General features: G+C 72.1%; 50 protein-coding genes and 1 rRNA gene (1 of these 51 cut by a window edge). 24 read left to right on the top strand and 27 right to left on the bottom strand.

Going from position 1 to position 56,689, the window contains the following annotated elements:
* Positions 1-214 carry the final stretch of an FAD-dependent oxidoreductase gene (locus AB0J42_RS28585; protein WP_364299728.1) on the top strand. 1,436 nt of this gene lie to the left of the window's left edge, so only the last 214 of its 1,650 coding nucleotides appear in the window; its start codon lies off the left edge, out of view; it ends in the stop codon at positions 212-214.
* Complete coding sequence (locus tag AB0J42_RS28580) at positions 211-1,653, top strand: ATP-binding protein (RefSeq protein ID WP_364299726.1); 1,443 nt, start codon at positions 211-213, stop codon at positions 1,651-1,653. The genes AB0J42_RS28585 and AB0J42_RS28580 overlap by 4 nt, the downstream gene beginning before the upstream one ends.
* On the opposite strand, the gene AB0J42_RS28575 is transcribed toward AB0J42_RS28580, so the two are convergent.
* Entirely contained in the window at positions 1,625-2,851 is a 1,227-nt protein-coding gene (locus AB0J42_RS28575) for an alpha/beta fold hydrolase (RefSeq protein WP_364299724.1), read from the bottom strand. The genes AB0J42_RS28580 and AB0J42_RS28575 overlap by 29 nt on opposite strands.
* A 35-nt stretch (positions 2,852-2,886) precedes the next feature.
* On the opposite strand from AB0J42_RS28575, the gene AB0J42_RS28570 reads away from it, so the two are divergent.
* The gene (locus tag AB0J42_RS28570) at positions 2,887-4,020 is read left to right on the top strand and encodes a M20 family metallopeptidase (protein ID WP_364299722.1); all 1,134 of its coding nucleotides are present in this window, start codon (positions 2,887-2,889) and stop codon (positions 4,018-4,020) included.
* Between the two features lie 82 nt (positions 4,021-4,102).
* Here the strand turns inward: AB0J42_RS28570 and AB0J42_RS28565 are convergent, their stop codons facing one another.
* From AB0J42_RS28565 to AB0J42_RS28555, 3 genes are read right to left on the bottom strand one after another with little or no spacing between them, the layout of a single operon-like run.
* Positions 4,103-5,326, bottom strand: a complete 1,224-nt coding sequence (locus tag AB0J42_RS28565) for a cytochrome P450 (protein WP_364299720.1) — start codon at positions 5,324-5,326, stop codon at positions 4,103-4,105.
* Between the two features lie 3 nt (positions 5,327-5,329).
* The gene (locus AB0J42_RS28560) at positions 5,330-6,409 is read right to left on the bottom strand and encodes an FAD-binding oxidoreductase (protein WP_364299718.1); all 1,080 of its coding nucleotides are present in this window, start codon (positions 6,407-6,409) and stop codon (positions 5,330-5,332) included.
* On the bottom strand, positions 6,406-7,344 hold the full coding sequence (locus tag AB0J42_RS28555; RefSeq protein ID WP_364299716.1) for a hypothetical protein: 939 nt from the start codon (positions 7,342-7,344) through the stop codon (positions 6,406-6,408). The genes AB0J42_RS28560 and AB0J42_RS28555 overlap by 4 nt, the downstream gene beginning before the upstream one ends.
* Positions 7,345-7,457: 113 nt before the next feature.
* On the opposite strand from AB0J42_RS28555, the gene AB0J42_RS28550 reads away from it, so the two are divergent.
* The gene (locus AB0J42_RS28550; RefSeq protein WP_364299714.1) at positions 7,458-9,038 is read left to right on the top strand and encodes a protein kinase; all 1,581 of its coding nucleotides are present in this window, start codon (positions 7,458-7,460) and stop codon (positions 9,036-9,038) included.
* On the opposite strand, the gene AB0J42_RS28545 is transcribed toward AB0J42_RS28550, so the two are convergent.
* On the bottom strand, positions 9,029-9,637 hold the full coding sequence (locus AB0J42_RS28545; RefSeq protein WP_364299712.1) for a PaaI family thioesterase: 609 nt from the start codon (positions 9,635-9,637) through the stop codon (positions 9,029-9,031). The genes AB0J42_RS28550 and AB0J42_RS28545 overlap by 10 nt on opposite strands.
* A 342-nt stretch (positions 9,638-9,979) precedes the next feature.
* On the opposite strand from AB0J42_RS28545, the gene AB0J42_RS28540 reads away from it, so the two are divergent.
* On the top strand, positions 9,980-11,791 hold the full coding sequence (locus tag AB0J42_RS28540; RefSeq protein WP_364299710.1) for a CHAP domain-containing protein: 1,812 nt from the start codon (positions 9,980-9,982) through the stop codon (positions 11,789-11,791).
* A gap of 12 nt (positions 11,792-11,803) precedes the next feature.
* On the opposite strand, the gene AB0J42_RS28535 is transcribed toward AB0J42_RS28540, so the two are convergent.
* The gene (locus AB0J42_RS28535; RefSeq protein ID WP_364299708.1) at positions 11,804-12,451 is read right to left on the bottom strand and encodes a type 1 glutamine amidotransferase domain-containing protein; all 648 of its coding nucleotides are present in this window, start codon (positions 12,449-12,451) and stop codon (positions 11,804-11,806) included.
* Between the two features lie 71 nt (positions 12,452-12,522).
* On the opposite strand from AB0J42_RS28535, the gene AB0J42_RS28530 reads away from it, so the two are divergent.
* The gene (locus AB0J42_RS28530) at positions 12,523-13,401 is read left to right on the top strand and encodes a LysR family transcriptional regulator (protein WP_364299706.1); all 879 of its coding nucleotides are present in this window, start codon (positions 12,523-12,525) and stop codon (positions 13,399-13,401) included.
* Between the two features lie 31 nt (positions 13,402-13,432).
* Here AB0J42_RS28530 and AB0J42_RS28525 read toward each other — a convergent pair whose 3' ends face one another.
* Positions 13,433-14,269, bottom strand: a complete 837-nt coding sequence (locus AB0J42_RS28525; RefSeq protein ID WP_364299704.1) for a phosphotransferase — start codon at positions 14,267-14,269, stop codon at positions 13,433-13,435.
* 56 nt (positions 14,270-14,325) lie between these two features.
* On the opposite strand from AB0J42_RS28525, the gene AB0J42_RS28520 reads away from it, so the two are divergent.
* On the top strand, positions 14,326-14,823 hold the full coding sequence (locus tag AB0J42_RS28520) for a cupin domain-containing protein (protein ID WP_364299702.1): 498 nt from the start codon (positions 14,326-14,328) through the stop codon (positions 14,821-14,823).
* Between the two features lie 103 nt (positions 14,824-14,926).
* Positions 14,927-15,364 carry a hypothetical protein gene (locus AB0J42_RS28515; protein ID WP_364299700.1) on the top strand — a complete coding sequence of 146 codons (438 nt, stop codon included), beginning with the start codon at positions 14,927-14,929 and terminating at the stop codon, positions 15,362-15,364.
* On the opposite strand, the gene gdhA is transcribed toward AB0J42_RS28515, so the two are convergent.
* Positions 15,361-16,704, bottom strand: coding sequence for an NADP-specific glutamate dehydrogenase (gdhA, locus tag AB0J42_RS28510; RefSeq protein ID WP_364299698.1), 1,344 nt, complete (start codon positions 16,702-16,704; stop codon positions 15,361-15,363). The genes AB0J42_RS28515 and gdhA overlap by 4 nt on opposite strands.
* A gap of 108 nt (positions 16,705-16,812) precedes the next feature.
* Entirely contained in the window at positions 16,813-19,017 is a 2,205-nt protein-coding gene (locus tag AB0J42_RS28505) for an MMPL family transporter (RefSeq protein ID WP_364299696.1), read from the bottom strand.
* Positions 19,018-19,119: 102 nt separating this feature from the next.
* Between AB0J42_RS28505 and AB0J42_RS28500 the strand changes: the two genes are divergently transcribed.
* On the top strand, positions 19,120-19,665 hold the full coding sequence (locus tag AB0J42_RS28500; RefSeq protein WP_364299694.1) for a TetR family transcriptional regulator: 546 nt from the start codon (positions 19,120-19,122) through the stop codon (positions 19,663-19,665).
* Between the two features lie 153 nt (positions 19,666-19,818).
* On the opposite strand, the gene AB0J42_RS28495 is transcribed toward AB0J42_RS28500, so the two are convergent.
* Positions 19,819-20,412, bottom strand: a complete 594-nt coding sequence (locus AB0J42_RS28495) for a helix-turn-helix domain-containing protein (protein WP_364299692.1) — start codon at positions 20,410-20,412, stop codon at positions 19,819-19,821.
* Positions 20,413-20,488: 76 nt separating this feature from the next.
* On the opposite strand from AB0J42_RS28495, the gene AB0J42_RS28490 reads away from it, so the two are divergent.
* Complete coding sequence (locus AB0J42_RS28490; protein ID WP_364299690.1) at positions 20,489-21,457, top strand: SDR family NAD(P)-dependent oxidoreductase; 969 nt, start codon at positions 20,489-20,491, stop codon at positions 21,455-21,457.
* Between the two features lie 119 nt (positions 21,458-21,576).
* On the opposite strand, the gene AB0J42_RS28485 is transcribed toward AB0J42_RS28490, so the two are convergent.
* From AB0J42_RS28485 to AB0J42_RS28475, 3 genes are all read right to left on the bottom strand, one after another.
* On the bottom strand, positions 21,577-23,730 hold the full coding sequence (locus AB0J42_RS28485; RefSeq protein ID WP_364299688.1) for a PASTA domain-containing protein: 2,154 nt from the start codon (positions 23,728-23,730) through the stop codon (positions 21,577-21,579).
* 108 nt (positions 23,731-23,838) lie between these two features.
* A complete protein-coding gene (locus AB0J42_RS28480; protein WP_364299686.1) occupies positions 23,839-25,350 on the bottom strand; it encodes a serine/threonine-protein kinase in 1,512 nt (503 codons plus the stop codon).
* Between the two features lie 21 nt (positions 25,351-25,371).
* Entirely contained in the window at positions 25,372-25,932 is a 561-nt protein-coding gene (locus tag AB0J42_RS28475) for a TetR/AcrR family transcriptional regulator (RefSeq protein ID WP_364299684.1), read from the bottom strand.
* A 53-nt stretch (positions 25,933-25,985) separates the two neighbouring features.
* Here AB0J42_RS28475 and AB0J42_RS28470 point away from each other — a divergent pair, with 53 nt between their 5' ends.
* From AB0J42_RS28470 to AB0J42_RS28455, 4 genes are all read left to right on the top strand, one after another.
* Entirely contained in the window at positions 25,986-26,639 is a 654-nt protein-coding gene (locus AB0J42_RS28470) for a hypothetical protein (RefSeq protein WP_364299682.1), read from the top strand.
* A 121-nt stretch (positions 26,640-26,760) separates the two neighbouring features.
* Positions 26,761-27,555, top strand: a complete 795-nt coding sequence (locus tag AB0J42_RS28465; RefSeq protein ID WP_364299680.1) for a HipA family kinase — start codon at positions 26,761-26,763, stop codon at positions 27,553-27,555.
* 95 nt (positions 27,556-27,650) lie between these two features.
* Complete coding sequence (locus AB0J42_RS28460; protein ID WP_364299752.1) at positions 27,651-28,058, top strand: DUF3037 domain-containing protein; 408 nt, start codon at positions 27,651-27,653, stop codon at positions 28,056-28,058.
* Positions 28,059-28,067: 9 nt separating this feature from the next.
* Entirely contained in the window at positions 28,068-28,370 is a 303-nt protein-coding gene (locus tag AB0J42_RS28455) for a hypothetical protein (RefSeq protein WP_364299678.1), read from the top strand.
* Here the strand turns inward: AB0J42_RS28455 and AB0J42_RS28450 are convergent.
* The 3 genes from AB0J42_RS28450 to AB0J42_RS28440 all read right to left on the bottom strand — a co-directional run bounded on the left by AB0J42_RS28450 (position 28,351) and on the right by AB0J42_RS28440 (position 31,546).
* On the bottom strand, positions 28,351-29,193 hold the full coding sequence (locus tag AB0J42_RS28450; RefSeq protein WP_364299750.1) for a GNAT family N-acetyltransferase: 843 nt from the start codon (positions 29,191-29,193) through the stop codon (positions 28,351-28,353). The two genes, AB0J42_RS28455 and AB0J42_RS28450, sit on opposite strands and share 20 nt — an antisense overlap.
* 36 nt (positions 29,194-29,229) lie before the next feature.
* The gene (locus tag AB0J42_RS28445; protein WP_364299676.1) at positions 29,230-30,819 is read right to left on the bottom strand and encodes an alpha/beta hydrolase; all 1,590 of its coding nucleotides are present in this window, start codon (positions 30,817-30,819) and stop codon (positions 29,230-29,232) included.
* 112 nt (positions 30,820-30,931) lie between these two features.
* Complete coding sequence (locus tag AB0J42_RS28440) at positions 30,932-31,546, bottom strand: hemerythrin domain-containing protein (protein ID WP_364299675.1); 615 nt, start codon at positions 31,544-31,546, stop codon at positions 30,932-30,934.
* Between the two features lie 122 nt (positions 31,547-31,668).
* On the opposite strand from AB0J42_RS28440, the gene AB0J42_RS28435 reads away from it, so the two are divergent.
* On the top strand, positions 31,669-32,505 hold the full coding sequence (locus AB0J42_RS28435; protein ID WP_364299673.1) for a MarR family transcriptional regulator: 837 nt from the start codon (positions 31,669-31,671) through the stop codon (positions 32,503-32,505).
* An 88-nt stretch (positions 32,506-32,593) separates the two neighbouring features.
* On the opposite strand, the gene ispG is transcribed toward AB0J42_RS28435, so the two are convergent.
* Both ispG and dxr read right to left on the bottom strand, forming a co-directional pair.
* A complete protein-coding gene (gene ispG, locus AB0J42_RS28430) occupies positions 32,594-33,766 on the bottom strand; it encodes a flavodoxin-dependent (E)-4-hydroxy-3-methylbut-2-enyl-diphosphate synthase (RefSeq protein ID WP_364299671.1) in 1,173 nt (390 codons plus the stop codon).
* Between the two features lie 42 nt (positions 33,767-33,808).
* Positions 33,809-34,999: a 1-deoxy-D-xylulose-5-phosphate reductoisomerase gene (dxr, locus tag AB0J42_RS28425; RefSeq protein ID WP_364299669.1), complete on the bottom strand. Its 1,191-nt coding sequence runs from the start codon at positions 34,997-34,999 to the stop codon at positions 33,809-33,811.
* Positions 35,000-35,102: 103 nt separating this feature from the next.
* On the opposite strand from dxr, the gene AB0J42_RS28420 reads away from it, so the two are divergent.
* Positions 35,103-36,134 carry a trypsin-like peptidase domain-containing protein gene (locus AB0J42_RS28420; RefSeq protein WP_364299667.1) on the top strand — a complete coding sequence of 344 codons (1,032 nt, stop codon included), beginning with the start codon at positions 35,103-35,105 and terminating at the stop codon, positions 36,132-36,134.
* Between the two features lie 18 nt (positions 36,135-36,152).
* Here the strand turns inward: AB0J42_RS28420 and AB0J42_RS28415 are convergent, their stop codons facing one another.
* Positions 36,153-37,580, bottom strand: coding sequence for an aldehyde dehydrogenase family protein (locus AB0J42_RS28415; RefSeq protein ID WP_364299665.1), 1,428 nt, complete (start codon positions 37,578-37,580; stop codon positions 36,153-36,155).
* 230 nt (positions 37,581-37,810) lie between these two features.
* Here AB0J42_RS28415 and AB0J42_RS28410 point away from each other — a divergent pair, with 230 nt between their 5' ends.
* Positions 37,811-38,437: a TetR/AcrR family transcriptional regulator gene (locus tag AB0J42_RS28410; protein ID WP_364299663.1), complete on the top strand. Its 627-nt coding sequence runs from the start codon at positions 37,811-37,813 to the stop codon at positions 38,435-38,437.
* On the opposite strand, the gene AB0J42_RS28405 is transcribed toward AB0J42_RS28410, so the two are convergent.
* On the bottom strand, positions 38,413-39,885 hold the full coding sequence (locus AB0J42_RS28405; RefSeq protein ID WP_364299661.1) for a PucR family transcriptional regulator: 1,473 nt from the start codon (positions 39,883-39,885) through the stop codon (positions 38,413-38,415). The genes AB0J42_RS28410 and AB0J42_RS28405 overlap by 25 nt on opposite strands.
* Positions 39,886-39,977: 92 nt before the next feature.
* Here AB0J42_RS28405 and gabT point away from each other — a divergent pair, with 92 nt between their 5' ends.
* Positions 39,978-41,306 carry a 4-aminobutyrate--2-oxoglutarate transaminase gene (gene gabT / locus AB0J42_RS28400; RefSeq protein WP_364299659.1) on the top strand — a complete coding sequence of 443 codons (1,329 nt, stop codon included), beginning with the start codon at positions 39,978-39,980 and terminating at the stop codon, positions 41,304-41,306.
* Between the two features lie 172 nt (positions 41,307-41,478).
* Positions 41,479-41,712 carry a hypothetical protein gene (locus AB0J42_RS28395; RefSeq protein ID WP_364299657.1) on the top strand — a complete coding sequence of 78 codons (234 nt, stop codon included), beginning with the start codon at positions 41,479-41,481 and terminating at the stop codon, positions 41,710-41,712.
* A gap of 109 nt (positions 41,713-41,821) precedes the next feature.
* Here AB0J42_RS28395 and AB0J42_RS28390 read toward each other — a convergent pair whose 3' ends face one another.
* Genes AB0J42_RS28390 through AB0J42_RS28380 form a run of 3 tightly spaced genes read right to left on the bottom strand, consistent with a single transcriptional unit; the run spans position 41,822 to position 45,796 of the window.
* The gene (locus tag AB0J42_RS28390) at positions 41,822-42,940 is read right to left on the bottom strand and encodes an extracellular solute-binding protein (RefSeq protein ID WP_364299655.1); all 1,119 of its coding nucleotides are present in this window, start codon (positions 42,938-42,940) and stop codon (positions 41,822-41,824) included.
* A 58-nt stretch (positions 42,941-42,998) separates the two neighbouring features.
* A complete protein-coding gene (locus tag AB0J42_RS28385) occupies positions 42,999-44,504 on the bottom strand; it encodes a CoA-acylating methylmalonate-semialdehyde dehydrogenase (RefSeq protein WP_364299653.1) in 1,506 nt (501 codons plus the stop codon).
* Positions 44,501-45,796, bottom strand: a complete 1,296-nt coding sequence (locus tag AB0J42_RS28380; RefSeq protein WP_364299651.1) for an aspartate aminotransferase family protein — start codon at positions 45,794-45,796, stop codon at positions 44,501-44,503. The genes AB0J42_RS28385 and AB0J42_RS28380 overlap by 4 nt, the downstream gene beginning before the upstream one ends.
* 247 nt (positions 45,797-46,043) lie before the next feature.
* Here AB0J42_RS28380 and AB0J42_RS28375 point away from each other — a divergent pair, with 247 nt between their 5' ends.
* Positions 46,044-46,313: a WGxxGxxG family protein gene (locus AB0J42_RS28375; protein ID WP_364299649.1), complete on the top strand. Its 270-nt coding sequence runs from the start codon at positions 46,044-46,046 to the stop codon at positions 46,311-46,313.
* A gap of 72 nt (positions 46,314-46,385) precedes the next feature.
* On the opposite strand, the gene AB0J42_RS28370 is transcribed toward AB0J42_RS28375, so the two are convergent.
* Positions 46,386-47,837 carry an MFS transporter gene (locus tag AB0J42_RS28370; RefSeq protein WP_364299647.1) on the bottom strand — a complete coding sequence of 484 codons (1,452 nt, stop codon included), beginning with the start codon at positions 47,835-47,837 and terminating at the stop codon, positions 46,386-46,388.
* A 54-nt stretch (positions 47,838-47,891) separates the two neighbouring features.
* On the opposite strand from AB0J42_RS28370, the gene AB0J42_RS28365 reads away from it, so the two are divergent.
* The 3 genes from AB0J42_RS28365 (at position 47,892) to AB0J42_RS28355 (ending at position 51,912) form a co-directional block, all read left to right on the top strand.
* Positions 47,892-48,596, top strand: coding sequence for a TetR/AcrR family transcriptional regulator C-terminal domain-containing protein (locus tag AB0J42_RS28365; protein ID WP_364299645.1), 705 nt, complete (start codon positions 47,892-47,894; stop codon positions 48,594-48,596).
* A 13-nt stretch (positions 48,597-48,609) separates the two neighbouring features.
* Positions 48,610-50,229, top strand: a complete 1,620-nt coding sequence (locus AB0J42_RS28360; protein ID WP_364299643.1) for an AMP-binding protein — start codon at positions 48,610-48,612, stop codon at positions 50,227-50,229.
* A gap of 66 nt (positions 50,230-50,295) precedes the next feature.
* Positions 50,296-51,912, top strand: coding sequence for a PucR family transcriptional regulator ligand-binding domain-containing protein (locus tag AB0J42_RS28355; RefSeq protein WP_364299641.1), 1,617 nt, complete (start codon positions 50,296-50,298; stop codon positions 51,910-51,912).
* On the opposite strand, the gene trpS is transcribed toward AB0J42_RS28355, so the two are convergent.
* Positions 51,909-52,871, bottom strand: coding sequence for a tryptophan--tRNA ligase (gene trpS, locus AB0J42_RS28350; RefSeq protein WP_364299639.1), 963 nt, complete (start codon positions 52,869-52,871; stop codon positions 51,909-51,911). The genes AB0J42_RS28355 and trpS overlap by 4 nt on opposite strands.
* 276 nt (positions 52,872-53,147) lie before the next feature.
* Between trpS and AB0J42_RS28345 the strand changes: the two genes are divergently transcribed.
* Positions 53,148-54,623, top strand: coding sequence for a phosphodiester glycosidase family protein (locus tag AB0J42_RS28345; protein WP_364299637.1), 1,476 nt, complete (start codon positions 53,148-53,150; stop codon positions 54,621-54,623).
* A 375-nt stretch (positions 54,624-54,998) separates the two neighbouring features.
* Here AB0J42_RS28345 and AB0J42_RS28340 read toward each other — a convergent pair whose 3' ends face one another.
* Together AB0J42_RS28340 and rrf are read right to left on the bottom strand one after the other, a co-directional pair.
* Positions 54,999-56,444: an MFS transporter gene (locus tag AB0J42_RS28340; RefSeq protein ID WP_364299748.1), complete on the bottom strand. Its 1,446-nt coding sequence runs from the start codon at positions 56,442-56,444 to the stop codon at positions 54,999-55,001.
* 157 nt (positions 56,445-56,601) lie between these two features.
* A 5S ribosomal RNA gene (rrf, locus tag AB0J42_RS28335) occupies positions 56,602-56,689 on the bottom strand; the annotation flags it as partial.

Genomic DNA, 56,689 nt, shown 5'->3' with positions numbered 1-56,689 from the left:
GGGCTTCGTGGTCACCGGGCCCGACCTGGTGCAGCGCGGGCAGCGGCCGCGCAACTGGCCGCTGCGCCGCCAGCCCTACTACCTGGAGACGAACGTGCCCGGGGTGCTGGCGGCCGGTGACGTGCGCGCCGACTCGATCAAGAGGGTGGCCTCCGCCGTCGGGGAGGGCGCGATGGCCGTCGCGCTCGTACACCGCTACTTGGAGAAGCAGTGACCGAGACAGTCGACATCGACGAACTGCGCAAGCTCTTCCTGTTCGAGCGGCTGACCGACGAGCAGCTGACCAAGCTCGCCGGCAGCGGCCACATGGCGACCTTCGAGCAGGACGAGGACATCGTCCGCCAGGGCGAGCCCGCCGACTGCTTCATGGTGCTGGTGGAGGGCGAGGTGCAGCTGATAGCCCAGACCGTCAGCGCCGGCACCGTCGCCATGCCCCGCACCTCCCAGCCCGGCGTCTACGGCGGCGCCACCTCCGCCTACCTGGGCGAGCGGGCGCCGATGACCTACCAGCACACGATGCGGGCCACCGCGCCGTCGCGGCTGTTCGTGCTCCCGGCCAAGAAGTTCGCCTACATCGTGACCGAGTGGTTCCCGATGGCGATGCACCTGCTCGACGGGCTGCAGTCGGGCGGGCGCATGCAGCGGGAGATCATCGACCGGCGGCAGCGGCTCACCGCGCTCGGCACCATCACGGCCGGGCTCACCCACGAGCTGAACAACCCGGCGGCGGCCGCGGTGCGCGCGGTGAGCGAGCTGCGCTCGCTGGTGAGGTCGTCGCGGATGGAGCTGGCCCTGCTCGCCGAGAACGGCATCCCGCCCGAGCGGCTGCGGGCGCTGATCGAGATGCAGGAAGCGTGCATGGAGGCGGTCGGCAAGCCGGCCTCGCGCAGCCCGCTGGAGATCTCCGACGCCGAGGACGAGCTCGGCGACGCGCTGGACGAGCTCGGCGTCGAGGACGCCTGGGATCTGGCGCCCGCCCTGGTGAACGCCGGGTTCGGCCCGCAGCACCTGCACAAGGTGCGGCGCGAGGTGGGCCAGGAGCACGCGCCGGCCGCGCTGCGCTGGCTGTCGGAGGCGGTGGAGATCTCGCAGATGCTCAACGAGGTCACCGAGGCCACCGAGCGGATCACGACGCTGATCCGCTCGGCCAAGGAGTACTCGCAGATGGACCGGACCCCGTTCCAGGTCCTCGACCTGCACGGCCTGCTCGACAGCACGATCGCGATCTTCCGGGGGAAGCTGCCGCCGGGCATCACCCTGGTCACCGAGTACGACCGGACGCTGCCGCCGGTGCCCTGCTACGGCGGCGAGCTGAACCAGGTGTGGACGAACCTCATCCACAACGCGATCGACGCCATGGGCGAGGAGGGCACGCTGACCATCCGCACCGCGCACGACGAGGACGAGGCTATCGTGGAGATCGGCGACACCGGCCCCGGCGTGCCGGACACGATCAAGGACCGGATCTTCGAGCCGTTCTTCACCACCAAGACCGTCGGCGAGGGCACCGGGCTGGGCCTGGACATCTCGTACCGGATCGTGGCGGGGCGGCACGGCGGCGAGATCAAGGTCCGCTCGGTGCCGGGCGACACCTGGTTCGAGGTGCGGCTGCCGCTGCGCGAGGCTACCGGGGGTCGATCACCATCCGCATGAGCCGGGGCACGATCCGGTCGGCGGCGACGCGGAAGCCGTCGTGCTCGAACTCGCTGGTCACCCAGACCCGCAGGTTGCCGACCCGTCCGGCGGTCTCCAGCGACAGCCCGGCGTCCACGTACATGTCGTCGTGGTAGACGACGGCGGCGACCGGCACCTCGTTGGCGGCCAGCCGGTCCGGGTCGTAGAGCGGCGGCCAGTCGCCGGCGGCGGCGAGCAGTTCGGCGGCGCCCTTGAAGGGGCGGAGCGACCGGATCGCGTCGAACATCCAGGGGTAGATCATCTCGCCGGTGAACATGCCGAACGCGCCGAAGTCCTCGGGCAGCAGCCGCTCGGCCGCCCAGCGGGTGGCGGCGCCCTGGGCGTAGATGGGCTCGTGCAGCACGGCGTAGAGGGGGTTGCCGACGAACCCGGTCTCCGTCATGACGTCGTACAGGAACGTGTCGGCGAGCCGGTCGCCGTCCCAGGCCTCGGTGAGCTGCCAGTGGAGGCGTTCGTGGCCGTCGCCCATGCCGAGCTTCATGCCGAGCGTGCGGAAGCGCTCGACGGTGAGCCGGTCGCCGTCGGGCAGCAGCACCTCCTCGCCCGCCAGGTGCTCGGCGATGCGCCGGGCCGCCTCCTCGTCCCCGGGGTAGCGCTCGTAGTGGCGGCGGATCTTGGCGCGGACCCGCTCGTAGGTGCGGGCGTAGACGTCGTCGGCGGTGGCGTCGAGGCCGGGCAGCCCGCCGGTGATGTGGCAGGCCCGCAGCCCTTCTGGGGCGCGGGACAGGTACGTCAGGGTGATGAAGCCGCCGTAGCTCTGCCCCCAGGTCTCCCACTTCTCGACGCCGAGCGCCTTCCTGATGTGCTCGCAGTCGTCCACGATCGCGTCGGCGCGGAAGTGGCGCAGGTAGGCGGCCAGCTCCTCGGCGGTGCCGGTCGCCGAGACCGGGGTGCTGCGGCCGGTGCCGCGCTGGTCGAGCAGGAGCACCCGGTGGGTGCGGAGCAGGTGGCGCCAGTGGCCGGGGCCGGTGGGCCGGGGCGACTTGCCGCCGGGGCCGCCTTGCAGGAACAGCGCCCACGGCAGGTCGCCGGTGACGGCCGGGTCGCGTATCTCGCGGGCGAACACCCGGATCGTCCGGCCGCCGGGGTCGGCGTGGTCGAGCGGGACGGTGAACACGTGGTCGGCGACCTCGATGCCGGGCATGGTGACTCTCACGCTTGGATGATCTCACCTCTGCGGAAAGGAACCCCATGACGATCGACGAGTGGTCCCGCCAGGCGCTGCCCGCCATGCTGGACGACATCAGGACGCTGGTCGAGGTGGAGACCCACAGCCACGACAAGGCGGCGCTCCGCCGCGGGCTGGCCGCGCTCCGCGACCTCGCCGCCGAGCGGCTCGGCCCGCCCGCCGAGGAGACGCGGCACGACGGCGGCCGGTACGGGGACGTGCTGGAGCTGCGGTACCCGGGGACCGCGCCGGGAGAGGTGCTGCTGCTCGGCCACTACGACACGGTGTGGCCCACGGGCACGCTGGTGGACTGGCCGTTCGCGATCGAGGACGGCACGATGACCGGGCCGGGCGTGTTCGACATGAAGACCGGGCTGGTGCAGGCGATCTGGGCGGTGCGCGGGCTGCGCGGGCTGGGGCTGCCGCACCCGGGCGTGCGGTTGCTGTTCAACGGCGACGAGGAGATCGGCAGCCCGGTGTCGCGCCCGCACGTCGAGGCCGCCAGTGAGGGGACGCTGGCCAGCCTGGTGTTCGAGGCGTCGCTGCGGGGCGCGCTGAAGACCTCGCGCAAGGGGGTGGGACTGTTCGACGTGACGGTGACCGGCGTGGAGGCGCACGCCGGGCTGGACCCGGCGGCGGGCGCGAACGCCATCCACGCGCTGGCCGGGCTCGTCACCCGCATCGCGGCCGGGGGCGCGCCGGAGCGCGGCACGACCGTGAACGTCGGCCTGATCAGCGGCGGCACCGGCCGGAACGTGGCCGCCGGTCTGGCGACCTGCGGAGTGGATGTACGGGTGAGCGACTTCGCGGAGATGACCAGGATCGACGCCCTCTTCGCCGGCCTCGAGGCGGACGACCCGCGCGTGACCGTGTCGGTGACCGGGGAGTGGAACCGGCCCCCGATGACCCCCAACCCGCCCTCTCAGCGGCTGTTCAAGGAGGCCCAGGCGGTGGCCACCGCGCAGGGCTGGACGCTGGAGGAGGCCGCGGTGGGCGGCGCCAGCGACGGCAACTTCATCTCCGCGCTGGGCCTGCCGGTGCTCGACGGCATCGGCGCGGTCGGCGACGGGGCGCACGCCCGGCACGAGCACGTCCTCGTCGATCACATCCCCGAGCGCACCGCCCTGACGATCGGCCTCGTCTCCGCCCTCGCCTGAACGCCCCGGTCCGGCGCGGGCTGAGGCGGGGCCCGCGCCGGGGCGGCCGGGCGGCGGCCCGCGGATGCGCGGGCCCCGCCCTTCAGTCACACGCCCTGCCGAGCAGGACGGGCAGGCTCCGGGTGCTGTTGCCGAGCACCGACCCCAGCGGCCGCTCGCCCGCGTCGGGACCGGCCGGTCTCATGCCGGGGAAGGCCTCGAACAGCATGGCCAGCGCCACCTCCCCCTCCAGCCGGGCCAGCGGCGCCCCCAGGCAGAAGTGCCGCCCGTGGCCGAACGACAGGTGGCCGGGCTGCTCCGCCACCGCGTCGAACCGGCAGGCCCGCTCCCCGTAGTGCTCCGGGTCTCGGCCGGCCGAGGCGAAGCAGGCGACCACCGCCTCGCCCTTGCGCACCCGTACCCCGTCGATCTCCAGGTCGCGGACCGCGTACCGCATCGGGAAGTGCGCGATCGGCGAGTCCCACCGCATGGTCTCCTCGACCACGGCGCTCCATGCCAGCTCGCCCGAGAGCGCGAGGGCGAGCTGGGCGGGCTCGCGCAGCAGGGCGCGGGCGGCGTTGGTGAGCAGGTTGACGGTCGTCACGTGCCCGGCGATGAACACCAGCTCGACCGTGTCCACCAACTCCTTGCCGGTCAGCTCGCCGTCCTGGACGAGGGCGCTGATCACGCCCGGCCCGGGAGTGCGGCGCAGGCCGTCGATGATCTCGCCGATCAGCCCGTACAGGACCTTCCGCGCCTCGGTGACGTCCACCGGCGTGTCGCCGACGCCGGCGGCCACGTCGGTCAGCTCGTTCACCCGCGCCCGCATGGCGGGCGGGATGCCCATCAGCTCGGTGATGACGTCCCGCGGAATCGGGTACGCGAACTCCTCGCGCAGGTCCACCGGCCCCGGCGGAAGGGTGGCCAGGTGGGCCACCCGTTCGGCGGCGAGCGTGGCCACCCACGGCCGCAGCTCCTCGACGCGGCGGGCGTTGAAGACGCGCGACAGCGGGCCGCGCAGCCGCCGGTGCTTCTCGCCCTCGGCGTTGAGCATGGACGTGTCGAAGGTGATCCGGCGCACGGCGGTGCCGTCGCGGACGGCGGCCCGCCCGTCCGGGTCCCAGTGGCTGATGTCCCTGGACAGGTCCGGGTGGGCGAGCACGGCGGACAGGGTGGCGTGCCGGGTGGCGGCCCAGGCGAGCACGCCCTCCATCTCCACTCGGACCAGCGGGCCCAGCTCGCGCAGCTTGGCGCAGTCGGCGTGCACGTCCGCGCTGAGCGGATCGAGCACGAACTGCGGGCTGTCAGCGCTGTCAGTTCTCTTCACGGCTCACCCCACTCGTTCCGGCGTAGCGGCGAGCGTGGCCGTGTCCAGCCACGGCTCGCGCCCCAGATACAGGTCGCGGACCAGTTCTCCGGCGGCGGGCGCGTTGCACAGCCCGTGCCCGGAGAACCCGGCCGCGTACAGGAACGCGGGCGGCCCCGGCCGGTGGCCGATGAAGGCCGTCCGGTCCGGGCTGGCGTCCCGCGCCCCGGTGACCGCCGTGTGCAGCCGGACGCCGCTCAGGCTCGGGTACGTGACCGCGAGCTGGGCGGCGACCCCGGCACGCCAGGCGTCCCTGTCGTGGTCCGGGTAGCCCATGCCGATGAGCAGCCGGTCACCGCGGAGCCGGACCAGCAGGCGGCTGGCGGCGTCCAGGGTGACCGGGAGCTCGGGCAGCGCCTCCAGCGGGTCGGTGACCAGCAGCTCCTGCGTGACCGGCTCGAGCAGCGGCAGGTCCACCCCCGCCGACCTGGCCAGCGGCGCCGACCAGGCCCCGGCCGCGCACACCACCGCGTCCGCGGTGATCGCGCCGCCGGGCGTCTCGACCCGGCCGCCGCTGATGGCGAGCGCCGGGCAGCCGGTACGGATGCGCGCCCCGGCCCGCCTGGCCCCGGCGGCGTATCCGGCGACGATGGCCGCGGTGTCGGACACGTACGCCTGAGGCGACCAGGCGGCGGCCAGCAGCGGCAGGTCGCCGCCGATGAGCGGGTTGAGCCGGCGGGCCGCGCGGGCGTCGATCAGCTCGATCTCCACCCCGGCGGCCCGCTGGGCGGGCAGGTCGGCCTCGAAGGCCGTCACCTGCTCCGGCTCGGTGAACAGCACCAGGTAGCCGACCTGCCGCAGCGGCAGGTCGTCGCCCGGCCGGGCGGCGAACTCGCGGTAGGCCGCCAGGCTGCGCACGGCCAGCGCGGAGCTGACCGGGTCGCCGGCGAAGTAGGCGCGCAGCACGTCGGCGGTGGCGCGCGAGGCGCCGGAGCCGAGCGTGCCGCGCTCCAGCAGCACGGTGCCCACCCCGGCCTCGGCCAGGTGGTAGGCGACGGACAGGCCGATCACTCCGCCGCCGACGACCACGACGCGGCCGCTCATTCGAGTGTCCCTTTGCGGCGCAGGTCGTCGCCGAGGTGCCACGGGAACAGCTGGAGGTTCCAGCCGCCGACGCAGTTGACGTACAGGGCGAGATGGGCCATGAGCGCGGCGAAGTCGTCGCGGCTGCTGATGCGGTCCAGCCCGGCGAGCGCCCGGGTGGTGAACTCGTGGACCTTGGTGAGCCCGCAGTAGCCGAGGAACTCGGCGGGCGTGGCGGCGAGCACGCGCGCCATGTGGCGCAGCGACTCCAGCGGCATGTCCTCGTAGGCGGCCCGGACCAGCCCGGCGAAGCAGGCGTAGCCCAGCGGCCGGGTCTCGCCGTTGACGAAGACCAGCGTGGTGAGGACGGTCTCGAAGCTGCCCGCGCCGGACGGGATGCAGCCCTCGTGCAGGGCGGCCAGGTCCTCGGGCGGGCGCAGCCAGATGCGCTCGGTCTCGGCGTGCACGTCGCCGATCAGGGCGTCGATTTCCGGGTCGGCGACGGTCAGCCGGGGCAGGCGGTGGCCGCCCGGCTCGCCGGCCCGCCGGACTTCGGCGATGACCGGCTTCTTGGTCCGGTAGAGGGCCTCCCAGATGGCCTCTCCGGATTCGATCAGGGTGTCGAGGTGCTCCGGGAGCACCTGTCCGATGGGTACGGCGGGCATGGGTTCGGTGAGCCGCCCGTACTTGATGCCGAGGTGCTGCAGCCGGGAGGCGAACAGCGTGCCGTCGGGCGCCTCACGGCGGTCCACCTTGTAGGTGACGGGCGCGTGCAGCAGGGCGTGGATGGGGGCGACGTGGTAGAGGTGATGGCCCGCCACCAGGGCATGCCCCTGCAGGCTTTGGTACGGGAGCGCGTCCCAGAGGCTCTGGGCCAGGGCGGCGTTCCGTTCGTCCAGTTCGGCGATCACGGCGGTGCCCAGCGTGGGCCAGCCGATTTCTACTCTTCTAGTCACAAATAGTGACTCTATCAACACATATTGTGATATTGGTGGGCACCTCTCCCCGAAACGGACGTGACAACCGGGACCTCCGGTGAGACGGTCGAATCCGGAGAGGGGGTTCGGACGTGGTCCCTGGTTACCGCGACGTCCGCCAGTTGGGCGGCGGGCGCACCGGCCGGATCTTCCTGGCCACCTACCAGGAGACCGGCGCGTACGTCGCGATCAAGTACCTCAACGCGACGCTGCGCGGGGACGACGGCTTCATGACCCGCTACCGGCAGGACGTGGCCGAACTCGTGGAGATCGACCACCCGCACGTGGTCAAGGTCTACGAGTACGTCGAGACGCCCCGGCGGGCCGCGGTCGTGATGGAGCTCGTGGACGGGGTGCCGCTGCGGGAGATCCTCCGCGAGCACGTCAGGGTCAGCCCGGAGGCGGCGCTCGTGGCCGCCAAGAGCACGCTGGAAGCCCTGGCGGCGGCGCACGAGCGCGGCGTGACCCACCGGGACGTGCGGCCGGAGAGCCTGCTCGTCCAGGCCGACGGGACGGCGAAGCTGACCGGCTTCGGCATCGCGGCGCACCCCGACGAGCCGCCCGGCAGCCCGCCCTACATGGCCCCCGAACTCTGGACGCGCGGCGCCGCCGGCCCGCCCTCCGACGTGTACGCGGCGGCGTGCCTGCTCTTCGAGGCCGTCAGGGGCCGGGCGCCCTACCGCGGCGACGACCTCGCGGCCCTGCGCGACAGCCACCTCGCGGAGCCCGTGCCGCTGGAAGTGGTGCCGGACGCGCTCCGGGGGCTGCTCCGGCGCGGGCTGGCCAAGGCTCCGGAGCTCCGGTACGCGTCGGCCCGGGAGTTCCTGGCCGAGCTGGAACGGGACGCGACCGCCGGATACGGGCAGGAATGGGAGCAGCGGGGCCGCCGTCACCTCGCCGAACCGGCCACCGCGCTCGCCCTCCGCTTCCCGCTGGCCCGGACCGGACACGAACCCGCCGCCCGCGCCGCCGCCCCGCGCCCGGCGTACCTCTGGGTGACGGTGGCGACCGTGGCAGCGGTGGCGGTCTCGCTGCTGGCGTCCGGCGGCAAGTTACCCCAGGGCCCGGCCACCGCCCTCGCGCCCCCGGACACGCCCGCGGAGGTCTCCCCGCCCACCGGCCCGCCGTCCAGCACCGCCCCGAAGCCCTCCGGCACCGCCCCCTCCTCAGCGGCCTCGACCAGCGCGCCCCCCTCTGATCCGGCCCCGTCCTCCACTCCTGGCTCCAGGCCCGAGCCCTCCCGCGCCGACCCGCCGGGACAGTCACGCCCCGACCCCACCGTCTCCAGAGCCCCCACCCCGAAGCGCACCACCGTGACGGAAATCGGCATCCTGTCCTGGAACGGATCCGAGGGCTCCGTCCGCGTCACCGCCGACGGCCCGGGAACGGTCCGGCTGCGCCTGTCGTACCTGCGCCGAGACGAAGGCGGCGTCTCACGCGAGCTGTCCGGCGAGAGCCGCACCCTGTCCGGTGAGACCACGTACACCAGCCCGGCCCGCCACGACCCCGGCCCGGTCGCGTGCGGCCGGCGCGCCCACCTCGCCCTGGTCGCGATGACGGAACCCGCCGCCGCGAACGGCCCCCAGATCAGCGAGGTGACCGTCGACGGCCCCGCCTGCCCCTCCCCCACCCCATCTCCGGACACCTCGGCGAGTGGCACGCCTCAAGAATGATCGCCTGGCATCTCGGGGAACCACTTCGGGGTGATGAACAGGCCGGTGGCCTCCACCGCGACGGTGCCGTCCGGGAGGGCGATGCGCCCGTCCGCCCAGGACTTGCGGCCCTCGGACCGGGTGAACTCCGCCGTCGCCACGACGGGAACCCCGTACGGGAGGGGAGCCCGGTAGGACACGGTGAGCGAGGCCGTGACGCCACCGCGCCCGGCGGCGCCGACGGCCGCGCCCAGCAGGTGGTCGAGGACCATGGCGCTGACCCCGCCGTGGACCAGGCCGGGCGGCCCTTCGTGCAGCGGCCGGAAGACGTGCTCCGCGCGGACCCCGCCGCCGGGCGCGGGCTGGATGTCGATCGGGGGCGCGAACGGGTTGGCGGCGCCGACGACGGCGTTGCCCAGCAGCCACCGGGGCCGGCCGACCTCCGCCTCGGCCCGGACGGACTCCAGCCGGGCGGTCAGCGCGCGCAGCTCGTCGGTGACGGCGGCGAGTTCCTCGTCGGCGACGCCGGTGGCGGCCACGGCGCTCATCAGCTCACGGGTCTGCGCGGCGAGGGCGAGAAGAGACTCGTGGGTGGCTTCGGACGTGGCCTCGATGGTCATGGAACGACAGTCTAGAACCAGTTCTACCGAACGTCATTCGGAGAGGGTCCACCCGTCACGCTCCGCGAGATCACGGCGACGTAACGAAGTAGTCACGCCTCGATTGATAGATCTTTTGCGATTAAATCCTCTTTGGGGCTTTCTTTCCGTAAGACTACTGACCTGCCCGTTCGACAGGAGGATCGCCATACGATCCCTTGACCCTGGCTTGACCTGGCGGTACGCGGCGGTAGCCTCCTGAATCACGGATGACTACTGTTGTCCTGCCTCGTCACAGATGTCCCAGGGGCCTCGCCCCTGGCCGCCCGGAAGGATGGCCCCCAGGCTTCCATGACACCTGAGATGCGGAAGTTCATCGAGCTTCTCGAGAGCCAGCTCGGCTACCGGGAGAAGGCCGGCGCGTACACGAAGTTCGGCGCCTGGTACGGCCGGAACGTCGAGTTCGACGCCGACTACAGCTCCGCACCCTGGTGCGACATGCTCCTCGCCTGGGCGGCGAACAAGCTCGGCTACGAGGAGTGGATGGGCGAGTTCGCCTGGACGGTGGCGCACGCCAAGTGGTTCAAGAAGCAGGGCGCGTGGGGCACCAAGCCGGAGCCGGGCGCGTTCGTCTTCTTCGACTGGGGCGGCTCCAACAGCATCAGCCGCATCGACCACGTCGGCGTGGTGACCAAGGTCTCGGGCGGCCGCATCCACACCATCGAGGGCAACATCGACGGCGGCGTCGCCAAGCGCAAGGTCCGCGACACCAGCAAGGTCGTCGGCTACGGGTACCCGTGGAAGATCAAGGAGAGGCTGGACGCCAAGGCGGCTGCCGAGGAGGCGGCGGCCCTGGAGTCCAAGGCGGGGCTTGGCACGATCCAGGACGGCACCGGGCTCGCCGTCCTCGTCCCCCACGTCGACCTGGGCGAACAGCCTAAGGTGCCGCCCGCCACACGCGAGAAGGGCAAGTCCCGGCAGAAGAAGGCCGAGACCCCGGCCAAGCCCAAGAAGCCGAGCACCACCGAACAGGCGAAGCCCGCCCCCCAGGCCGAGACCGCCCCCTCCCCCGCCACCTCGACCGCTCCCAAGCCCGGCAAGCACGCCAAGCCCGCCACCGCCGACACCAGCGCCGTCACCACCGGCCCGCTGCCCGTCATCACGGACGCCTCCGCCGCGAGCCCCGCCGCCACGGTCGACCCTCCCGCGCTGCTCACCTCCGCCCTGGTGGCCGCCCTGGCCGCCCTGGCGGTCGCCAAGGCCAAGACGCTGCGACTCCGCCCCGCCACGGCCACCGCGGCAGGCGCCCACCGCCGCCACCGCTCGCGCAAGCAGACCCGCCCGCTGCAGCAGCCCATGGAACTGGAGGTGCCCCGGCAACTCCGGCAGCCGATGGAGCCGGAGGCGCCCCGGCCGCTCGTCGACGGGGTGGAGCCGGTCACCGCCCTCAAGTCCCTGCGGGCGCTCTTCCCGTACGAGCCGATCGTCATCCCGGAGGCGACCAGCGAGTTCGACGCCTTCTCACGCCCGCCGCGCCGCCCCGCCGAGCCGGAGCAGCCGATCAAGCTCGTCTGGGACGACGACGGCAGGACCCGCCGCCTCATCACCGACACGGGCCCGATCGAGATCCCGCGCGAACCGGGCCTCTACGAGCTGCCCAACCCGTACAGCCCGTTCCATCTGCTGGGCGGCGGCTCCGGACCGTTCCCGATCCGCGAGGAGCCGCTCCAGCCCGCCGACGCCGGCCGGCACGATCGCGCCCATTCCCGGGCCGAGGGCCGGGCGGATCTCCGCGGACGCCTCGAGCAGTTCACCCCGGACGACCGTTTCGCGGCGGACATGCCCCTGCGTGGCCGCCGCCACCGCAGGCCCGCCGACGCCCTGCGCCACGAGCCGTTCGCGCCGGACGCCCCGCTCCGCGGCCGCCGCCACCGGTCCGCGAACCCGTACGAAGCGACCGCTCACGCCCCGGCCCACCACGGCTCTCACGCCCCCGCGCATCACGGCCCTTATGCCCCGGCCCAGCACAGTACGAGCGGTCATGGCACCTTCCGGCAGACCCTCACCCTTCCGGAACCGGCCCTGACCGGAACCTCGGCGACCACCGGCCCCCGAGACCCCCGAGCCGACTCGCGAGGCCGCCGCGGACCCCGCCGAGGCCGCCACCGCGCCTGACCGGCCGTCCCCTCAGCTCAGCAAGGCAACCACCCGCTCGGCCAGCGGGATGGCACTGGCCGGGTTCTGCCCGGTGGCCAGCCGGCCGTCGACGACCACCTGCGGCTGGAAGTCCGCCGCGGGCTCGTGCCGGGCGCCCCGCTCCACCAGCGCGTCCGCCAGCAGGAACGGCACCACCTCGGCCACCCCCGCCGCCTTCTCCTCGCTGTTGGTGAAGGCCGCGACCCGCTTGCCCGCCACCAGGTGGGACCCGTCGGACAGGGTGAGACCGACCAGAGCCGACGGGCCGTGGCAGACCGCCGCGACGACACCACCCCTCTCGTACACCTCCCGCCCCAGCCGGGCCACGTCCGGATCGCCGGGGAAGTCCCACATGGTGCCGTGCCCGCCCGCGTAGAACACCGCGTCGTAGCCGCCGCCGACGTCCCGGACGGCCCGGGTGACCTGGTACTCCGCCCGGAACGCCACCTGCACCCCGTCCCGGTCGTCGAACCCGTCCACCGGCGGTTCCCCGCCACGCACGCTGGCCACGTCCACCTCGAACCCGGCCCGCCGGAACACCTCCCACGGATGCGCCGCCTCCGGCACGTAGTAGCCGGTGCCCCGCACCCCGCCGAGGTCGCCGTGACTTGTCAGAACAATCAGAACGCGCTTCGTCATGCGCCCAGAATCGCCCCGCCCAGCCCACAGACGCCAATAGCAGACCGCATCCCTGCCATCAGAATAATGATGTGTCACTCTCACTCGATCTGCTGCGGACCTTCCTCGCGGTCCACCGCGCCGGCTCCATCACCGCCGCCGCCGACACGCTCGGGCTCTCGCAGCCCGCCGTGACGGCCCAGATCAAGGCCCTGGAGGCGGCCCTGGACCGGCCGCTCTTCGACCGCCTGCCGCGCGGGGTCGCGCCCACCGCCGCCGCCGACGAGCTCGCCCGCCGCGTCGCGCCGTCGATCGACGCCCTGGAGTCGGTGGTGGGCGCCGAGTTCCCGGCCGGGCAGGCCGTCCACCTGGGCGGCCCGGCGGAGCTGCTGTGCGAGAAGGTGATCCCGCGCCTGGCCGCGCCGGTTTCGGAGGGCATCCGGCTGCGGTTCACGTTCGGGCTGTCGGACGACCTGCTGGCGGCGCTCGCCGCGGGCCGCCTGGACCTGGTCGTCTCGACCGTCCGCCCCCGCCTGCGCGGCGTCCGCGCCGATCCGGTGTACGACGAGGAGTTCGTCCTGGTGGGCACCCCCGAGCTGGCGGCCAGGTTCGGCCCGGACGTGGACCCGCGGGGCCCGGCCGCCGCGCCGCTGATCGCGTACGCCGAGGACCTGCCGATCATCCGCCGCTACTGGCGCACCCGGTTCGGCCGCCGTCCCGCGGGCGCCGCCCAGGTGGTCATCCCCGACCTGCGAGGGGTGCTGAACGCGGTACTGGCCGGGCTGGGCGTGTCCGTCCTGCCCTCGTACCTCTGCGCCGAAGCCCTGGCGTCCGGAAGGCTGGTCCCCCTGGACACCCCCGAGGTGCCGCCGATCAACACCGGCTACCTTGCGGTACGAGCGGGCGCCCAGCCGAACGCGGCCGTGACCCGCGTCCACGCCTGCTTGCAGGAGATCCTGCGCACCCTCTGACCGGCGGCCCCAGCGCCACCAGGAGGGCGCGTCACCCCTCCCGCAACCAGGCTTCGAGCGCCGCCCTGCCCTCACCCGGGAACCGCAGCCCCTTGGCGAGCTGCCACAGCACCCCCTGCAACCGCCGCCCCCGCCGGAACACCGCCAGCCCGGGATCGTCCGGGTCCGCTCCGTACGCGGCGACGGCGGCGCGCCCATCCAGAGCGGTGGTGCCACGCAGAACGGCCAGATCCCATCCGGCGGGCGCCAGCATGCACTCCTCGAAGTCGTTCCAGAGCAGCCCATCGGCGGTGGCGAGCAGGTTCCCCGGGTGGGCGTCGCCGTGCACCGGCCGCATCCCCGAACGCGGCAGCTCGCCGGCCAGCCTCGCGTGCGCCTCCCGCAACCGCGCCAGAGCCGCCGGCTCCAGGTCCAGCACGTCCAGCAGGCGTGCCGTCTCATCCAGTACGGGCCCGTACGCGGGCAACTCCCCCGGATACGCACGCAACGCCTCATGAAGACCCGCGAGCGCCCGCCCCGCTTCCGCCGCCGTCACCTCGTACTCAGGATTGTGCGGCACATACGTAAGAAACGACACCGCGACCCCGCCCCGCACGTACGGCCCGGGAGCGAGGTCGGAGGCGGGCGGCACGACCGGGAACCCCAGCTCGTCCAGGAACCCCGTGACGTCCAGCTCACGGCGGAGCGCCTCCTCGGGCCGCACCCGCCCGAGCCGCGTGACGGTGGGCACCCGCGCCACCACCGGCGCCGGCCGCAGGTGGACCCGCACGTTGTACGAATCCCGCAGCACCACGGGGTCCCGCACCCGGAGCCCCTGCTCCCGCGCCACAGCCACGACCGCCCGCACGGCGGTCTCGATGTCGACCATCACCTCATCCTGCCGCCGGGCGCGCTAGTCTCAAGATCTTGAGAAGGGAGCCCACGATGTCCTATCCCGAGGCGCGGTACCTGGGCGAGACCGGCGAGGCCAGCGGCGTGGTCAGGCCCGCCTCCCAGGGCCCCGACCTGGTGATCGGCGAGGGCCCGGGCACCCGGGTGCACTACGTCGGCACCGGCGGGTCCACGAACGGCGCGTTCGGCCTGTACAAATGGGAGATGGGCCCGCGGCCGAGCGGCCCGAGCCCGCACTTCCACCGCACCATGACCGAGTCGTTCTACGTCCTGTCCGGCACGATCCGGCTCTACGACGGCAAGGGCTGGACCGAAGGGACCGAGGGCGACTTCCTGTTCGTCCCCGAGGGCGGCATCCACGCCTTCCGCAACGAGTCGGGCGAGCCCGCCTCGATGCTGATCCTGTTCACGCCCGGCGCGCCCCGCGAGGCGTACTTCGAGGAGCTGGCCGAGATCGCCGCCACCGGGCGGCAGCTCAGCCCCGAGGAGTGGACGGAGCTGTACCGCCGCCACGACCAGTACATGGTCTGAGTCCGGCCGCGGCGCGGGACTTTGGTCCTTCCCGCAGCGGCCCTTGGTCCGTCCCCTCCGCCTCGGCGGGACAGTAGCGTAAGGCGGCGGAGGTGGTGACGGAGTGACCTGGTGGGCGGTGGTGCGGTTCCTGCACGTGCTGTCGGCGGCGCTCTGGGTGGGCGGGCAGCTCACGGTCTCGCTGGTGGTGCTGCCGCTGGCCCGCCGCATCCTGGACGAGGAGCGGCGCGGCCAGGTGATGCGCGCGGTCGGGCGGCGGTTCGGCATGTTCACCGGCGCGGTGTTCCTGCCCGTGCAGATCGGCACCGGCGTGGCCATCGCCTGGCACAAGGGAGTCACCTTCGAGTCCCTGGCCGAGCCGGGTTACGGGCGGATTCTCGCCGCCAAGCTGGTGCTGTTCGCGGCGGTGATGGCGGCGGCGGCGCTGCACGGCTGGGCGACCGGCGCGGGGCGGCCGGGGTTCGCCCGTGCGATGGCGGTGACCTCGCTGGTCGGCTCCGTTGGCGTTATCCTGCTGGCCACCGCCCTGCCGGCGACCTAGATCAGGCCCAGGGCGAGCATGGCGTCGGCCACCCGGCGGAACCCGTCGATGTTGGCGCCGGCCACGTAGTTGCCGGGCATCCCGTACTCTTCGGCGGTCTCCAGGCAGCGGTCGTGGATGTCGCTCATGATCTCCTGCAGCCGGTGCTCGGTCTGCTCGAAGCTCCACGAGTCGCGGCTGGCGTTCTGCTGCATCTCCAGGGCGCTGGTGGCGACGCCGCCCGCGTTGGCGGCCTTGCCCGGCCCGAACGCGACGCCCGCCTCCAGGAACACCTTGATGCCCTCGGGCGTGGTCGGCATGTTGGCGCCCTCGCCCACGGCGACGCAGCCGTTCTTGACCATGAAGGCGGCGTCGCGCCCGGTGATCTCGTTCTGGGTGGCGGACGGCATCGCGACCTCGCACGGCACGTCCCACACGCTGCCGCCCGGCACGAACGTCACGTGCTCGCCGCGGCGCGCCGCATAAGCGTCCACCCGGCCGCGCTCGACCTGCTTGATCTGCTTGAGCAGGTCGAGCTCGATGCCCTTCTCGTCCACGACGTAGCCGGAGGAGTCGGAGCAGGCCACCACCGTGCCGCCGAGCTGCTGCACCTTCTCTATGGTGTGCACGGCCACGTTGCCGGAGCCGGAGACCACGACCCGCTTGCCGTCGAAGGACGTGCCGCGCGCCTTCAGCATCTCCTCGACGAAGAACGCGCACCCGTAGCCGGTGGCCTCGGTCCGTACCTGCGCTCCCCCGTACGCCAGGCCCTTGCCCGTGATCACGCCGGACTCGTAGCGATTGGTGATGCGCTTGTACTGGCCGAACAGGTAGCCGATCTCCCGGCCGCCGACGCCGACGTCACCGGCGGGCACGTCGGTGTACTCGCCTATGTGCCGGAACAGCTCAGTCATGAAGCTCTGGCAGAACCGCATGACCTCGCTGTCGGAGCGCCCCTTGGGGTCGAAGTCGGAACCGCCCTTGCCGCCGCCGATGGGCAGGCCGGTGAGGCTGTTCTTGAAGATCTGCTCGAACCCGAGGAATTTCACTATGCCCAGGTAGACCGAGGGGTGGAAGCGCAGTCCACCCTTGTACGGGCCGAGCGCGCTGTTGAACTCGACCCGGAAGCCGCGGTTGATGTGGACCTCGCCGCGGTCGTCCTGCCAGGGCACCCGGAAGATGATCTGCCGTTCGGGCTCGCAGATCCGCTCAATGATCTTGGACTGGGCGTATTCGGGGTGTTTGCCGAGAACCGGGCCGATGCTTTCGAGCACCTCCCGCACCGCCTGGTGGAATTCGATCTCCCCAGGGTTGCGGCGCAGTACGTTGTCATAAATCGACGACAGCTTCTCGTGCAACACGGAATCTCCCAGCTTATATGCGATATGCGCGTCCTCACCTTATGAGGGTGCCTTAAGAGACTCGCAAGGCACCCCCCGCCTACCCGTCAGCCGCCGTAAATATCCAGGTCAGACCCCTGCCTGCGCCCTGAACCTTTCAGAGCGGGCCGCCGGCGGCTCCTCCTCGTGGCCCTCCACCGACAGGTTCGGCAGCAGCCGGTCGAGCCAGCGCGGGCACCACCAGTTGATCCGCCCCAGCAGCACCATGGTCGAGGGCACCAGGAATCCCCGGATCAGCGTGGCGTCCACGGCGATCGCCACCGCCAGGCCCACGCCGAACGTCTTGACCATCGAGTCCGGGTAGGCGATGAACGCGGTGAACACCGCCACCATGATCAGCGCCGCCGACGTGATGACCCGGCCGGTCGACCCCAGCCCCTCGGCCACGGCCCTGGAGTTGTCGCCGTGCTTCAGGTAGGACTGCCGCACCGCCGTCAGCAGGAACACCTCGTAGTCCATGGAGAGCCCGAACAGCACCGCGAACAGCATCAGCGGCACATAACTCTCGATCGGCACCGAGAAGAACAGCGTCTGCACGTACGAGGCGTTGACCGGCGGATCCATGCCCACCAGCCCGCTGCCGACGCCGAAGGAGAACACCGCCGCCAGCGCCCCGAACGCGGCGCCGAGCGAGACGAGGTTCATCACCGCCGCCTTGATCGCCACCACCGGCGCCCGGAACGCCAGCAGCAACAGCAGGGCGCTGAGCAGCACGACGACGCCGATGACGAGCGGGGTCCGCTCGGTCAGCCGGTCGGCGGCGTCGGTGAGCGCGGCGACCTCCCCGCCGACGTGCACGTCGAGCCCGCCGCCGTCGACGGTCCTGATCTCGCGTACGAGGTCGGCGGCGCGCGGGTCGCTGGGCGCGTAGTCGGGGATCACCTGGATCATGACCGCTTGCCGGGAGTCGCTGACCTTGGGCTCGGCGACGTGGGCGACCCCGTCGAACTCCTTGAGCCGGTCGGCGAGCCGGTCGGCGGCGGCCTCGGTCACCTCTCCGGGCGCGCTCGCCACCACCGTCAGCGGCCCGGTGCTGCCGGGGCCGAACCCGACCGTCATCAGCTCGTACGCCCGCCTCGGCTCCGACCCCTGCGCCGCGTACCCGTCGTCGAGCATCCCGAGCTTGAGCGAGAGCGCGGGCGCGGCGAGCGCGCCCAGCACGAGCAGGACGCCGGCCAGCACCCGCCACGGCCGGCGCGCCACCCAGGCGCCGAGCGCGGCCCACCCGGACGACTCCGGGCGGCGGCCGAGGAACGGCACCTTGAGCGCGTTCACCCGGTGCCCCAGCAGGCCGAGCTGCGCCGGGACCAGCGTGATCGCGGTGAGCACGGCCATCACCACGGAGATGCCGGTGATCCAGCCCAGCGTGGCCAGCAGCGGGAACCCGGCGAACATGAGCGCGCTCAGCGCGATGATCACGGTCCCGCCGGCGAACACCACCGCCCCGCCCGAGCTGGACACCGCCCCGCGCACCGCGATCTGGACGGGCAGCCCGGAGGCGAGCAGCCTGCGGTACCGCGACAGCAGGAACAGCGCGTAGTCGATGCCCACGCCGAGCCCGATCATCGTGGCCATGATCCCGGCCTGTTTCGGCACGTCCATGACGTGCCCGAGCAGCCCGATCACGCCCAGCCCGGTGGCCACGCTGACCAGCGCCGTGAAGATCGGGATCAGCGCGGCGGTGAGCGTGCCGAACGCGAAGATCAGCACCAGCAGCGCGCAGATCACGCCGATGATCTCGCTCGGCCCGGTCTTGATCTCCTTGTCGGCGGGCGTCGAGCTGTCGTTGGCGACGACCTCCAGCCCGGCCTCCCTCGCGGGCTCGGCGGCCTGGGAGATCCGCTGGGTGTTCTCGGCCACCTTGCCGCTGTCGTGGCCCTCCAGCCGCACGGTGATCAGGCCGATCTGCAGGTTCGACGCGATGCCGCCCTCGCGGAACGGCGAGTTCACCTCGGCGACGTGCTCCTGCCTGCGGATGTTCGCCACCGCGTCGTCGACGGCCTGCTTGCGCGGCTCCTCGATGAGCGGCCCGTCAGGAGAGTAGACGACGAGCTGTACGGTGCCGCCCTGTTTGAATCCGGGGCCGAAGCCGTCGCGCATCAGGTCGTGGGCGCGCTGGGCGTCGGTGCCGGGGATGCTGACCTCGGTGCTCACGGGGCTGCCGAGCACCAGACTGCCGCCCATGGCGGCGACGGCCAGCGTCACCCATAATGCCAGGATGATCCGCCCGTGCCGGGCGCACCAGCCACCGAGCCAGCCCAGAAAGCGCGCCATCGCCAGACCCCCTGCTTTTCGGACGCCCGTCCTGTACGGTCGTACAGCATTACGATAAAGCGGCCCCAAGGGGAAAGCTGACGCACCCCCGGAAATGAGACGATGACCACAGCCGACGACACCCGCAGCCGCATCCTCGCCGCCGCCCGCGAGCTCTTCGCCGAACGCGGCTACGCCAACACCTCGCTGGCCGACATCGCCGCCGCCGTGGGGCTCACCAAGACCGCGATCGCCTACCACTTCCACCCCAAGGACAAGCTCGCCGCCGAGATCATCGCCCCGGCGGCCGACGACATGATCGCCCTCCTGGGCGGCGACTACGCGGACGACCGCCGCGCCTTCGTGACGGCACTCGTCGGCTTCGTGGTGCGCCACCGCGCCGTGATGCGCCTGTTCATGGAGGACCTCGGCGCCGCCGACTCGGCCCAGCCCGGCTCGACGGCCGACGCGGTCCGCACCTTCCGCGACGAGATCTACCGCAAGCTGGTCGGCCCGGAGCCGGACGAGGCGGCGACGGTCCGCGGCTGGGCCCTGCTCGGCGCCCTCCAGTCGGCCGTCGTGCACACCATGGACCTCCCCCAGGACGAGGTCCACCCCATCCTCCTGCGAGCGGCCCTCGCCATCGAAGACCTCTCCGTCAACGCCTGAGAGGTCCAGGACCTCTAGCGGCAACCACTTAACTCCCGGGAAGGGGAGCGCTTTCCGGAAGAGCGAAGCCCGGAAGGCTCCCCGGCGGCCGGGCCACAGTCACTCCGGGCATACGGCTCCGCGTCCATTGGGGCCGGCGACTCCCGAACCGGGTCACTCCGTCAGATGGGCGGCGGCGGTGGCTGGGGCCCGCAGCATGGCGGCCCGCACCTGCTCGGGCGTCTGCCCCTGCCGCAGCGCGGCGACCGCGGCGGAACTCACCGCGCCGATCGCCGCGCCGGTGACGGCCGCCGCCGACACGGCGTCCAGTTCGTCGGGGTAGGCCCGGTGCAGGGCCTCCGCGAGCGCCGTCTGGGCGGTGGCCATGCGCTGCAGCAGCCGCGCCTGGACGGCGGGCTCGGTCGCCACGAGCCTGGTACGGGCGGCCGCCACACCGCTCGGCAGATCCTTCCCGGAGGCGTCGGCGACCATCGCGCCGATCGCCCGGAGCAGCGCCCGGGCGGGCCCCTCACCGGGCCGCCGCTCGGCGAGGGCCGCGACACCCAGCTCCACCCTGGGGGCGCTGTCGGCGAGCAGCACGTCCTCCTTGGCCGGGAAGTGCAGGAAGAACGTACGCGTCGACAGCTGGGCGGCGGCGGCGATCTGCGCGACCGTCGTCCGCTCGTACCCCTTCTCCTCGAAAAGCCGCAAGGCGGCCTCGATGAGCGCCTCCCGGGTCCGTTCCTTCTTCGCTTCACGCAACCCCATGCCGCCGACTTTACTACATCGCATGCATTGCTACATTGAGTGCATCAATACATCGAGTACAGCGAGAGGGGTCGTCATGGGCAGCCTCGACGGGCGGGTCGCGCTCATCACCGGCGCGGGACGCGGGATCGGCAGGCAGGAGGCGCTCTTCTTCGCCTCCGAGGGCGCGAAGGTCGTGGTCAACGACCCGGGCGTGACGCCCGAAGGCACCGGCGGCGACCCGGGCGTGGCCGAGGCGGTGGCCCGCGAGATCAGAGCCGCCGGCGGCGACGCCGTCGCGAACACCGACGACGTCACCGACTGGGACGGGGCCAGGCGGATGGTCGAGACCGCCGTGGAGGCGTTCGGGGACCTCCACGTCGTGGTCAACAACGCGGCCATCCAGCGCAGACGGGCGCTGGTGAACATGACCGAGGACGAGTTCGACGCCGTGCTGGCGGTGCACCTCAAGGGCACCTTCGCCGTCACCCGATGGGCCGCCCGTCACTGGCGCGACCAGGGAAACTCCAGCGACCGCGCGGTGGTCAACACCGTGTCCGCGTCGGGTCTGCTCATGCCCGGCATCACGCAGGGCAACTACGCGGCCGCCAAGGCGGGGGTCGCCGCCCTGACCACCGCCTGCGCCGTGGAACTCGCCCGGTACGGGGTGCGGGTCAACGCCGTGTCCCCGTCCATGGCCCGTACCAGGCTCACCGAAGGCGTCCCCGGCATGTCCGATACACCGGACGGCACGTTCGACCCTCTCCATCCCGCGCTCACGGCGCACGTCGCGGCCTGTCTCGCCGCGCCCGGCTGCCCGCTCAACGGGCAGGTGCTCGCGGTACGGGGAACGTCGGTGACACTGCTGAACGGATGGAGCGCCGGTAAGAGCGTGACCAAGGACGGCGCGCCCTGGACGGTGACCGAACTGTCCGAGGCCATGACGGCGTTCCCCCGGCGCGACCCGCTGGCGGAGGCGGCGGCGATGGTGGGCGGCAGCCTCGGCGAAGGCAACCGGGACACGCTGCTGGCCATGGTCGACACCATGCTCACCGACCCCCGCTGAGCCATCAGGTGAGCGCGGTGCTTTCCCAGGAATACCCGCAACTCTCGTACCAGGCCGCCCTCCCGACCACGCGGCGCTTCCGGGACCCGGCACTCCGCGGCGGCGCCGCCGGTCCCTCGTCAGGGCTCGGTCGTAGGTTCGCCGGTCGCGGAGGGGGTCGGCTCCGTGGGGTCCGGGCCGCCGGGAGGCTGGGCGCCGACCGTGACCAGGACGCGCCTGCCCGGGCGCGTGCAGGTGTCCGCGGCCGGGTACTGCGCGATGACGACGTCCCAGCGGGACTCCTCCTCGACCACCCGCGTACGGATCGCCGGGGTGAATCCGGCGGCCCGGAGCGCGGCGAGCGCTTTGTCACGCGACTGCCCGGTCACACCCGGCACCGGGGCGCCCCGCCGGGCCACGACCAGGGACACCGCGGCGCCGCCCGAGACCCGGGCACCCGCCTCCGGTGTGGAGGAGAGGACTTCGCCCTCCGGCTTCCGGCCGCAGGTGGTGGAGACCTTGCCCACCTTCAGGCCCGCGCCGGTGACCGCCTTCTCGGCCTCCTCGCGCCGCATCCCGGCGACGGCGGGCACCCGTACCCCCGCGGACACCTCCAGCGCGACGGCCGCCCCCGCCGCGACGCGCGCCCCGGCGGCAGGGCGGCTGGCGAGCACCTGTCCGATCTTGCGTCGCGAGTCGGTCTTGGAGACGTCACCGACCTTCAGCCCGGCACGTTCCAGCGCCTTGACAGCCGCGGACCGGGACAACCCCACCACTTCAGGCACCGCGATCTTCACCGGCTGCCGGACGGACGGCTTCCCGGACACCGGGAGGCTGCTGTCCTCCCGCCGCACCCGCGTGGGCGGCCTCTCCTTGGGTGTGTCCTCCGTCTCGGACGCGGGCGGTACGACGACGGGCCCCGAGGTCGGCGTCCCCGCCCGTACGCGCATCCCGTCCTCCCGGAACAGCGGCACGAACATCGTCACCAGCACCGCGCCCGTCACCAGCAGAGCCCCCACCACCGCCAGCCCCGCAGCCCCGAGCGACCTGCCCGAACGCCCTGCCTTTCCGGGCGGCGCCGACTCCCCCGGCCCTGACGCAGAGGAGACCGATCCGCCGGGCCGGTCCGTTCCCCCGGCATCCCGGCGCGCCACCCGCTCCACGGGATATCCGGCAGGCGACCCTCGGAAGACCGCCCCGCGTACTCTCGCCGCCTTCTCTGACGACCGGCCGCTACCGGATCCCGGAGACAGCGACCCCTCACTCACCCCGGACGACGACGGCGGGAGAGGCGCGTTCCGAGCGGCCGGGTGGGAGCCGGACGGCGGAGAGTCCATCCCGTCACGGGAATCCATCAGGTGGTAGGCGCCGAGAGCACCCGTCGACTCCGGCTCCGCGACCGGCGCGGGATCGGCATCGGCGGACGGGCCGCGCGGCGGCGAGACGGCGCGGACGATGTGCGGCGGAGGCGAGCGCAGCACCTCCGCCGGCACGCCATCGGACGTACCCAGCAGCTCCAGCAGCAGTTCCCGGCTGGTGGGCCGGTTCCTGGCCTCCTTGTCCAGGCAGGCCGCCACCAGCTCCCGGAGCCGCCCTTCCAAGCTGCCCAGGTCGGGCGGCGCGGTGAGGATCCGGTGCAGCACCGGCGCCACCGAGTCCTGCCCGAACGGCGCCGTCCCGTTGGCGGCGAAGCAGATCGTGCCGCCCCACGCGAACACGTCCACCGCGCCGGTGACGGCGCTCGCGGTGATCTGCTCGGGAGCCATGTACGCGGGGGTCCCGACGCCCCGGTTGGTCAGGGTCGCCGACGCGTCCAGCGCCCTGGCCAGGCCGAAGTCGATGACGCGCGGCCCGTCGGGGCCGAGGAGCACGTTCTGCGGCTTGAGGTCGCGGTGCACGATGCCGGCCCGGTGGATGGCGGCGATGGCCGTGGCGGTGCCGACGGCCAGCCGTTCCAGGGCGCCGCCGCGCCGCGGCCCGGCGAGCATGACCTCCCGGGCCAGGGACGGCCCGTCGACGTACTCGCTGACGATGTACGGCCTGCCCTCGTCGAAACCGGCGTCCACCACCTGCGCCGTGCAGAACCGGGCCACGTGCTTGGCCAGCTCCACCTCGCGCAGGAACGCCCCGCGCCCGTCGCCCACCGGCCCGTGGAGCAGCTTGACCGCATAACTCTCCCCGGCCAGGGCGCCGAGATACACCACACCCTGACCGCCGTCGCCCAGCCGCCCGGACAGCTCGTAGGGCCCGAGCGTACGGGGATCCCCCGTTCTGAGCGGCCGCGCCGTTGGCACGGGGCGCCCTCCCCTCGCCGCCACCCACGTACGCCTTCCACTGAAGCAGCCGATGCCGGAGAGTCAACGGCGGACGCGCCATCGCCACCTGACCGTGACCGTTCGAGGTCAGGACGACCGTGCGACCTTGCCCGAATACGTCACTTCTCGCTGGCCCAGACGGGTGACTGTGATGGCCATCTGGTCACTGTCGCCGATCGGGCGCATCCGGAGCGTGCCCGGCCGGCACTCGTCACCCGCGACCTGCCGCACCTCGTACGTCAGCCTCTCCCCCGTGGGCTGGAGCACCCCGGAACACTCCAGACCGGCACCCCACCGCATCCTCGACTCCGCGCCGTCCGCGAGCCGGATGTCGACGGGGAACACCCGCCCCGCGCTCGGCTTCGCCACCGAACCGGCCCAGTGCCCGCTCGCCCCGTCCCCGCCCGGCCAGAACACGTACGCGACCACCGCGAGCGCCACCAGCAGGGCTCCCGCCGCGACCGGCCACCCTAATCGCCGCGCCGGAGGCTCCGGCTCCGGAACTGGTACGGACCCGGACATCTCAACAAGCCGAGCCAGCGCCCGGCTCCCGGTGACCTCAACCCTGCCCCCCGCCGGCACCCGCCACGCAACGGTGTCCAGCCCAGCGGAACCCCCCTCAACCCGCGAGGCCCCAGAACCAGACGGAACCCCAGGAACAGACCCCGAACCGGGAGTGGACGGGACCCCGGGAACGAACCCCGAACCCGGATCGAGCGGGACGCCAGAAACAGACCCCGAACCGACGCCCCTGGGGTTGACCGCAGCCATAGCCCCCGAGGTCAGAACATCACCGGCAGCACCCTGCCCGAGCAGCCGCCGCAGCACCTCCTCCGCGTCCGGCCGGTCCCCGGGCTCCGGCGCCAGGCAGGCGTCGACGATCCCCCTCAGCCGCCCGGCCAACGCCCCCAGGTCCGGCTTCCCGTACAGGATGCGCGCCATGACCTCCTGAGGCGTCCCACCCGCGAAGGCATGCCGCCCCGTGGCGGTGAAGGCCACAGTCAGCGCCCACGCGTACAGATCGGCGGCCGGCCCGGCAGGCTCCCCCTTGATGCGTTCGGGCGCGAGGTAGGCAGGCGTGCCGACGGGAATCCTGCCGGTGCTGGCCGTCCCGTCCATCAGCCGCGACACCCCGAAGTCGATCACCCGCGGCCCGTCGAGACTGAGGAGCACGTTCCCGGGCTTGAAGTCACGGTGTACGACCCCCGCCCGGTGAATGGCGCCCAGCGCGGTGGCGGTGCCGATGGCCAGCCGATGGAGCGAACCACCGGCCCGCGGCCCCTGCCGCGCGACGTGTTCCCGGAGCGAGACTCCGTCGACGTACTCGCTCACCAGATAGGGCCGGTCCCCGTCGAGATCGGCGTCGAGAAGCTGAGCGGTGCAGAAGGGCGCCACCCGCCGCACCGCCTCGATCTCGGCCAGAAACCGCCGCCGCACCTCCGGATCGGCCGACAGACTAGCGTGCAACAGCTTGATCGCGACCTTCGCGCCCTGATGGGTGTGACCCAGGTAGACAACCCCCTGCCCACCCTGACCGAGCCGGCCCGAGATCCGGTACCCGCCCAGCGTGCGCGGATCATCGGCTCTGAGCTCGGACATAACGCGTCATTATTGCAGGGGTCAGGCAGACCCGCCGTAGAACGTGTTCGCGGTGAGCCCGAGCTCCATCATGGCCCGCTCCGCCAACCCATCTGGCAGTTCAGAAATCGTCCCCATCCGCACCAACGCGGCGAGCCCCACATAACCGGCATAGGCGGAGAGCACCCGCCGGCGAGCCTCCGGAACCCTGGCCTCCCGCAACACATCCTCCATGTAGTCCAGCCGCCGCCCAGTCACCCGCCGCGCGACCTCCCCCACCACCGGATCATCGGCCTCACTGATCAGCCGGAACGCGACAGCCGCGTCCCGCCCCTGCCCGAACGCCCGCTCCAGCAGCGTCCGCATGCGCTCCTGCGGGTCCTCGACACCGTCCAGCCGGGCAATGACCTGCTCGGTCTGCGCCTCCCACCGCCGCAGCGCGGCTTCCAGCAGCGCCCGCCGGTTGGCGAAGTGCCAGTAGAAACTCCCCTTGGACACCCCGAGCCGTGCGGCCACCGGCTCCACAGCCACCGCGCCGACGCCGCCCTCCGCCAGCGCGGCCAGCGCCGCCTCCGCCCAATCGTCCGCACTCAGTCTCGCCATAGTTCCATACGGTGGCGTACGGTCGAACCATACGCAACCGTACGGAGGCTCCGATGGTCACCAGCGCTGAGCGCCTTATCCCCCGCCCGGACATGTCCGAGCGGCACACGATCCTGATAGACGCCTCCCGTGAGCGCGTATGGGACACGCTCACCGGCCTGACCGGCGCCGACATCCCCCTCGCCAAGCCGCTCTTCGCCGCCCGCGCCCTGGCCTCCCGCCTGATCCACGGCCGCACACCCCAGTCCCACCCCGACCACACCCCACAGCCCCACCCCAGCTTCACCCCACAGCCCCACCCCGGCGGCACCTCGCAATCCCACCCCGGCCACACACCACGGCCCCACCCCGGCGGCACCTCGCGATCCCACCCCGGCTTCACCCCTCTCGTCGTGGACCCGGGCCGAGAGCTGGTACTCGGCCTGATCGGCCAGTGGTGGCGGCTGGGAAAGTCGCAGGACGTACCGGTGGATTCGCTCACCACCTTCGAGACCTTCGATCGCCCAGGCTTCGCCAAGGGCACGTTCGCCTTCTCTCTGGAGGAGGAACGCGGCCGCATCCGCCTGACGACAGAGACACGGGTGGCGACCACCAGCCCGGACGCCCTCCGCGCCTTCCGCCCCTACTGGATAGTGATCCGCCCGGGCAGCGGCCTCATCCGCCACCTGATCCTCCGTACGGTCCGCTCCCGCGCCCAGCACCCCTAGGGCGGGAGACCGCGCGCAGAGGGCGGGATGCAGCACGCAAAGGGCGGTGCAGCACGCAGAGGGCGGTGCAGCACGCACAGGGCGGGAGGCCGCGCTCACCCGCCCGCGATAGATTGCGAACGTGCTGGAACAGGTCGTGGCGACGCGTTACGTGACGCCGTTGCGCGAGGGCGGGTCGCTGCCCGGGGTGGTCGAGGGCGACGACCTCGGCACGTACGTGGTCAAGTTCCGGGAGGCGGGTCAGGGCCCCCGGGTCCTGGTCGCCGAGATCATCGCCGGTGAGCTGGCCCGCCGCCTCGGTTTCCGCACCCCCGAACTCAAGATCATCGACATCGACCCGCAGCTCGGCGCCCGCGAGCCCGACGAAGAGGTGCAGGACCTGCTCAAGGCCAGCACGGGCCGCAACCTGGCGGTCGACTTCCTGCCGGGCGCGCTGGGCTTCGAGCCGCTCGCCTGGGCCCCCGACCCGGCGTTCGCGGCCCGGCTGATCTGGTTCGACGGCCTGATCCACAACCTCGACCGCACCTGGCGCAACCCCAACCTGCTGGTCTGGCACGGCGACAACTGGCTGATCGACCACGGCGCGGCGCTCTGGTTCCACCACAACTGGAAGACGGCCGACCCGCAGCGCCCGTTCGACGCGGGCGACCACGTGCTGGCCCCGTTCGCCGAGGGCGTCGAGGAGGCGGGCGCCGCCCTGGCCGCGCTGATCACGCGCGAGCTGCTGGAGGAGGTGACGGCCCTGGTCCCCGGCGAGTGGCTCGACGGTGAGCCGGGAGCGGTGCGCGAGGCGTACGTCGATCACCTGCTGCGGCGCGCGCACGGCCCCGGCGGATGGCTGACCACAGCCGCGCCCAGGCTGCGGCGCACCGGCCCGGGATCGGTCGGCGAGTTCTGGCGAGGCGGCCGCGCATGAGCGGGACCGAACGCGACGCCAGCGGCGGCGGAACGGGCATGAGCGGGACCGAACGCGACGCCAGCGGCGGCAGAACGAGCAGGAGCGGGACCGGAGTGAGCAGGGACGTCTACGAGTACGCGGCGATCCGGGTGGTGCCGCGGGTGGAGCGCGGCGAGCTGATCAACGCGGGCGTGCTGCTGTACTGCCAGCCGCGCGGCTACCTGTGCGCGCGGGTGGAGCTGGACGCCTCCCGCCTGCGCGCCCTCGACCCGGCTGCCGACGTCGAGCGGGTCGGCGAGGCGCTGACCGCCTACGAGCTGGCCTGCGGCGACGACGCGGGCCCGCTCTCGGCGGAGTCGCTGGGCGGCAGGTTCCGCTGGCTGACCGCCCCCCGCAGCACGATCGTGCAGACCGGCCCGGTCCACGCCGGCCTCACCGCCGATCCGGAGGCCGAACTGGAGCGCCTTTTCGACCGGCTAGTCCGGGTTTCCGCAGGGGACGAGCGCCCGCGTTTGACGTAACATCCGAGCATGGCGGTACAGCAGCCCAGGCGGGTCGCCTGGGAGGCTGCCCGGATCTTCGTCCCCGCCGCCCGCACCGACGTCTACTGGTGGCTCAGCGAGGCGATCGGCCACTACCTCGGCGTCATGTACGAGCTGAAGCTCGCCGAGACCCGGCTGCGGCTGGCCGAGGAGCCCGGAGCCGCGCCCCTGGAGATCGTCCTCTGGCGAGCCCGCCTGGACCAGTTGCTCGACGACCACCCAGGAGAGCTGTCGATCGTCGCCCAGCTCACCGAGGAGACCGCCGACCGGATCAGAAGAGCACGGACATGAACGTGCCGACCTCGTCGAAGCCCACCTTGCGGTAGACCGCCCGGGCCGAGTGGTTGAAGTCGTTCACGTACAGCGTCACCAGCGGCGCGAAGCAGTCGAGCGCGGCCTCCACCACCGCCGCCATGCCCGCCACCGCGTACCCGCGCCCGCGCAGCTCGGGATGGACCCAGACGCCCTGGATCTGGCAGGCCTGCGGGGTGACGGCGCCGATCTCCGCCTTGAACACCACCCGGCCGTCCTCGATCCGCGCGTACGAGCGGCCGATGCGGATCAGCTCGGACACCCGCGTACGGTAGAGCGCGCCCCCGTCGCCGAGGTTGGGCGAGACGCCCACCTCCTCGGTGAACATCGCCACGCAGGCCGGCAGCAGGATGTCGAACTCGTCCGGCCGTACCCGCCGCACCAGCGGGTCGGCGGGCACCGGCGGCCTGCGCGAGGTCACCATGACCGGCTGGGCCCAGCGGATCGCCCGCGCCCGGCCCCAGTGCGGCTCCAGCCGCTCCCACAGCTGGGCGACGGCCTCGGCCGGGCCGACGATGGAGGAGCAGCGCCGGCCCTGCTTGCGCGCCCGGTCGGCGAAGGCGTGCACCGCCTCGGGACCGGCGTTGATCGGCACCAGGTTGGCGCCCGCGTAGCAGAGGGACACGAGCCCGCCACGCGGCCCGAACCCCCACATCTGCCCTCCGAGCCGGGAGGGGTTGAGCCCCACGCTCCGGACCCGGGACGCGACGAAGACGTTCGCGACCGGGTCGCTGTCGAGCAGAGCGAGCACCTCGTCCCGGTCGCTGTCGTCGAGGACACGAGACGCCGATGTACGCAGCATCACATGGTCAGACTACGCGAACGACCACGGAATGGCTCATCTGGCCAGGACGCCGGTGAGCCTTTCGTGACGCGATTGCTTGCCGGAGCTGAGGTGGTCCTTGGGGCGCGGCGCCGCGGTGGCGGCGCAGCGCGTTCCCTGTGCCGGTACGGTGCCGTCCTTCAGGTAGGCGACCAGGTGCCGGTCGACGCACTGGTTGCCGACGAGCGAGATGCCGTGCTGGCCGCCCCCTTCGACCACCATGCGCGCGGTCGGGAATTTGGCGCGGGTCTTGAGCGCCCCCGCGTACGGGGTGGCGGCGTCGCTGCGTGACTGGAGCATGAGGATCGGCGGGAGCCGCCACGTCCCGCGCACCTTGACCGGCTCGCCGCCCTGGACCGGCCAGAAGGCGCACGGCGCGTTGAACCAGGCGTTCGGCCAGGTGAGGAACCGGGCCTCGCGGTACACCTTGGTCATGTCGCGCCGCCAGGTCTTCCAGTCGCGCGGCCACCGCGAGTCGCGGCACTGGGTGGCGAGGTAGACGGCGTAGCCGTTCTCGTCGTCGGCGTCGCTCTTGCCGTGCTTCTCCCAGGCGGCGACGAGCGGCTTCGGGTCGCCCTGGCGTACGTAGGCGGACCAGGCGGCGGCCAGCTCCGGCCAGACCCGGTCGGTGTAGCCCGCGACGGTGAAGACGTCGTCGAACTCGCTCGGGCCGACCACGCCGCCCGCCGGGCGCTCGGCCAGCCGGGAACGGGTCGCGTACCAGGCGAACCGGGTGCGCTTGGCGGTGTCGCCGAGCCGGTAGACCCGGTTGTGGCGGGCGGTCCACGCCATGAGCGCGCGGTGCCGCTTCTCGAAGGCGCGGTCCTGCTCCAGGTTGGACGCGTACCACTGGCCGTCGGGGGCCACCACGCTGTCCATCACCATGCGCTTGACCCGCTTGGGGAACAGGGTGGCGTAGACGGCTCCGATGTAGGTGCCGTAGGAGTAGCCGAGGTAGCTGATGCGCTTCTCGCCGAGCGCGGCGCGGATCCGGTCGAGGTCCCTGGCCACGTTCTCGGTGTTCATGTGCGGCAGCAGCCACGAGTAGAGGTTGCCGCACCGGTTGGCGTAGTCGGCGGCCCGGCTGAGCAGCACGTTCTCGGCGGCGCGGCTGTGCGGCACGGCGTCGGGGCGCGGCGGCCGGAAGTAGACCTCGGGGTCGACGCAGCGCATCGCCGGGCGGCTGGCGCCCACGCCGCGCGGGTCGAAGCCGACGATGTCGTAGCGCTCGCGCACCTCGCGGGGAAGCGTCGCGGCCACCTGCACGGCCAGGTCGCGGCCGGAGGCGCCGGGGCCGCCCGGGTTCACCAGCAGGACGCCGAGGTGGTTGCCGTCGCGGGGCACCTTGGCCTTGATCCGGTTCACGGCCAGCTGGATGGCGTGCCCCCACGGCTCCCGGTAGTCGAGCGGCACCCGTACGGTGCCGCACTCGGCGCCGAGGTGCTCGGCCAGGGCGGCGTACTTGTCGCCGTCCTTGGCCGGGCAGGCGCCCCAGGCGACCCGCGCCGGCGGCACTCCCGGTCTCGCCTCCGCTCCCACGCTCACCGGCACCACGCACACGGCCAGCATGGCCATACCGGCTGCCAACCCCACGAACCGCTTCACCCGGGCTCCTCCCCATTCATAGGCGGAGAGAATACTCCCGTAAGTAGCGCCTCGGTGACGGACAGTATGGGGAATTGCTTGCCGTTCCGTGATGCCGCCCTGGCCGAGCGCCTCAGTAGAGGGTCAGGCGGTCGTAGGCGGGGCGCCACTCGTCGCGGTAGGCCTCCTTGATGCCGGCGGGCATCGCGTCGAGGACGGCCGCCACCCGCCGCGGATCCTGACTGTCGAGCAGCCAGGGCAGGTAGCGCGGGTCGCCGCCGATGCCCTCGCGGTGGGTCTGGCCGAAGCGGCGCCACTGCTCCTCGCCGAGTGTGGCGTCGATGAGGGCGAGCCCTTCCGACTCCTCGTGCCGCAGGTGCCCGCCGAGGCCGGTGGCCAGGGCGTCGACGAGCCCGCCGAGCCGTTCGGCGCCGTGGTCGCGGTCGGCGAGCGCGGCGTCCACGGCGTCCAGCAGCGGGTCGATGGCGGCGTGCTCGTCTTCCATGGCGTCGAGCAGCGCCAGGCCGTCCGGGCTGACGGCGTCGCGCATGGCGGGCCAGAGCGCGACGTCCTCGGCCGTGTGGTGCACCCGCAGGAACGTCTTGAACAGCTCCCAGCCGACGGCGGTCTCCAGGATCCGCCGGGGGTCGTCGCCGGTCTTGGCGGCGACGACGGCGAGGCGTTCCAGCTCGCGCCGGAGCGCGTCGTGCATCGCGAACATCATCGACATGTCCAGCCGGTAGGTCATGGCTGCCTCCTCATCTCTGCGTCAGCCACGCTAACCATCATCCCCTTAACCGTCAACCTTTTAACTATCTAAGCACTTAACCATCGGTGCCTCGCTAAGCTGCTTGGCCGGAGGTGTGCCGCATGCAGGACAGGACTCTCGCGGACGCGCTGAGCAGGTCACTCGGCGCGCTGCTGCGCCGGGTCTACGCCCGCTTCACCGCCGAGGCGCTGAGCGACGACCCGCGCTCCAGCGACTTCGTGGTCCTCGACACCCTCGCCGACCAGGACGCCGACTCCCAGCACGAGCTGGCCGAACGCCTCGGCATCAATCGGACGATCATGGTACGGCTGATCGACCGGCTCCAGCAGGCCGGTTACGTCACCCGTACCCGCAACCCCGCGAACCGCCGCTCCTACGTGCTGTCGATCACCGAGGACGGCCGCAAGGCCCGCGACGCGATGCGCGAGGCGGTCGCCGAGCAGGACGCCCGGGTCACCGCGTCACTGACCGAGGCCGAACGCGCCCGGCTCAACGAGCTGCTCAGCCTCCTGCTCCCCGACCCCGAGCCGCTGCCGACCACCGCCTACCTGGTCGCCCAGGCGCACTACCGGCTGCGCCGGATGGGCGACGCCCTCCTCGCCGACTCCGGCCTGCGCACCCGCCACTTCGGCAGCCTGGCCGCCCTGGAGGCCCTGGCGCCCTGCGCCCAGCAGCAGCTCGCCCGCCGCCTGCACATCACCGAGCCTGCCGCCGCCCAGATCGTCGACGAGCTGGTCCGGCTCGGCCTGGTCACCCGCGGCCAGGACCCCGACGACCGCCGCCGCTACGCCCTGGCCCTGACCCCCCTCGGCAGGCAGCGCCTGGCCACCGTCCGCGACGCCGCCGACCGCCTCCAGGCCGAAGTGCTCACCCTGCTGGGCCCCGAGGCCGAACACGAACTCCGCACGCTGCTCACCAGGCTCCTCCCGGACCCCTGAAAGAACACCCCTCACCGATGGGGTCCCCTCAAACGGAAACAACCCCTCACAGGCGGAGCGCCCGGTGAGGGGTTGCGGAGTGTACGGGTCAGCGCACGACGACCTCGGGGCCGGTTTCGTCGTCGTCATCGTCGAGGTCGACCTCCACCCCCATCTCCTCGGCGATGCGCAGCGCCTCCTCGATAAGGGTCTCGACGATCTGCGACTCCGGCACGGTCTTGATGACCTCGCCCTTGACGAAGATCTGGCCCTTGCCGTTGCCCGAGGCCACCCCCAGGTCGGCCTCCCGCGCCTCGCCCGGCCCGTTGACGACGCAGCCCATCACGGCCACCCGCAGCGGCACCTTGAGCCCCCGCAGCCCGGCCTGGACCTCGTCGGCCAGCGTGTAGACGTCGACCTGGGCGCGCCCGCACGACGGGCAGGACACGATCTCCAGCCCGCGCTCGCGCAGCCCCAGCGACTCCAGGATGGCGGTGCCGACCTTGACCTCCTCCACCGGAGGCGCCGACAGCGAGACCCGGATGGTGTCGCCGATGCCCTCGGCCAGCAGCGCGCCGAACGCCACCGCCGACTTGACGGTGCCCTGGAAGGCCGGGCCCGCCTCGGTGACGCCGAGGTGGAGCGGGTAGTCGCACTGGGCCGCCAGCTGCCGGTAGGCGTTGATCATGACGACCGGGTCGTGGTGCTTGACCGAGATCTTGATGTCGCGGAACCCGTGCTCCTCGAAGAGCGAGCATTCCCACAGCGCCGACTCGACCAGCGCCTCGGGCGTGGCCTTGCCGTACTTCTGCAGCAGCCGCGGGTCGAGGGAGCCGGCGTTGACCCCGATCCGGATGGGCACGCCGTGCTCGGCCGCCGCCTTGGCGATCTCGCCCACCTTGTCGTCGAACTTCTTGATGTTGCCCGGGTTGACGCGCACCGCCGCGCAGCCCGCCTCGATGGCGGCGAAGACGTACTTCGGCTGGAAGTGGATGTCGGCGATGACCGGGATCTGCGACTTCTTCGCGATGATCGGCAGCGCCTCGGCGTCGTCCTGGGAGGGCACGGCCACCCGGACGATCTGGCAGCCGGAGGCGGTGAGCTCGGCGATCTGCTGGAGGGTGGCGTTGACGTCGGCGGTGACGGTGGTGGTCATCGACTGCACGGAGATGGGCGCGTCACCGCCGACGGGCACGTTGCCGACCATGATCTGGCGGGAGTGGCGGCGTTCGGCGACCGGCTTGGGCCGCACCGTGGGAATGCCGAGTGCAACAGGAGACATTTCTACCCTTGTGTGTGTCGACGACGCTCCCAGTCTAGGGAGCTAGCGGGACTGGCCGGCCGTGAGCTCCGCCGCACGGGCGCGGGCCCAGGCATCGGCGGCGAGCACCTCCTCGACGGTGTCGGCCGGGGTGACCTGATGTTCTTCGACGACCTGGGCCACCGTGTCGACGATGGCGAGGAACGGCAGGCCGTCCTTGACGAAGGCCTCCACGCACACCTCGTTGGCCGCGTTGTAGACGGCCGGGGCGGTGCCGCCCGCGGCGCCGACGTGCCGGGCCAGGGCGACCGCGGGGAAGGCGGCGTCGTCGAGCGGCTCGAAGGTCCAGGTGTGGGCCTTGGTCCAGTCGACGGGCGGGGTGGCGGCGGGGACGCGCTCGGGGTGGCCCAGCGCCAGCGCGATGGGCAGCCGCATGTCGGGCGGGCTCGCCTGGGCGATCGTGGAGCCGTCGAGGTACTCGACCATCGAGTGGATGATCGACTGCGGGTGGACCACGACCTCGATGCGGTCGAAGCCGATGTCGAAGAGCAGGTGGGCCTCGATCACCTCCAGCCCCTTGTTGACCAGGGTGGCCGAGTTGATGGTGATGACCGGGCCCATCGACCAGGTCGGGTGGGCCAGCGCCATCTCGGGCGTCACGCCGGTCATCTCGGCGCGGCTGCGCCCGCGGAACGGGCCGCCGCTCGCGGTGACGACCAGCCGCCTGACCGCCTCCGGGTCGTGGCCGTCGGGCCCGGACGCCCACAGGCACTGCTGCAGCGCCGAGTGCTCGGAGTCGACGGGCACGATCTGGCCGGGCTTGGCCAGCCGCTTGACCAGCGGCCCGCCGACGATCAGGGACTCCTTGTTGGCGAGCGCGAGCGTGCGCCCGGCCTCCAGGGCCACCAGCGTGGAGGTCAGGCCGAGCGCGCCGGTGATGCCGTTGAGCACGGTGTCGCACGGCCGGCCCGCCACCTCGGCGACCCCCTCGGGGCCCGCGAGCACCTCCGGGCTCGCCCCGTGCGCGGCCAGCGCCTCGCGCAGGGCGGGCAGCGCGGCGGGGTCGGCGACGGCGACGGTCTCGGCCCGGAACTCGGCGGCCTGCCGGGCCAGCAGGTCGGCCCTGCCGCCACCGGCGGCGAGGCCGGCGACCCGGAACCGGTCCGGGTTGGCGGCGATCACGTCAAGGGCCTGGGTGCCGACGGAGCCGGTGGATCCGAGCACGGTGACGGAGCGGAGGGTCTGTGCACGCACCCGTCCATTGTCCCCCGCCGCCGCACCGGTCCGGGCACCTACCCTCAAGAAGTTCACGGAAAGTAGCCACAAAGACACATCCGGTGGGGCACACTCGGTGGACATGACCCTGAGCACGCCTCTGCTCGCGGCCGTTCCCCTCGTCGCGAGCCTGCTGGGCCCCGCCCTCTCGGGCGCGGCCCCCGAGCAGTACGCGACAGCGACCCGGGTGCCGGATACCCCGGCGCGCCCCGACGTCGCCGAGCACGACCCGGCCCAGGACGCGGGCGTGCTCTCCTACTGGACTCCCGAGCGCATGGCCAAGGCCCTGCCGCTCGGCCTGCCCGTCGTCTTCGCCAAGGGCGGCCTGCTGAGCAGCCTGGCCCCGCCCGTCACCGGCGACGACCCGGCCCCGCCGCGGGAGGCCACCCGGGCCGGGGTGAGCCACCGGTCGGCCCGGCCGCTCGCCACCACCACCGGCTCCCGCTGGGCGGTCGGCGGCGCCGTCACCAAGACCACCGGCCGGGTCTTCCTCACCCTGAACGGCGTCGACTTCGTCTGCTCGGCCAGCACCGTGCGCAGCCGCAACCGCGACCTCGTGGTCACCGCCGGACACTGCGTCAAGGACGGCACCGGCGCCTGGGCGAGGAACTGGACGTTCGTCCCCGGCTACCGCAAGGACGGCTCTCAGCCGTACGGGCGGTGGACCGCGCGCCGCATGTTCGTGGCCGGCCCCTGGGCGCGGGCCGCCGACGACAACCACGACATCGCCATGGTGGCGCTGTCCCCGTCGCGCGGCCGGCACGTCGCCGACGTGGTCGGCGTGCAGGACATCGCGTTCGGCAGCCCGCGCGGCGGCCGCACCATCAGCTTCGGCTACCCGGCGGACCCGCCCTACGACGGCAGGCACCTGGTCTACTGCTCCGGCGCCCTGCGCGACGACCCGTACGGCGGCACCCAGGACCAGGGGCTCGGCTGCGACATGACGGCGGGCGCCAGCGGCGGCCCGTGGCTGTCGCGCTTCGACACGGCCACCGGCAAGGGCACGATCACGTCGCTGAGCAGCTTCAAGTACAGCGACGACCAGCGCACCATGTACGGCCCGCTGCTGGGCGAGTCGGCCAAGAAGCTGTACGAGCTGGCCGGGCGCGCCTGACGGCCGCCCGGCCGCGCGTCAGAGGTCTAGGCCGGTCAGCACCATGACCTTCTCGTACGTGAAGTCCTCCATGGCCGAGCGCAGCCCCTCGCGGCCCACGCCGGAGTCCTTGACCCCGCCGTACGGCATCTGGTCGGCCCGGTAGGACGGCACGTCCCCGATGATCACGCCGCCGACCTCCAGCTCCCGGTTGGCCCGGAAGGCGACGTCCAGCGACCGGGTGAACACCCCGGCCTGCAGCCCGTACGCCGAGTCGTTGACCAGCGCGAAGGCCTCGTCGACCGAGGCGACCGGCTGCAGCACCATGACCGGGCCGAACACCTCCTCGCGGCAGATCGTGGCGTCGGCGGGGACGTCGGCGAGCACGGTCGGCGCGAACGTGGCGCCGGTGCGGGTGCCGCCCGCCAGCACGCGGGCGCCGCCGTCGACGGCCTCGCGCACCCACTGCTCGACCCGCTCCGCGGCGGCCTCGGAGACCATCGGCCCGACCTGCGTCTTCTCGTCGTACGGGTCGCCGACGACGAGCCCTTCGACGGCCGACAGCAGCCGCGGCACGAAGTCGTCGTAGACCGGCCGCTCGACGATGACCCGCTGCACGGCGATGCAGCTCTGGCCGGCCTGGTAGTTGGAGAAGAGGGCGACGCGCTGGGCGGCCCAGTCGAGGTCGGCGTCGGACAGCACCACGGCGGCGGCGTTGCCGCCCAGCTCCAGCGTGACGTGCTTGCGCGGCACCTGGTCGGCGATGGCGTAGCCGACGGGGGCGGAGCCGGTGAACGACACCACGGGCAGCCTCGGGTCCTGCACCAGCCCGGCGGCGCGATCGTTGGTCACGGGCAGCACCGAGAACATGCCCGCGGGCAGGTCGGTCTCGGCCAGGATCTCCCCCAGCACCAGCGACGACAGCGGCGTGGCCGGGGCGGGCTTGACCACGACGGGGGCGCCGACGGCGATGGCCGGGGCGACCTTGTGCGCGACCAGGTTGAGCGGGAAGTTGAAGGGCGTGATCGCCAGCACCGGGCCGCGCGGGACGCGGGAGACGTAGGCCAGCCGGCCGTTGGCGGCGGGCTCGGTGTCGAGCCGCTGCACCTCGCCCGACCAGCGGCGGGCCTCCTCGGCGGCGAAGCGGAAGGTGGCGACGGCGCGGCCGACCTCGCCGCGGGCCCAGAAGATGGGCTTGCCGTTCTCGGCGGTGATCAGCTCGGCGATCTCATCGGACCTCTCGGCGAGCCGCCGGGAGACGTGGGCGAGCGCCTCCGCTCGCACGTGGATCGGCAGCGCGGCGGCCTCGCGGGCGACCGCGTGGGCGGCGGCGACGGCCTCCTCCACCTGGGCGTCGGTCGGGATGGAGACCCGGCCGACCTCGCGACCGTCGTCGGGGTTGGTCACGGTGAGCTCGCCGTCCCCGGTGGCGGGGCGGCCTGCGAGCCAGAAGGTACGCACGTCCATGCCTCCGACGTTATGCCAGGCGCCACGCCGGGGATTTACACCAGGGTGCACAAGACCGGCGGGGGGCTGTGCCGTCGTGTACAACCTTGCGCTATACCCGCTATGTAACGGAAGTAGGCCTAATTCAGGATGTTTAGCATGCGGAGCGGTTTGAACATCGGCCGCCGTGGCTAAGTCATCGATGCGGGTCTCCCAGAGCGGCGGGCCCTATGGAAGAAAGGCGTGGGCCCATGACCTCCTCGGCGCCGCTTGGGCTTCAGGGCGCCTACTTGCAGGGCGAACGGGCCGAGCACGACGAGCTCCGTTCCCGGCTGCTCGACGTCGCGGTCGACCTTCTGGTGACCGACGGCCCCGAGAGCCTGACGATCCGCAGGATCGCCACCGAGGCCGCGTGCACCACGACCGTCATCTACACGATGTTCGGCAACCGCGAAGGCCTGGCCGAGGCGCTCTACCTGGAGGGTTTCGAGCGCATCCGGCGCCGGCTGGACCGGGTGTCGCAGCGCCGCGACCCGATGGAGTACCTGAACGCGATCGTCCTCGCCTACCGCAAGGCGTGCCTGGCCGAGCCCGGCTACTACAGCCTCATGTTCGAGCGGGCGATCCCCGGCTTCGAGCCCAGTGAGCGGGCCAGGACCCTGGCCAGGGCCGCGCTCAACATCTTCGACCGGGTGATCTCCGACTGCATCTCGGCGGGCTACCTGCACCCCACCCAGCCGCGCAGGATCGCCGACGCGCTCTGGGCGGCGGCGCAGGGCGCGATCAGCCTGGAGCGGTCCGGACACCTGCGCGACGCGACCAGCTACGAGGTCGTCACCCAGGCCACGATCAGCTACTTCGCGGCCGACAAGGACTGACCGGCCGCCTCCAGCGCGAACCAGAGCTCGGCCCGGACCGCGGGGTCGTCCAGGTCGCGGCCGAGGAGTTCGGCGACGCGCCGCATGCGGTAGCGGAGCGTGTGCCGGTGCACGCCGAGCCGCTGCGCGGCGGCGTCCCAGTGGCCGTTGCTCTCCAGGTACGCGCGGAGCGACTCCACCAGGTCGGCCCGCGACCCGTACCCGGCCAGCGGCGCCAGCAGCGCGGCGGAGAACGCCCGCGCCGCCTCCGGGTCGACGAGCGCCATCAGCCCCTGCCCGGCCAGCTCGCCGAAGCCGAGCACCCGTCCGCCGCCGCGCTCGTAGGCCTGCTTCGCCTGCTCCACGCCCGCCCGCAGCCGCCGGTACGAGCAGGGCGCGCTGATCCCGGCGCCCCCGCTCACGGCCCGCACGGCGTCGTCCACGGCGTCCTGCGCGACGAGCACCACCACGACGGGGCTCTCCCCAGGAAGGCGGGCGGTGAAGGCCACGGGTTCCAGGCTCTCCAGCGAGTCCTCGCCCGTCGCGAGCGCCACGAGCGGTTCGCCGGGAAGCCGGGTCCCGAGGGCCCCGAGCACCTCGCGGGCTTCCTCAAGAGCCTGCGGCCGTTCGGACAGCAGCAGCCGCAGCGCCGCGTCCCGCACCCGGCGCTCGCCTTCGAGCTGGGCGCGCCCCTGCTCCAGGGCCAGCGTGAGCAGGGAGCCGGCGGCGTTGACCACGGTGTGGGCGACGGGGGTGAAGGCCCGCCCGGTCCCGACGGCGAAGAACCCGCGGGGCCGCGGCCCGCCGCCCACCGGCTGGACCACGACGTTCTCGCCGGGCGCCGCCAGCGCCAGCGTCGAGGGCGCCCGCTCCGCGCCGCCGTCGGTCTTCCGCCCGCCGCGCAGCCGCCTGATCTCCGCCGCCACCATCCGCGCCTTGGCGCCCCGCGTGGCGTGCAGCACCGCGCCGGCCTCGTCGAACAGCGCCGCCCAGCCGCCGAGCTCCTTGGCCAGCCGGTCGATCACCGCATGGGTGCCGTCGGGGCGGAGCGCGGCCCGCGTCAGCCGGCCCTGGGCGGCGAAGGCGCGGGTGATCTCCTCGTACTCCTCGGCCGCCAGCAGGTCGCTGACGACCTTGGTGACCGCGATGAACGGCGTCTCCCTCGGCACCTCCAGCAGCGCCAGCCCGGCCGCCTCGGCGGCCTCGACCAGGGCCTCCGGCACCACGTCGTGGGTGAGCCCGACCGCCACTCCGAGCCCGGCCACGCCGCGCGCCATCAGCCGCTCGACGTAGGGGGTGAAGTCGCGGGTCAGCCGCATCCCGGTGGTGAGCACCAGCTCGCCGCCCTCCAGGAACGGCGTGGGGTCCTCCAGCTCGCTGACGGCGACCCAGCGCACGTCGCGGTCGAGGGATCCGGCCAGCCGGCGGAGCCCGGTCCGCCGCGCCACGACCTGCAGCGATGGTGCCATCCGAATTTTGTCCATTCCGGCGAAGAGCAGCACCTTCAGTGTGACATATCGACGTATCGGGCCAGGACGACCGCCACCGTACCGTCGGAGGCATGAGCATTCCCCAGGAGCGGCGCGTCGTCACCGCCATCCCCGGACCGAAGTCCCAGGAGCTGCTGTCCCGTAAGCAGGCCGCCGTCCCGTCCGGCGTCGGCACCACCCTGCCGGTCTTCGTCACCCGCGCCGGCGGCGGCGTGGTGCAGGACGCCGACGGGAACTCGCTGATCGACTTCGGCTCCGGCATCGCCGTGACGAACGTCGGCAACGCCGCGCCCAAGGTGGTGGAGCGGGTCACCAAGCAGGTCGCCGACTTCACCCACACGTGTTTCATGGTCACTCCGTACGAGTCGTACGTGAGCGTCTGCGAGAAGCTGAACGAGCTCACGCCGGGCGACCACGAGAAGCGGACGTTCCTCGTCAACAGCGGCGCCGAGGCGGTGGAGAACGCGGTCAAGGTCGCCCGGCACGCGACCGGCCGCCAGGCGGTCGTCGTGTTCGAGCACGGCTACCACGGCCGCACGCTGCTCACGATGACGCTCACGGCGAAGAACATGCCGTACAAGCACCGGTTCGGCCCGTTCGCGCCGGAGGTGTACCGGGCGCCGCTGGCCTACCCGTACCGCTGGCCGACGGGGCCGGAGAACTGCGCCGAGGAGGCCGCGGCCGAGGCCATCGACATGATCACCAAGCAGATCGGCGCGGAGAACGTGGCGGCCGTGGTGATCGAGCCGATCGCCGGCGAGGGCGGCTTCATCGAGCCGGCCAAGGGGTTCCTGCCGCGGATCGCCGAGTTCTGCCGGGAGAACGGCATCGTGTTCGTGGCCGACGAGGTGCAGACCGGCTTCGCCCGCACCGGCACGCTCTTCGCCTGCGAGGACGAGGGCATCGTGCCCGACATCATCGTCACCGCCAAGGGCATCGCGGGCGGCCTGCCGCTGGCCGCGGTGACCGGCCGGGCCGAGCTGATGGACCAGGTGCACGTGGGCGGCCTCGGCGGCACCTACGGCGGCAACCCGCTGGCCTGCGAGGCGGCGCTGGCCGTGCTGGAGACGATCGCCGAGGAGGACCTGACGGCCAAGGCCCGCAGGATCGGCGAGGTCATGCTGGCCCGGCTGAACGCCATGAAGGAGCGGTTCGGCGTGATCGGCGACGTGCGGGGGCGCGGCGCGATGATCGCGATCGAGCTGGTGGTGCCGGGCACCAAGGAGCCGAACCCGGCGGCGGTGCAGGAGGTCGTCAAGCGCTGCCACGCGGAGGGCCTGCTGGTGCTGACCGCGGGGACGTACGGCAACGTGCTGCGGTTCCTGCCGCCGCTGGTGATCCCCGAGCACCTGCTGGAAGAGGGGCTGGGGATCCTGGAGAAGGCAGTCGCCTCCGTCTGATATTCGACCAAATCGGGCATCCGGCTTGTAGCTGGATGCCCGATTTTGTGGTGTAAGAGGCGTGTGTTGGGTAGAGAATTCACCCTTACTTGACGCGCAACTAGACGATCAGGGGTCTGGCCAGGGTTATAACGGATCCGAATGAGGACGGGCGACCGCTGCGGGGAGACTGATGAACTGGGGTCCCACCAGAACGGCACCGGACATGCTGACGTTCGACCCTGAGGGCATGACCAGCGCCCAGCTCGACGGCGAGGCCTGCGTGGTCTGCTACAAGAGGTGGCCGCGCCCGAGGGTGCGCGTGGGCCGCTTCCCCGACGACATGGCCGCGATGGCCTGCTCCGACTGCGCGGGGGCGCTGGTCCCCGCGCCGCTGGCCACCGTGGTGGCCTTCCCGACGCGATAGGTCCGGTCAGGTCCGGTACGGACGAGACGCCCCGGGACGGGGGGAAGGCCCGGGGCGTCTCAGCAGGTCGCGCCCAGCGGGGGATCGGGCGCGCCCGCGGCACAGGCGGCTACTCGGCGAGCTCGCGCCACCGCTGCGACCATGCTGCGTAGTCGGTGCACTCCCCCTTCGGCGGACGGCAGTCGCCGGGCGGGCGCGTGGCGAACACCACGCGGTCCAACCGGTTGGCCTTGTTCGCACCGTACGCCTCACAGACGCTCCTGGCGCGGCCTTTGCACGCCTTGGTATTGGCGGGCGCCAGGCCGTTCCAGGCGGCGGCGTCGCGCTGCGTGCCCGGGTCGGTCATCCGGTTGAGCCAGCGGTAGGCGCAGTCGGTGGCGGTGACGCCGGAGCCGAGCATCCACGCGTCGGCCCAGCCGGTGACGGCGGGCGCGGTGACGGCCTTGACGGGCAGGCGCGCCCTCTCCAGGAGCTGCCGCAGGTGCGGGGTGGCCTGGCCGTAGTCGATCGTGCCGGTCGCGAAGCCCTTGACCAGGTCGAGCTGGTTGGTCCAGAAGGCCCGCCCGGCGATGCCCTCCAGCCGCTCGGCCGCCTTCTCCAGCCGCCCGGCGTCGAGCTCGAACGGGTCGCCGTCGGCCAGCGCCGCGTCGGCGAGCGTGAGCGGGCTGTCGCGCAGCAGGACCCGGTCGGAGTCGAACACGTCGGCCAAGACGCGGCCCTTGGTCCGGCTCGAGTCGTACAGGAACTCGTGGTAGCCCCAGAGGAACGGCACCCCGTAGACGGTGTCGCCGTCGGCGAACAGCTCGCGCAGCCGCTCGGGGATGTCGTCGTAGCCCTCGACGCGGTCGGTGTCGACGGGCTTGACCTTGCCGGCCTCGATCAGCTCGGCGGACACCACCGGCCCGGCGGCGATGAGGTCGTAGGCGCGCGTGGCCAGCCGGGCGGACATCTCCTCCGGGGTGCGCACGGTGTCGATGCGGGCCAGCCGGCAGCCGGTGCTCTTCTCGAACGTGCCGGTCCAGTTGGCCTGCGGGCTGACGCCGCCGTACTCGGCATAGCCGCGGTAGGCGAGGATCTGCAGCGTGCCGTCGCTCTGCGCGGCGCTCTCGGTCGGCGAGGGGCTCGGCGTCGCCGGAGGGGCGGTCGGCGGGCTGGGCGCCTGGGCCGCGCCCGCGCAGCCGAGCGCCGTCAGGGCGAGGGCCATCGCGGACAGGCGGCTGCGGATCACGCCCTGAAGCTTACCGAGGGCGGGCGGTGATCGCCGCCGCCCGCCCCTGGTGGCGCGGCTACCCGTTGGTGGGGAAGCCCAGGTTCACGCCGCCGTGCGAGGGGTCCAGCCAGCGGGAGGTGACGACCTTGCCGCGGGTGTAGAAGTGGACGCCCTCGGTGCCGTGCACGTGCGTGTCGCCGAAGAGCGAGGCCTTCCAGCCGCCGAAGCTGTAGAACGCCATCGGCACCGGGATCGGCACGTTGACGCCGATCATGCCGACCTCCACCTCGTTCTGGAAGCGCCGCGCGGCGCCGCCGTCGTTGGTGAAGATGGCCGTGCCGTTGCCGTACTCGCCGTCGTTGATGATCTGCAGGCCTTCCTCGTACGAGGAGACGCGGACGATCGACAGGACGGGGCCGAAGATCTCCTCGGTGTGCACCCGCGTGCCGGGCTTCACGTGGTCGAGCACGGTCGGGCCGAGCCAGAAGCCGGGCGTCTCGGACGCCTTGCCGCCGCCCTTGACCGGGGTCTCACGGCCGTCCACCACCACCTTGGCACCCTCCTCGACGGCCAGGTCGAGGTAGGAGGCGACCTTGTCGCGGTGCGGCCCGGTCACCAGCGGGCCCATCTCGGAGGCCGGGTCGTCGCCCGGGCCCACGGTGAGCCGCTCGACCCGCTCGACGATCTTCTGCACCAGCTCGTCGCCGACCGGGTCGACGGCGAGCACGACCGAGATGGCCATGCAGCGCTCGCCCGCCGAGCCGAAGCCCGCCGAGACGGCCGAGTCGGCCACCAGGTCGAGGTCGGCGTCGGGGAGGACGAGCATGTGGTTCTTGGCGCCGCCGAGTGCCTGGACCCGCTTGCCGTGCGCGCTGCCGGTCTCGTAGACGTACTTGGCGATGGGCGTGGAGCCGACGAAGGAGACGCCGCGCACGTCGGGGTGCTCCAGCAGCCGGTCGACGGCGACCTTGTCGCCCTGGACCACGTTGAACACGCCGTCGGGCAGCCCGGCCTCCTTCCAGAGCCGCGCCATGAGCAGCGACGCCGACGGGTCGCGCTCGGACGGCTTCAGGATGAACGTGTTGCCGCAGGCGATCGCGATGGGGAACATCCACATCGGCACCATGGCCGGGAAGTTGAACGGCGTGATGCCGGCCACGACGCCGAGCGGCTGGCGGATCGAGTACGAGTCGACCCGGGTCGAGACGCCCTCGGAGAAGCCGCCCTTGAGCAGGTGCGGGATGCCGCAGGCGAACTCCACGACCTCCAGGCCGCGGGCCACCTCGCCGAGCGCGTCACTGTGCACCTTGCCGTGCTCGGACGAGATCAGCGCCGCCAGCTCGTCGCGGTGCGCGTCCATGAGCTCGCGGAACCTGAACAGCACCTGCGTCCGCTTGACGAGCGAGGTGTCGCGCCAGGCGGGGAAGGCCGCCGCGGCGGCGGCGACGGCCGCGTCCACGTCCGCGACGGAGCCCAGCCGGACGGCGCCGCTGACCTCGCCGGTGGCCGGGTTGAAGATCTCGGAGGTGCGGGGGTCGCCGTCGACGAGAGCTCCGCCGATCCAGTGCTTGACTTCCTTCACTGCTGCGATGCCTCCGCGTTGACGACTTCTGTGTTGATCACTTCGAGTGCGTTGACGATGATGCCGAGGCCCTCCGTGGCCTCGTCGACCGAGAGGGTGAGCGGCGGGGCCATCCGGATGGCGGTGCCGTTCAGGCCGCCCTTGCCGACGAGCAGGCCGCCCTTCTTGGTCTCCTCCATGAACCGGGTGGCCTGGGCGGGGGTGTTCAGCTCGACGGCGAACATCAGGCCCTTGCCGCGCACGTCCTTGACGACCGGCAGCCGCTTCGCCGCCTCGCGCAGGCCGTCGATGATGATCTTTCCGGTCTTCGCGGCGTTGGCCTGGAGGTCGTGGTCGAGCACGTAGTCGAGGGTGGCGTTGGCGGCGGCCATGGAGATCGGGTTGCCGCCGAAGGTGGCCACACCGGCGGCGTGCAGGGCGTCCATGAGGTCGCCGCGGGCGACGACGCCGCCGACGGCGAAGCCGTTGCCCAGGCCCTTGGCGAAGGTCATCATGTCCGGGGTCACGCCGTGGTTCTGGATGCCGAAGAACGCGCTGCCGGTGCGGCCCCACCCGGTCTGCACCTCGTCGGAGATGAGCAGGATGCCCTGCTCGTCCAGGACCTCCTTGTAGGCGGCGAACAGCCCGTCCGGCGGCATGGTGAAGCCGCCCACGCCCTGGATGGGCTCGGCGATCAGCGCGGCCACGTCGTCGGCGACGGCGGTCGCCAGCACGTGCCGCAGGTCGTCCACGCAGGCCGCGATGTAGTCGGCGTCGGACATGCCCCTGAACTGGGCGAGGTGCCGGTCAGCGCCGTGCAGGAAGTGCACGTTGAGCGGCGACAGCGAGTTGTTCTTCCAGGCCCGGTTGGAGGTGACGCTGATCGCGCCGAAGCTGCGGCCGTGGTAGCCCTGCCGCATGGCCAGCACCTGGTCGGTCTTGCGCGCGTACGTGGCGAGCAGCAGCGCGGTCTCGTTGGCCTCGGTGCCCGAGTTGGTGAAGAAGACCTTGGCGTCCGGGATGCCGGACAGGCGGGCGATCTTCTCGGCGAGCTCGATCTGCCCGCGCAGGAGGTAGACCGTGCTGGTGTGGACGACGCCGGTGGCGAGCTGGCGTTCGACGGCCTCACGCACCTCGGGGACGTCGTACCCGATCATGTTGGTCAGGATGCCGGCGAAGAAGTCGAGGTAGCTCTTGCCGTCGGCGTCGACGACGCGGTTGCCCTTACCGCTGACGATCTCGATGGGCTCGTCGTAGTAGAGCCCGACCCAGTTGGGGATGACGGCCTTGTGGCGCGCGAGAAGCTCGGACATGTCTTGAGTATCGCCTTTATCCCCGCAGGTCCCCAACCGCAAGGTGTCGCCGTACGGTGAAATCCTCTTACAAGATGTCGGCCGACGGGAGAAGAGGTTTCGGCCTGGACGCTGATGGTATGGCTACGTCTAGCAGGGAATACGAAGATCCGCCCCATCAGGGGGGGCAGTCTTCCGGGTCAGAGAGCCGGGAGACGCGACAGGCGGTCACCGAAGCTTCGCGAGGCCGCCGGATCGGGGGAACCCAATGCGCAAGACTCTCACGGGCCTGGGGCTGGCCTTCTTTCTGACGCTCGCCCCGGCCGCCGCGGCCACGGCGGAGGCTCCCGCCGCTCCCGCCGCACAGACCCAGGTCAACCCGTCACCGCCGTCTCAGCAGCAGGACCAGGGCGGCGGCAACGCCGGTCTGTGGGGCCTGCTCGGTCTGCTCGGCCTGCTTGGCCTGGCCGGCATGCGCAAGCAGAAGCAGCACGTCGGCACCGCCGAGCACATGACCAACCGCCCGCAGCGTCCGTAAGGTCAGGCGCACTCGAGGTGCCCCGCGCCGGCCCGCCCGGCGCGGGGCATCGCGCGTGTCAGACCGCGCGTGTCAGACCGGCGCCGGCTCCTGGGCCGGGGCGGGCGCCGCGGGGCGCAGCAGGGCGGCGGCGACCACCGAGGCCGCGACGCAGAACGCCGCCCCCACCCACGACCCGACGTGCATGGCCGTGGTGAAGGCCGCGCCCGCGGCGTCGGCCAGTTCGGGCAGCCGGATCGCCACCCCGATGGACTCCCTGGCCGCGTCCGGCGCGGAGGCGGGCATCCGGCCGGTGTAGACCCCGGCGAGCACGCTGCCCAGCACGGCGATGCTGAGCGCCAGGCCGACCTGCTGGACGGTGTCGTTCATGGCCGAGCCGACTCCGGCGCGCTCGATCGGGATGGCGTTCATCAGCGAGGCGTACGCGGACGGCCCGGCCAGCCCGCCGCCGACGCCCATGATCAGCAGCGCGGTGAAGAGCGCCGGGTAGCCTGTGGCGTTCGCCATGATGACGAACCCGGCGGCCATCACCAGCAGCCCGCCGCTCACCAGCGCCCGGTTGCCGAGCTTCTTCCCCAGGCCCGCGCCCACCCCGTTGAAAACGGCCGCCGCCACCGCGTACGGCAGCATGGCCAGCCCGGCGCGGATCTCGGCGTAGCCGAGCACGAACTGCAGGTACTGGGTGAGCATGAACATCACCGCGCCCGCCCCGAAGGCCATCAGCAGGATGGACATCGAGGCGCCGGTGAAGTTGCGCTCGCGGAACAGGAAGAGCGGCAGCATCGGCTCCTCACGCCGCCGCTCCCAGAGCACGAAGGCCACCAGCGCGGCCACCGCGACCGCGATGAGCACCCAGTCGAGCCGCCGCTCGATGATGACGTACACGGCGGTCGTCAGCCCGACGCAGGACAGCAGCACGCCGACCGGGTCGAGCCTGCGGGCCGGCCCCCGCGTCTCCGGCATCAGGATCAGCGCCGCCGCGATCGCCACGATCGTGATCGGGATGTTCATCAGGAAGACCGAGCCCCACCAGTAGTTCTGCAGCAGGAAGCCGCCGAGCGTCGGGCCGATGACGACGCTCACCATGGCCACCCCTCCCCAGACGGCCATCGCGGTGCGCCGCTCCTCGGCGTCGAAGACGGTCATCAGGATCGACAGCGTGGACGGCATCAGGATGGCGCCGCCGACGCCCATCAGCGCGCGGGCGGCGATGAGCTGCCACGGCTCGGCGGCGAAGACGGCCGCCAGCGACGCCCCGCCGAACAGGACGAGGCCGATGATCAGGAACCGGCGGCGGCCGTACCGGTCCGACAGGCTTCCCGCCGTCAGCAGCAGCCCGGCGAAGGCCAGCACGTAGACGTCCAGGATCCACTGGACGTCCGAGGGCGTGGCCCCGAGCTCCTCGATCAGCGAGGGGATGGCGAGGTTGAGGATGGTGCCGTCCACTGACAGCACCATCAGCGAGAGACACAGGACGGCGAGCACCCACCAGCGACGTGGATCTCGTACAGCGTTCGAGTTCACTCGCACACTGTACGGCAGACTCGTACAGTGTGCGAGACGCTTTAAGCTGGAGGCATGACCGGCAAGCAGTTCTCCTCGGTGTGGTTGCGCGAGCCCCGGCCCGCCCGGAGCCCGGGCCGCAGCCGGGAGGAGATCGTGCGGGCCGCGGTGGAGCTGCTCGACGCCGAGGGCCTCGACGGGCTGAGCATGCGCAAGCTCGGCGCCAAGCTCGACGCGGGCGCGACGAGCCTCTACTGGTACGTGGCCAACAAGCACGAGCTGCTGGAGCTGGTCTACGACGAGATCTGGGGCGAGATGACGGTGCCCGAGCCGCGGGACGGGCGCTGGCACGAAACGGCCCGCGGCTTCGCCCACAGCATGCGCCAGGTGGTCCTGCGCCACCCCTGGGCGGCCCGGCTCATCGGCCGCGTTCCCGCCTTGGGGCCGAACGCGCTGGGGTCCTCCGCCCGGCTCGCCCGCGCCTTCAAGATCGCCGGCTTCCGCGGGCTGGAGATCGACTACGCGGTGTCCACGCTCACCGCCTACGTGTTCGGCACCGTGATCCCCGAGGTGGCCTACAACGAGACGATGGCCGAGGGCGCGGTCGACGAGCAGAGCGTGCGCGAGACGGTCGAGCGGGCCGTCGCGGACCACCCCGAGATTCTGGAGCGCATGCGCGAGAACGCCTCCTTCACCGACACGGAGCAGGTGCGCGAGATGATGTTCAGCTTCGGGCTCGCGGCGGTGCTCGATGGCCTTGAGGCGAGGCTGGTGACGTAGCAGGATCCGGAGCATGAGCGATTTCCGAGCCGCACGCGACTTCCTGCTCCAGGCCGACTACGCCACCGCCCGCAGTGAGTTCCGCTGGCCGGAGCTCGGCGCGTTCAACTGGGCGCTCGACTGGTTCGACGGGGTGCTGGCCGCCGAGACCCCCGACCGCATCGCCCTCAAGATCACCGGCAGGGTCTCGTACACCTTCGCCGAGCTGTCCGCGCGCTCCAGCCGGGTGGCCAACTGGCTGCACGAGCAGGGCGTGCGGCGCGGCGACCGGATCCTGCTCATGCTCGGCAACCAGCCCGAGCTGTGGGAGTCGCTGCTGGCCGCGATGAAGCTGGGCGCGGTCGTCATCCCGGCCACCACCCTGCTGACCGCCAAGGACGTCGCCGAGCGGATCGAGCGCGGCGGGGTGTCCCACGTGATCGCCAACGCGGCCGACGCCGCCAAGTTCGGCGCCGGCCCGTACACCCGGATCGCGGTCGGCGACGCGTACGGCTGGCTGCCCTACCACGAGTCCGCCCAGGCGCCCGAGCGGTTCACGCCTGACGGGCCCACGCACGCGGGCGACACCCTGCTGCTCTACTTCACCTCCGGGACGACCTCGCAGCCGAAGCTGGTCGAGCACACCCACGCCTCCTATCCGGCCGGCCACCTCTCGACCATGTACTGGCTCGGCGTCCGGCCCGGCGACGTGCACCTGAACGTCTCCTCGCCCGGCTGGGCCAAGCACGCCTGGAGCAACGTCTTCGCGCCGTGGAACGCGGGGGCGACCGTGCTCATCCACGACTACCAGCGCTTCTCGGCGGCCGAGCTGCTGCGGGTGCTGCGCGACGAGGGCGTCGACACCTTCTGCGCGCCGCCGACGGTGTGGCGGATGCTCATCCAGGAGGACCTGGCGTCGTGGCGACTGCCGCTGCGCGAGGCCGTGGCCGCGGGCGAGCCGCTCAACCCGGAGATCATCGACCAGGTGGCCAAGGCGTGGGGCCTCACGATCCGGGACGGTTACGGACAGACGGAGACGACGGCGCAGATCGGCAACGTGCCGGGCGAGCCGGTCAAGCCGGGCTCGATGGGGCGGCCGTTGCCGGGGTACGAGATCGTGCTGATCGATCCGGTGACCGGGGAGCCGGGGGACGACGGGGAGATCTGCATCCCGCTGGAGAACCGCCCTCTTGGCCTCATGTCCGGATATGTCGCCGGATCTGGTGAAGCGATGCGTGACGGGCACTACCACACCGGCGACGTCGCCTCCCGCGACGCCGACGGCTACATCACCTACGTCGGCCGTACCGACGACGTCTTCAAGGCCTCCGACTACCGCATCTCCCCCTTCGAGCTGGAGAGCGTGCTGCTGGAGCACCCGGCGGTGGCGGAGGCGGCCGTGGTGCCCGCGCCCGACCCGGTCCGCCTGGCCGTGCCGAAGGCGTTCGTGACGCTCGCGCCCGGCGCCGAGCCCGGCGAGGAGACGGCCCGGTCGATCTTCGAGCACTCCCGGCGCGAGCTCGCCCCCTACAAGCGGGTGCGCAGGCTGGAGTTCGCCGAGCTGCCCAAGACCATCTCCGGCAAGATCCGCCGGGTGGAGCTGCGCGAGCAGAGCCCCGTCCGCGAATTTCGCGAAGAGGATCTCATCCGCTGAATTCCCTGCCAACCTGTCAATCGGCGCCGGTCCTGACTTACAGGCTGATCGGATAAGCTCGGCGGCGTGCTGCCCACCATCGCCGACATCCTTGAGCTGGAGACGGTCCGCCGCGGCAGCCCTCGCGTCGTGGCGGGCGCCGACCGGCTCGACACCAAGGTCCGCTGGGTGCACGTCGGCGAGATCGCCGACATCGCCCAGCTGCTGCGCGGCGGCGAACTGGTGCTCACCACGGGCGTGGCACTGCCCGCCGACTCCGGCCGGCTCGCCGGCTACATCGCCGAGCTGTCCGCCGTCGGCGTCTCCGGCCTGGTCGTCGAGCTGGGCCGCCGGTTCGTCGGCGAGCTGCCCGACGCCGTCGTCAAGTCCGCCGAGGAACACGGCCTGCCGGTCGTCGTGCTGACTCGCGAGACCCCGTTCGTGCAGATCACCGAGGCCGTCCACGCCCGCATCATCGACATCCAGCTTGAGGAGCTGCGCGCCTCCGAGCAGCTGCACGAGGTGTTCACCGAGCTGTCGGTCGAGGGCGCCTCCCCCGCCGAGGTGCTGGCCCAGGTGGCCCGCCTGTCCGGCCGCCCGGTCCTGCTGGAGAACCTCGCCCATCAGGTGCTCGCCTGCGAGTCGGCCGGGCGCGACACGGGCGCGCTGCTGGCCGGCTGGGAGACCAGGTCCCGGGCCGTCGCCCCCGCCGAGCGCACCGCGTACGACTCCGCGTCCGGCTGGCTGGTGACCACCGTCGGCGCGCGCGGGCAGGACTGGGGGCGGCTGATCCTGCTGTGCGACGAGAAGCCGTCGCCGCGCGACCTGGTGCTGGCCGAGCGCGCCGCCACCACGCTCGCCCTCGGCCGCCTGCTGGAGCGCCACCAGGAGTCGCTGGAGCGCCAGGCGCACGGCACGATCATCACCGGCATCCTCACCCACGCCTACTCCGACCCCGAGGAGGCCGCGGCCCGCGCCCGCGCGGTGGGCGTGCCGCTCACCGGCCGCAAGCTGGTCAGCGTGGTGATCCGCCCGACCGACCCGGCCGACCAGGCGCTCGACGGCCAGGCCGAGCTGGGCGAGCTGGCCGAGGCGACGGCCGCAGCCTGCCGCGACGTCCGCCTGCCCGCCCTGGTGGGCGCGCTCGACCAGGACCGGGTGGGCGTCCTGCTGCCGCTCTCGCCGCGCGCGCGGGCCGAACCCGCGCTGACGGCGCTCGCCGAGCGCCTGCGCGAGCTGTGGAAGCACGGCGCCGCGTTCGTGCTCGCCGCCGGCTCGGTGGTGGAGTCGATACGGGACGTACGGCGGAGCTTCCTGGAGGCCGAGCAGGTGGCCGACGTGGCGGTCCGGCAGCCGGACGGGCGGCCCTTCTACCGGCTGCCCGATCTGCGCCTGCGGGGGCTGCTCCACCTGCTGCGCGACGACGCCAGGCTGCAGACGTTCGCCGAGCGCGAGCTGGGCGCGCTGCTGGCGCACGACGCCCAGCGGGGCGGCGACCTGACCCGCATCCTGCGCATCTACCTCGACTCGGGCCGCAACAAGGCGGTGGCCGCGCAGAAGGCCCACCTGTCCAGGCCCGCCTTCTACGACCGGCTGCGCCGCCTGGAACGCGTGCTCGACATCGACCTCGACGACGTGGAGTCCTGCCTGTCGCTGCACGTGGCGCTGCTGGCGCTGGAGTCGTTCCGCCGCGAGCAGCGCTAGAATCCCATGGCCGCCCGCACCTCTTCGAGCGTGGTCACCGCCCGCTCCCGGGCTCGCCGGTTGCCCTCCTCCAGGATCTCCCGGGCCGCGGCCTCGTCGAGCTGCTTCCTGCGCTCCCGGATCGGACGCAGGAAGTCGTTGACCGCGTCCGTCGCCATCCGCTTCAGCGCGGCCGCTCCCCCGTCGCCGATCTCGTCGGCCAGCTCCCCCGGCGGCCGGCCCAGGCACAAGGACGCGATCATCAGCAGGTTGGCCACCTCGGGCCGGTTCTCCTCGTCGTAGGTGATCAGCCGCTCCGAGTCGGTGCGGGCCTTGCGGATCAGCGCCGCCGTCTCGTCCTCACTGGCCGAGAGCGTGATCGCGTTGCCCCTGCTCTTGCTCATCTTGCCGCCGTCGAGCCCCTTCAGGAGCGGCCACTCGCCGAGCATGGCCTCCGGGACGGGGAAGGTCCGGCCGTAGCGCTCGTTGAAGCGCCGCGCGATCGTCCGCGACAGCTCCAGGTGCGGCAGCTGGTCCTTGCCCACCGGCACCAGCGTGCCCTTGCAGAACAGGATGTCGGCCGCCTGATGCACCGGATAGGTGAACATCAGCCCGCTGACCGCCTGCTGGCTGCTGTTCGCGATCTCGTCCTTGACGGTCGGATTGCGGTTCAGCTCCGAGACGGTCACCAGGCTCAGGAACGGCAGCATCAGCTGGTTCAGCTCCGGCACGGCGCTGTGCTGGAAGATCGTCACCTTGTCCGGGTCCAGCCCCACCGCGAGATAGTCGAGCAGCAACTCGGTGATGTTGCGCTGGATCTCACCCGGCAGGTCGCGGTCCGTGATCACCTGGTAGTCGGCCACCAGCACGTACATCGGATAGCGGTCCTGCAACCGGACCCGGTTCGCCAGCGAGCCGAAATAGTGGCCGAGATGGAGCGGCCCCGTGGGCCGGTCTCCCGTGAGCACGATCTGTTCCATGATCCCCTCCTTCGTCGGGCGAACGCCGTCCGGAGGGATCCCCTGCGCCGGGGCCGCCCCTAGGACGGCCCGCGAGCATGCGAAATCAGCGGCCGTCTCGCGGCCACCACCACATGCCGACGCACTGCATGCACCGATTGTAGGCGAAGGTCTAACTCACCAGCATGTGTGTATGTCAATCTCGTAACCTCTGCGTCAGTTTGGCGTGTTCTCCAGACCGGACCACCTTGATCACGTCACGATGGGGCGGTCCCGTTCCACCCTTCTGGAGTTCGCATGCCTCGACGCACCCTCGTCGTCGGCCTGGCCATGGCCACGACGATCACGGGCCTCACCGTGCCCGGCGCCGCAGCCGAGCAGGCGACGGTGAAGTTCCCGTCCTCCGACTTCCCCCTCGGCGCACGGCCGGCCCCGACCAAGACCGTGACGAGCGTGAGCCCGGGCATCGACCTGTACGACGTCCAGGCCGGCTCGTCCACCGACGGCTACACCGTGACCGTGCTCATGCCGAACGGCCGCGACGCCGGCAAGCGCCGGGCCGCCGAGACCGTGCTCGCCGAGGTCGAGGCGGCCGGCGAGGTCGCCGGCATGCAGCGGCTGATCCGCCCCCAGGTCGCCGACGCGCCCGAGCAGGAACTCTTCATGGTCCGGGTGGGCCTCTGGCCGTTCGAGCAGAGAGCCAAGGCCGACAAGATGGCCAGGAAACTCAAGCAGGCCGGCCTCAAGGTCAAGGTCGACTACCTCGGCGACGACGGCCTCAAGACCACCGGCCCATGGCACGTCAAGGTCCTCATGGTGGACGCCCGCACCTTCCGCGGCTCGTACGCGGCCTCGCTCGGCACCAGCGTGGCCAAGCGGGAGACCGTCTCCTCGATGGCCCGCCGGGACGGCGCGATCGCCGCCGTCAACGGCGGCTTCTTCAACATCCGCACCGCCCGCCACTGGCAGGGCGACCCGGTGGGCGTCTCCGTGGTCGGCGGGCGGCTGCTCAGCGAGGCGGTCCCCGGCCGCTCCGCGATCGTGCTGCGCGGCCGTACCGCCCGCATCACCGAACTGGAGACCCGGATCACGCTCATCTCCCAGGACGGCGCCCAAGCCCCCGTCTCCGGCGTCAACCGCGCCGCCGCCGAGAACGAACTGGTCCTCTACACCGAGGAATGGGGCTCCAAGACGCCCAAGGTCGACGGCACCGACGTGGTCATCGACGCCGACGGCCGGGTCGAGGCGGTCCGCGCCCCCGGGGCTGCCGTGCCGAAGGGCAAGCGCGTCCTCCACGGCAGCGGCGAGGCCGGCATGTGGCTCAACGAGCACGTCTGGGAAGGCTGGAAGGTCACCGTCGACACCAAGGTCCGCGACCTGCGCAAGAAGCGCACGCTCAAGCTCACCCCCGACCTGCACATCGTGTCGGGCGGCGTCGGCCTCGTCCGCAACGGGCAGACCAAGATCACCGCCAAGCGCGACGGCCACGACTCGCTCAACATGATCCTCCGCCGCCACCCGCGCACCCTCGTCGGCACCACCCGGAACGGCAGCCTCATCCTGGCCACCGTCGACGGCCGCAAACCCGGCGTCACCGTGGGGGCGAACTTCCACGAGGCGGCCCAGCTCATGCGCTGGCTCGGCGCCACCCAGGCCATCAACCTCGACGGCGGCGGCTCCACGGCGATGGTCGTGAAGAACAAGGTCGTCAACAAGCCCTCGGACGGCCGCGAACGCGCCGTCGGCGACGCCCTCCTCGTCCTCCCCCACTAACCCGGACTCTCACAAGGACCAGCTCTCGCGACGCCGGCTCCCGTCGGGGCTGCCTCCACGCGCACCCAGCCCCCGCGACGCAGGCTCACGACGGAGGTGCCTCCACGCGCACGTTCACGTGGAGGCAGCCCTGACACGCTCGTGCCGCGCGGGGAGCAGCCCTCGCGACGCATGCTCACCTCGGAGCAGCCTCGCGACGGGTGTTTCATGCGGGAGCGGCCCGAGTACAACGCATGCGGCCGTCGGGGTTGCCTCACCACGCACGTTCACGCCGGAGCAGCACGAGCACAACTGCACGTTCGCGGGGAGCGGCCCTCACCACGTGCGCTCACGGGTGAGCGGTACGAGCGCGACAGGCCCTCCGGGGCCGCGGAGCTAATCGGCGCGCTGATGCGGTTCGCTCGCGGCGCGGGCGGCGTCGAGCGTGGTGGGCGGCTGCTCGATCTTCGCGGGGCTCACCGTACTCTCGTCGCGGCACGCTCGTTTGCGGCCGGGCAGGAAGGCCGAGAGTGTCATACCTGCGATCGCCGCCGCTACGGAGATCATCAGCGCGATCCGGAGACCGTCCTTCGATGGCAGCGTGAGGGCTCCCACCCGCACCGTCTGCGCGGCCAGCACCGCGCTGATGACCGCGCTGGCCAAGGACGTGCCGATGGAACGCATCAGCGAGTTGAAGCCGTTGGCCGCCGCCGTCTGCGAGGTGGGGACCGCGCTCATGATCGAGGCGGGCATCGCGGCGTAACCGAGACCGGCCCCGGCCGAGACGATGGTCGCGGCCAGCGCCACGTGCCACACCTCCCTCATCAGGAACAGCGCGGTGAGGTATCCGGCGACGGTGAGCAGGGCGCCGAGCACGAGCGTCACCTTGGGCCCGTACGCTCCGGTGACGCGAGCCGAGACGGGCGCCAGCACGATCATCATGCCGCCGCCCACCGCCATGCAGAGCCCGGCCTCGAACAGGGTGAGCCCGAGCCCGTACCCGGAGCCGGCCGGAGCCTGGAGCACCTGGGGGAAGACCAACTGGGTGCCGAACATGGCGAACCCGAAGGCGATCGAGGCCAGGTTCGTGAGCAGCACCTGCCGCCCTATGGTCGTCCGCAGGTGGACCAGCGGATTGGCCACCCGCAGCTCCACCCATCCCCAGACCGGCAGGATCACCGCCGCCGCGGCGAACAGCCCAAGCGTCAGCGGGCTCGTCCAGCCCCAGCTCCCGCCCTTGGTGATCGGCAGCAGGAAGCACACCAGCCCCGCCGACAGCCCGGCCACGCCGAGGAAGTCGAAGCGCCCTCCCGTCCGCAGCGGCGAGGCCGGCACGAGGATGAGGGTCAGGACCAGACCGGCCACGCCCATGCCGGCGGCGACCAGGAAGAGCATGTGCCAGTTGGCGTACTGGGCGACCAGCGCACCCAGCGGCAGCCCGATCGCGCCGCCCGCGCCCAGGGTGGCGCTCATCAGCGCCATGGCCGAGCCGAGCCGCTGGGGCGGCAGCAGGTCACGCATGATGCTGATGCCGAGCGGGATCACACCCACCGCGCAGCCCTGGAGCGTACGTCCGAGCACCACGAGGGGCAGCGCGCTGGAGAAGACGCAGATCAGCGAACCGATGATCATCAGCGCCAGGCTGATCACCATCATCTGGCGCTTGCCGTACATGTCGCCGAGCCGGCCGCTCACCGGCGTGAACACCGCCGACGACAGCAGCGTCGAGGTGATCACCCAGGACGCGTCCTCCGCCGAGGCCGACAGCAGTCGTGGCAGCTCGGGGATGATGGGGACCACGAGGGTGAACATCATCGACACGACCATGCCGCTGAAGGCCAGCGCGGCGGTGACGACACCGCTTGACCTACCAGGGGGGGAGAGGCATCGCCACCGAACTCCGTTCTATCAAAGCTACGGTTCGACAGCATAAGCCGCGAGTGCCGCAAACGCAGAAAGGCCCCGGGGTAACAACCCCAGGGCCCTTCTCATAAAGATTGTCCGGCGGCGACCTACTCTCCCACACCCTCCCGAGTGCAGTACCATCGGCGCAGAGAAGCTTAACTTCCGGGTTCGGAATGTAACCG

Source organism: Nonomuraea sp. NPDC049649 (assembly GCF_040675175.1).
Lineage (GTDB): Bacteria > Actinomycetota > Actinomycetes > Streptosporangiales > Streptosporangiaceae > Nonomuraea.
Note: the sequence above shows the minus strand (reverse complement) of the source record. Positions and strands in the feature narration are given on the sequence as shown.

Bases quoted from the DNA above. Each gene is read 5' to 3' on its own strand.
- AB0J42_RS28570 (WP_364299722.1), top strand. From the start codon at position 2,887: ATGACGATCGACGAGTGGTCCCGCCAGGCGCTGCCCGCCATGCTGGAC.
- AB0J42_RS28560 (WP_364299718.1), bottom strand. From the start codon at position 6,409: ATGAGCGGCCGCGTCGTGGTCGTCGGCGGCGGAGTGATCGGCCTGTCC.
- AB0J42_RS28545 (WP_364299712.1), bottom strand. From the start codon at position 9,637: ATGACCATCGAGGCCACGTCCGAAGCCACCCACGAGTCTCTTCTCGCC.
- AB0J42_RS28540 (WP_364299710.1), top strand. From the start codon at position 9,980: ATGCGGAAGTTCATCGAGCTTCTCGAGAGCCAGCTCGGCTACCGGGAG.
- AB0J42_RS28535 (WP_364299708.1), bottom strand. From the start codon at position 12,451: ATGACGAAGCGCGTTCTGATTGTTCTGACAAGTCACGGCGACCTCGGC.
- AB0J42_RS28525 (WP_364299704.1), bottom strand. From the start codon at position 14,269: ATGGTCGACATCGAGACCGCCGTGCGGGCGGTCGTGGCTGTGGCGCGG.
- AB0J42_RS28520 (WP_364299702.1), top strand. From the start codon at position 14,326: ATGTCCTATCCCGAGGCGCGGTACCTGGGCGAGACCGGCGAGGCCAGC.
- AB0J42_RS28505 (WP_364299696.1), bottom strand. From the start codon at position 19,017: ATGGCGCGCTTTCTGGGCTGGCTCGGTGGCTGGTGCGCCCGGCACGGG.
- AB0J42_RS28500 (WP_364299694.1), top strand. From the start codon at position 19,120: ATGACCACAGCCGACGACACCCGCAGCCGCATCCTCGCCGCCGCCCGC.
- AB0J42_RS28495 (WP_364299692.1), bottom strand. From the start codon at position 20,412: ATGGGGTTGCGTGAAGCGAAGAAGGAACGGACCCGGGAGGCGCTCATC.
- AB0J42_RS28490 (WP_364299690.1), top strand. From the start codon at position 20,489: ATGGGCAGCCTCGACGGGCGGGTCGCGCTCATCACCGGCGCGGGACGC.
- AB0J42_RS28480 (WP_364299686.1), bottom strand. From the start codon at position 25,350: ATGTCCGAGCTCAGAGCCGATGATCCGCGCACGCTGGGCGGGTACCGG.
- AB0J42_RS28475 (WP_364299684.1), bottom strand. From the start codon at position 25,932: ATGGCGAGACTGAGTGCGGACGATTGGGCGGAGGCGGCGCTGGCCGCG.
- AB0J42_RS28470 (WP_364299682.1), top strand. From the start codon at position 25,986: ATGGTCACCAGCGCTGAGCGCCTTATCCCCCGCCCGGACATGTCCGAG.
- AB0J42_RS28455 (WP_364299678.1), top strand. From the start codon at position 28,068: ATGGCGGTACAGCAGCCCAGGCGGGTCGCCTGGGAGGCTGCCCGGATC.
- AB0J42_RS28450 (WP_364299750.1), bottom strand. From the start codon at position 29,193: ATGCTGCGTACATCGGCGTCTCGTGTCCTCGACGACAGCGACCGGGAC.
- AB0J42_RS28440 (WP_364299675.1), bottom strand. From the start codon at position 31,546: ATGACCTACCGGCTGGACATGTCGATGATGTTCGCGATGCACGACGCG.
- AB0J42_RS28435 (WP_364299673.1), top strand. From the start codon at position 31,669: ATGCAGGACAGGACTCTCGCGGACGCGCTGAGCAGGTCACTCGGCGCG.
- ispG (WP_364299671.1), bottom strand. From the start codon at position 33,766: ATGTCTCCTGTTGCACTCGGCATTCCCACGGTGCGGCCCAAGCCGGTC.
- AB0J42_RS28420 (WP_364299667.1), top strand. From the start codon at position 35,103: ATGACCCTGAGCACGCCTCTGCTCGCGGCCGTTCCCCTCGTCGCGAGC.
- AB0J42_RS28415 (WP_364299665.1), bottom strand. From the start codon at position 37,580: ATGGACGTGCGTACCTTCTGGCTCGCAGGCCGCCCCGCCACCGGGGAC.
- AB0J42_RS28410 (WP_364299663.1), top strand. From the start codon at position 37,811: ATGACCTCCTCGGCGCCGCTTGGGCTTCAGGGCGCCTACTTGCAGGGC.
- AB0J42_RS28405 (WP_364299661.1), bottom strand. From the start codon at position 39,885: ATGGCACCATCGCTGCAGGTCGTGGCGCGGCGGACCGGGCTCCGCCGG.
- gabT (WP_364299659.1), top strand. From the start codon at position 39,978: ATGAGCATTCCCCAGGAGCGGCGCGTCGTCACCGCCATCCCCGGACCG.
- AB0J42_RS28395 (WP_364299657.1), top strand. From the start codon at position 41,479: ATGAACTGGGGTCCCACCAGAACGGCACCGGACATGCTGACGTTCGAC.
- AB0J42_RS28380 (WP_364299651.1), bottom strand. From the start codon at position 45,796: ATGTCCGAGCTTCTCGCGCGCCACAAGGCCGTCATCCCCAACTGGGTC.
- AB0J42_RS28375 (WP_364299649.1), top strand. From the start codon at position 46,044: ATGCGCAAGACTCTCACGGGCCTGGGGCTGGCCTTCTTTCTGACGCTC.
- AB0J42_RS28365 (WP_364299645.1), top strand. From the start codon at position 47,892: ATGACCGGCAAGCAGTTCTCCTCGGTGTGGTTGCGCGAGCCCCGGCCC.
- AB0J42_RS28360 (WP_364299643.1), top strand. From the start codon at position 48,610: ATGAGCGATTTCCGAGCCGCACGCGACTTCCTGCTCCAGGCCGACTAC.
- trpS (WP_364299639.1), bottom strand. From the start codon at position 52,871: ATGGAACAGATCGTGCTCACGGGAGACCGGCCCACGGGGCCGCTCCAT.
- AB0J42_RS28345 (WP_364299637.1), top strand. From the start codon at position 53,148: ATGCCTCGACGCACCCTCGTCGTCGGCCTGGCCATGGCCACGACGATC.